The organism is Sphaerisporangium krabiense (genome assembly GCF_014200435.1).
GTDB classification, from domain to species: Bacteria; Actinomycetota; Actinomycetes; order Streptosporangiales; family Streptosporangiaceae; genus Sphaerisporangium; species Sphaerisporangium krabiense.
Window position 1 is genome coordinate 167,844 of sequence record NZ_JACHBR010000002.1, and the last position, 57,000, is coordinate 224,843.

Here is a 57,000-nt window from a genome sequence, read left to right on the forward strand (position 1 = left end):
GGACTTCGAGGCGCAGTGGAAGGCCCTGAACGGCCGCAACCTGGACTACCACGTCGCCTCGACGACCGGCTACCAGGACATCGCGAGCGTGCGGCGCGGCGACGGCGACCACGAGGTGCTGGTCACCTTCGCCAACCCCTTCAGCGAGTGGCAGGCGCTGTTCTGGCCGCTGTATCCGAGGTCCACCAACGCCACCCCCGAGGCGTTCAACACCGGCTGGCTGAACCGCGTCCCCGTCACCGCGGGACCGTTCCGGTTCGGCTCCTTCGACCCGACGGCCAAGACCATCACGATCGTCCGTGACCCCCACTGGTGGGGCGGCCGCGCCAAGCTCGACAAGATCATCTATCGGTCGCTGGCCACCGACGCGCTGGTGGGGGCCTTCACCAACGGCGAACTGGACGTGTTCGACATCGGGCCGTCCGCGCCGGACTACGCCAGGGCCAGGAACGCCAGGGAGGCCGTCATCCGCCAGGCGGCGGGCCCGGACTTCCGGCACTTCACCTTCAACGGCGAGAGCCCCGCCCTGGCCGACCCCCGGGTGCGGCAGGCCGTCGTCCTCGGCCTGGACCGCTCCGCGATCACCCGCTCGGACCTGCAGGGGCTGGACTGGAACACCGCCCCGCTGAACAACCACTTCTTCATGAACACCCAGGAGGGCTACCAGGACAACGCGGGCGGCCTCGGGAAGTACGACCCGGCCAAGGCCGAGCGGCTGCTGGACGCGGCCGGGTGGCACCGGGCGAGCCCGTCCCGGGTCAAGGGGGGCCGCGAGCTCAGCGTGCGGTTCGTGATCCCGTCGGGGCTGTCGCTGAGCAAGACCGAGGCCGAGCTGACCCAGGCCATGCTCGCCAAGATCGGCGTCAAGGTGGCGATCCAGTCCGTCCCGAGCGACGACTTCTTCGCGAAGTACATCATCCCCGGCAACTTCGACATCGCGCCGTTCTCCTACATCGGCACGCCGTTCCCGATCTCCAGCAGTTACGGCACCTACGCCGACGCCACCCGGGGCCCCGGCGGCAAGGTGCAGTGGAACGCCAACTTCGGCAGGTCAGGGTCCCCCGAGATCGACACGGCGATGCGCAGGGCCTCCTCCGACCTCAACCCCGAGCGGGCGCACGCCTACGCCAACGAGGCCGACCGGCTGATCTGGCAGAAGGTCAACGTGCTGCCCCTGTACCAGCGCCCGCAGAACTGGGGGGTCAAGGCGCGCCTGGCCAACATCGGCGCCCCCGGCTTCTACACCTTGAAGTACGCCGACATCGGCTTCCTGCGCTGACGCGGCCGCCGGGCCCTAAGGGCCGGGCGGCGGCTCGTCGGGGATGTCGGCGATGTCGTCCAGCGCGGCGGCCAGCTCGTCCGGGTGGTCGCCGATGCGCTCGGCGATCTCCATCAGCACGTGCAGCACGTCGTGACGGTCGTGGCCGAGGTCGAGCAGGCGCTGCGCGGCCTCCCACATCTGCTCGGGGTCGCCGTTCCACAGCCGGGTGGCGATCTCCTCGTGCCAGGCCAGGTGCTCGGCGAAGTCGGGGCGGTCGCGCTCGGCCGCGTGGTCGATCTCCAGCAGGATGCGCCGGTCGGCGTCCTCGGCCGGGTGCAGCGCCGACAGGTCGACGTCCCCGCGCATGCCCTCCAGGAACGGGAAGGCGAACGCCCTCCGCGCCAGGGCCGACAGATCGCCGTCCGGGAGCAGTCGCCGCACCAAGGAGCGGTCCAGGCCGAAGGTCGTCGGATCCCGGTAGGCCTCCGTGAAGCGCCCCATGGCCTCGTAGACGGCGTCCAGGGTGGCCCTGAGGCCCTCCTCGGGCAGGCCGGTCCTCGGGGCCGCGAAGCGCACCCAGGACAGCAGGACGTGCGGCATGGCGTCCTGCTCGGCCGGGTCGAGCAGGACCTTGCGCGGCAGCCAGTCCAGCAGGAACGTCTCGCACTTGGTGGGGCTGACCCGCAGCGGCCGGTTGAAGTCCTGGTCGCAGCCGTAGTCGATGATGTGGTCGGCGCAGCGGGACGCCGCGGAGGGGTCCGACAGGTGCTCGGCGGCGTCGGAGGCCAGGAACTCGGCCGCCAGCATCGCCCGGCGGTCGCGGCTGTAGGGGGCCTCGCTGAACAGCGGGGCCGGGCGCTTGCGGCCCGGCGGCAACGCCTTGATCCGGGCCCGGGCGAAGGCGTGGTAGGCGCTGTAGCCGTCGCTGACGATGGTGGCCGGCTTGCGGCCGAGCCCCTCGGCCGTGGCCTTCATGGCGAACTCCAGCAGCGCGCGGGCCTGCTGGGGCTCCAGCTCCTCGAAGCGCAGCATCGGGTTGCCCGCGGCCTCGATGCCGGCCTTCTCCAGCAGGGTGTCGACCTGCGAGGAGACCCACGCGTCACGGGCCATGCCGCGCATGTTGTAGTCGACGATCACCACCAGGGCGTGCGGATCCTCGGCGGGGCCCTGCGCCGCGCCGCCCGGCTCCTCCGGGGCGGCGCCGGCGGTGCCGGTCCTTGGCACGCCGCGGTAGGCGAAGGTGCACACCACCGTGTCCTGGTCGCCGTAGGCGTCCCTGGAGACGTAGCAGCCCTGCGGTTTGACCGCCCCCACCCGCTCGGCCCAGCGGGGCCGCGCCACGTCGGACTCCATGAGCGCCAGCGCGGCGCCCTCGGCCTTGGCGGCCTGGCGCGCGGTGCCGAGATAGGCGATCGCGATCAGCAGGGTGAGCGCCGCGGGCGTGCCGGCCTTGGCCGCGTAGTCGACCAGGCCCTCGCCCAGGAACTCCTCCACGTCGCCGCGGCGTAAGCGCCTGCCCCACCACGCGCCCAGCATGTCGGAGACCATCAGCTCGGCGTCCAGGGGGCTGCGCACGGCGAGCAGCTCGCGCGCCGCCACGAGCATCTCCGCGAAAACGTCGTCCGGCGGCGGTGTCCCCCTGGGGTCTCGGCGTCGTCGGCGGCTCACGACCCTTACCTTCTCGCATTTCGGGCTCGAACGGCGCGAGGAACGCCGTGTGGTGACCCCGCTGTTACCCGAAATCCCCGGTTGCGGGCCGCCGTGGCCCGCGAGTGTCACCGGACGGTGCGAAGAATGTCACCTTCGCGGCCGGCGAGCGGGGCCGAGGCCGCCAGCGCGCGCAGGTGTTCGCGCGCGATGCGCTCCACCGCGGGCGCGGAGACCTCCAGGCCCAGATGGGCGGCGCACGCCCACACGTCCTCCACGCATCGCTCGACCGTTTCCGTGCGTACCGTCGCGAACTCGCCGGACAGGCGTTCGCTGACGAGCTCGCGCGCCCCCGCCAGGGAGCTGGGCTCGCGAGGCCGCTCGGGGCCCGGCCCGGTGTGCCGCGTCGCAAGAGCAGGCATGGGCGGTTTCGCATCCCTCCGGTGAGCCGGGGGACGTCCATCCCCCGGGCCAGTGCTCTTAGGGGGCGTGCGTACCCATTCCATCCCGAATCACGCGAGTGTCAACCCCTCGCGGCGTAAGGGTTACCCGGCACATCCGGCACCACAGAGGCCCCGCTCGTGGGAAGCTGGTCCCCGAGCGTGTCCGGTCCGCGGATGTGCCACGCCGCCCGGCACGAAACGGTACCGTTCCCTCAAGGACGACGGGAAGGTGACAGCTTGATCGACCTGGGGAAGTTCCGGCGCGCCCAGCGCCGGGCGCCGAGAAAGTCGGCCGATCTCGCTGCACACAGCGGCGCGTTTTTGACAGGATGCGTTGACCGCATCGCGGCCGGGGCTTCCGTCCGCGCGTGCCCATCACCGATGATGTAGTGCAGTTCTGCGCTGCCAATCACAGTTATGGAGATGTGCCTCGTGGGAGACCCTGGCACGCGACGGAGGTGCCGACCATGAGCGCCGACACCTCCGTGCCCCGTCCCCGGGAGTCGGGTGTGGACATCTCAGACCCCGCCCTGTTCGAGGGCCTGCTCGCGGAGGCTCCCTTCGCCTTCGCGTTCTTCGACACGTCCGCCAGGTTCCTGCGGGTCAACCAGAGCTTCGCCGACCTGAGCGGCGTCGCGGCCGACGAGCACGCGGGCCGCACGGCGTCCGAGATCCTCTCCGCCGATCTTTCCGCCCTGGTGGACGCCGCCCTGCGCAGGGTCGTGGGCGAGCACCGCGCCGTCGCCGGCGGCGACCAGCGCTACCGCGGCATGTCTCCCGCCGGCGAGCTGCGCCACTGGAGCCTCTCCTTCTACCCGATCCACGGCGACAAGGGCGCGGTCGCGGGCGTCGCCCTGTTCGGCGTGGACGTCACCGAGCGCCAGCTCACCGAAGAGGAGCTGCGCCGCAGCGAGGAGCGCTACCGCTCGCTCGTCGAGTCACAGCAGCAGCTCGTGTGGATCACCTCGCCCAACGGCGCCGTCGTCGAGGACGCCCCGCAGTGGCGCGCCATCACCGGCCAGAGCCTGGAGGAGTACCTGGCGTACGGCTGGCTGGACGCCGTGCACCCCGACGACCGGCAGTCCGCCGACGAGGCCTGGCGCGAGGCGCTGCGCGGCCGCACGATGTTCGAGTGGAGCTACCGCGTCCGCACCCGGGCGAGCGGTTACCGCCACTTCGAGGTCCGCGCCGTCCCGATCATCCGCCACGGCCGCGTGATCGAGTGGGTCGGCGCCAACACCGACGTCACCCCGCAGCGCGAGGCGGAGGAGATGCGGGGCCGGCTGACCGACCAGCTCGGCGCCGCCGCCCTGCGCACCGCCCGCCTCCAGGGCGCGACCGCCCTGCTGGCCGAGGCCCTCACCGTCGAGCAGGTCGTCCAGGTCATCATCGACGTCGGCCGCACGGCCCTGGCCGCCGACAAGTCGGCGGTGGCCCTGCTCGACCTGGACCGCGCCACGCTGAAGATGACCCACAGCGGCGGGCTCCCCGACACCCCGGGGGAGGAGATCCCGCTCTCGCAGTCCAGCGTGATGACCATCGCCGTCAACAGCCGCAGGCCCGTCTTCGCCGAGTCGCCCGAGAGCCTCAAGGCCCAGCTCGTCGAGGCCGGCGCGGACGAGTCGGTGATCTCGGGGTTCCTCGCCCACAGCGACGAGCGGGCCTGGGTCGGCCTGCCGCTGCTGGCGGCGGGGCGCGCGCTCGGGGCGCTGCGCTTCGCCTTCACCCGCCCGCAGAAGATCTCCCAGGAGGACGGCGTCTTCCTGGAGGCCTTGGCGGGCCAGTGCGCGCTCGCCGTGGAGCGGGCCACGCTGTTCGAGCGCGAGCACCGCACGGCCGAGACCCTGCAGCGCAGCCTCCTGCCCGACCGGCTGCCGGTGATCCCCGGTCTGGTGCTGGCCCAGCGCTTCCGCTCGGGAAGCAGGCACGTCCAGGTCGGCGGCGACTGGTACGACGCGTTCGTGCTGCAGGACGCCCGGGTCGCGGCCGTCGTCGGCGACGTCATGGGCAAGGGCGTCAAGGCCGCGGCGGGCATGGGCCGCATCCGCAACGCCATGCGCGCCCTGGCGCTGACCAACCCGCCGCCCGCGGCCGTGCTGACGGGTCTGGACCGGGTCTTCGACGCCACCGAGGAGGAGGAGGCCGTCACCACCCTGGCCTACATGGTCGTCGAGCCCGGCACCGGCGAGGGCACCCTCGCCCTGGCCGGGCACCCGCCGCCGCTGCTGGTGTCCCCGCAGGGCGTCGGGGTGCTGTCCGACGGCGAGCCCGGCACCCCGCTCGGCTGGCCGACCGTCCGCAAGCAGTTCCGGTTCTGCGTCCCGCCGGGGCACACGGCGGTGCTCTACTCCGACGGTCTGGTCGAGAATCGCAAGCGAGGGCTGGACGCCGGTCTGGCGGAACTTTCGGCCGTCGTCGCGGAAGCACCCCCTGAAGTCCTAGGAAATCCGCATATGTTGCTTGACTTCCTGGTGGACAGGATGCTGGCGGGGTATGAGCAGGACGATGGCGTCACAGTGCTCGCCGTTCACGTGCCGGCCGCCACAAAGAGTGACTGAATGAAACAGTCATAAGGGTTGCTTTCGGGTATCGGTGACCCGCTTCCGTACGCACTACTGTTCCGGTCGGCCTAGGGTGGAAGGCAACCGCTGTGAGGCGGCCGTATGGACTGCGGGGTCATGCCACAATGCTGGGCAGGTGCGTCGCGGTTCGCACGGGCCGTCACGATAGAAGCAAGCGCCCCTAGCGGGCACCTGGGTCCATTCTCACCACGCGTTCGTTCGAGAGGTGTTCGTGTCGCCTGCAAGTTCGACTCGCTCGAAGCCGTCTGAGCTGAACGAGCCCGTCATTCAGCGGCTCATCGAGCGTGGGCGCTCGCAGGGTTTCCTCGAGTCTGAGGATGTCCGCAAGGCCTTCGAGGAGGCGGACATCCCGATGTCGCACGCCGCTGGGTTCCTGCGGAGCCTCAGCAAGGAGGGTGTGACCGTCGTGGTGACCGCTGCGGACTCGGCGGCGCCGAAGAGGTCTCGTGGACCGGCCAAGCGTCGCACAGCCGCCCCCGTCAAGAAGACAAAGACCGCCACCACCGCGGCGGCCAAGGAGCAGCCCGATACCGTCACGGCCGTGGTGAGCGGTGCCGGGGACGAGGCGGCGACGCCGGCCGAGAAGCCGGCCGCCAAGAAGCCGGCGGCGAAGAAGGCCGTTCCGGTGAAGAAGGCCGCGCCCGCCCCTGACGCTCCCGCCAAGGTCGCCACCCCTGCCGCCCTCGCCAAGAAGGCCAAGCCGGAGGTCGCCGTGCCCGCGTCGCCATCGCCCAAGATCGAAACCAAGCCCAAGGTCTCCTCCGACGACGATGAGGAAATCGACATCGAGGGCGACCTCGATCTCGAGGACTTCGACATCGACGCCGAGGTGGAGGCCGAAGCCGACGCCGAAGCCGACACCGAGATCGAGGCGGAGGCCGAAGCGGAGCCCGAGGCCGAGGCCGAAGAGGAGCCCAAGCCGGAACCCGGCGCGCAGAGCGACGACGAGGTCCTGATCCTCTCCGACGATGACGACGACGCCCCCGTGGCGCAGGTCGCCGCCGCCGGCGCCACCGCCGACCCGGTGAAGGACTATCTGAAGCAGATCGGCAAGGTCCCCCTGCTCAACGCCGAGCAGGAGGTCGAGCTCGCCAAGCGCATCGAGGCCGGCCTCTTCGCCGAGGAGCAGCTCGCCAACGACGGCGAGCGCCTGCCGGTGGACGTGCGCGCCGAGCTGGAGTGGATCGCCGAGGACGGCCGCCGCGCCAAGAACCACCTGCTGGAGGCCAACCTCCGCCTGGTCGTCTCCCTGGCCAAGCGCTACACCGGCCGCGGCATGCTCTTCCTGGACCTGATCCAGGAGGGCAACCTGGGCCTGATCCGCGCGGTCGAGAAGTTCGACTACACCAAGGGCTACAAGTTCTCGACCTACGCCACCTGGTGGATCCGCCAGGCGATCACCCGCGCCATGGCCGACCAGGCGCGCACGATCCGCATCCCGGTCCACATGGTCGAGGTCATCAACAAGCTGGCCCGCGTCCAGCGCCAGATGCTCCAGGACCTGGGCCGCGAGCCCACCCCCGAAGAGCTCGCCCGCGAGCTCGACATGACGCCCGAGAAGGTCGTCGAGGTCCAGAAGTACGGCCGCGAGCCGATCTCCCTGCACACCCCCCTCGGTGAGGAGGGCGACAGCGAGTTCGGCGACCTCATCGAGGACTCCGAGGCGATCGTCCCCGCGGACGCCGTCAGCTTCACCCTTCTGCAGGAGCAGCTCCACTCCGTGCTCGACACCCTGTCCGAGCGCGAGGCGGGCGTGGTGTCCATGCGGTTCGGCCTCACCGACGGCCAGCCGAAGACGCTGGACGAGATCGGCAAGGTCTACGGGGTGACGCGCGAGCGCATCCGCCAGATCGAGTCCAAGACCATGTCCAAGCTGCGCCACCCGTCGCGTTCGCAGGTCCTGCGCGACTACCTCGACTGACGAGGCTTGACGGGCCCCCGCTCCGGCGGGGGCCTTCGTCGTGCCCGGTCACCCCGGATGTGAGGGGGTGACCCGGCGTGTTCCCGGCTGAATGCGGTCACGAACGCATAAACACGGGTCACTCGCTGGTGATCACGTCCAGCGTCCACGGGCGGCCCGCGCGGGGTTCCGGCCCCAGCTCGGTGACATGCCCGAGATCGGCGAGAATCCCGGCCAGTTGGTGAGGGGTGCGGGGGGTCGCCCCGGACTCGAGCAGCGACCGGGCGATGGCCCCGCGTGTGGCCTTGGCCATGTGGCTGACCACCGAGCGGACGCCGTCGGCCTCGCGGAGCACCCGCACCGTCACCCCTCGGGGCCCCGGCGGCCACGCCTGCGCGTACGTCGAGGACCGCAGGTCGATCACCACGCCCTTGGCCTCCTTGGCCGCGGCCTCGGCCAGCGCCTCGGTCAGGACGGGCCGCCAGTAGGCCGCCAGGCCGCCGACAGGAGGCAGGCGCACGCCCATCGAGAGGCGGTAGGGGGGAACCCGGTCCGACAGCCTCAGCGCGCCCCACAGCCCCGAGAACACGATCACCGACCGGTTCGCCCTGCGGCGGCCCGCCGTGCTCAGCGACGCCAGGCCCAGGTTGTCGTACAGCACTCCGGTGTAGAGCCGGGACGCGGGGAGGGTGCGGGCCGTGCGCAGCCCGCGGTTCCTGACCAGCTCATCGGCCTGCCCCGGCGTCAGGCCGAGCACCGCCAGCGCCTCGTCCTCGGGGCCGCGCGCGAGGGCCTCCAGAGCGTCGAGCACCTTCTCGCGGGCGGAGCCGAGCGAGGTGAAGCTCAGGGCGTCGGGATCCAGCGGAGCGCCGCTGCCCTTGGCGGCCTTTCCCTCGGACGGCGGCAACAAGATGAGCATGAATCCGCAGTCTAGGGGAGGGGCGCCGTCCTGCCTCGGGGGTGGGGGCCGAGGTCAGGGGAGGGTTTAGGGTGCCGGGATGACCCTGGAGAATCTGGACTTCGATGAGCTCGTCCACCGGGCGTGGCCGGCGCCGTGCCAGGAGCGCTTCGGCGGGTGGGTGTTCCGGCACGCCTCGGGGGTGACGAAACGGGCCAACTCGGTGCTGCCGCTCGGTGAGCCCGAGCATGTCGGCGCGGCGATCGAGGCGGCCGAGCGGTTCTACGCCGCGCGGGGACTGCCGTGCGTCTTCTCCATGGGCCCTGGCGCCCCCGCGGGGCTGGACGATCACCTGGAGGCGCGCGGCTACCGCGTGGTGGACCGCACGGCGTACATGACCGCGTCCGTGGCATCGGTGGCCCGGGGGTTCTCGCCGGACGGCGAGGTGGAACTGGCGGGCGAGGCGTCGCGGGAGTGGCTCGCGGCCTGGTGGGCCGTGGACGGGCGCTTCGGTGATCAGGGCCTGGCCGCGGCGGCGGGCATCCTGGGCGGCGTCCCCGCCACGTACGCCGGGCTGCGGCGGGACGGCAGGGTGGTCGCGGTGGGCCGTTCCGTCCTGCAGGGCGACACGCTGGGCGTCTACTGCATGGCCACGCTGCCCGAGGCCCGGAGGCAGGGGCTCGGCGGCGCCGTCCTGCGTGCCCTGGCCGCGGACGGCCGCGCCCGCGGCGCCGTGCGCGCCTACCTGGTGGTGATCGCCTCGAACGCGGCCGCCGTCGCGCTGTACGAACGACACGGCTTCACCTGGGCAGGCGGCTACCACTACCGGGTGCGCTCACGGGAGGAGACCTGACGTGTCCGTCATGTCGCTCGGCATGAGCCGTTCCGGCTGATCTCCACTCCCCCCACCGGCGGCCGCGGTTTCGGCACGCCGGTGTCCGGGAGCGGGAGGAAGGGCGAGCCCTTCCATCTGACGACATACCGGCCGATCAAGCCCTCGGATGGCACGGCCGGAACCGCGCCGGGGCACTATCGGTCGGTCATGGATTGTCGGTTTATGAGATCGGGGCGGGGACCTGCGTCACCGCTCCGCGGTAGGGGTCGGGGTTTCGCTCAGGCGCGCCGACTCGTCCTGGATGTCGGCGCCCTTCTCGCGCAGGGCCGCGATGTGGCGGCGCCCGTGGTGTGCGCAGAACAGCAGCTCCCCGCCCATGGGGAGAGAAGCGCGGATGTACGCCTGAGCGCCGCACCGGTCGCAACGGTCGACGGCGGTAAGCGGCTTGGTGGGGGCGAGAGCTCCAGTCACGTATCGCCTTTCGGGTCACCCCACTGACGTGGGGATGTTGGCGTCAGTCACTTGGGACAACATCTAACCCGATGCGGACGTTCCCAATCGCCTTCCGGATACGCCGAGAGCAGAATGTGTCGTTAAGTGATGGCGATGGGGCTCCGGCTGCCACGGAACCCCCTGATGGTGGCACTCTAGGCACGGCGGAACATCAAAAAGACGGTAGGCTACGCACACATGTTCGATCGGTGGGAGTGGGAGTGACCGCAGTGAGCACGGAGACGGGCTACACCGCCCGTCACCTGTCGGTGCTGGAGGGCCTGGAGGCCGTCCGTAAGCGCCCCGGGATGTACATCGGGTCCACTGACAGCCGCGGCCTCATGCACTGCCTCTGGGAGATCGTGGACAACGCCGTCGACGAGGCCCTGGTCGGCTTCTGCGACCGCATCGAGGTCGAGCTGTACCCCGACGGCTCCATCGAGGTCCGCGACAACGGCCGCGGCATCCCCGTCGACATCGAGCCCAAGAGCGGCCTCGCGGGCGTCGAGCTCGTCTACACCAAGCTCCACGCCGGCGGCAAGTTCGGCGGCGGCGCGTACGGCGCCTCCGGCGGCCTGCACGGCGTCGGCGCCTCGGTGGTCAACGCCCTGTCCGCCCGGCTGGACGTCGCGGTCGACCTCGACGGCCGCGTGCACGAGATCAGCTTCCGCCGCGGCGTGCCCGGCGTGTTCGACGGCGACGGCCCCACCGCCAAGTTCAAGAAGAAGTCCGGCCTCCGCGACGGCGGGGCCACGCGCGCCAAGGCCACCGGCACCCGCGTCCGCTGGTGGCTCGACAAGCAGATCTTCCTGGCCGAGGCCGAGGTCTCGCTGGACGAGCTGCACGTCCGCGCCCGGCAGACCGCTTTCCTGGTGCCCGGCCTGACGATCGCGGTGCGTGACAGCCGCCTCGAGCAGGTCGTGGAGGACGAGTTCCGCTTCGAGGGCGGGATCTCCGAGTTCACCGAGTTCCTGGCCCGTGACGAACCCATCTGCGACGTCATGCGGCTGCAGGGCTTGGGCCACTTCCACGAGACCGTCCCCGTCCTCGACGAGCAGGGGCACATGACCTCCACCGAGGTCGAGCGCGAGCTCACCGTCGACGTCGCGGTGCGCTGGGGCAAGGGCTACGACACCACGGTCCGCTCGTTCGTGAACGTGATCGCGACCTCCAAGGGCGGCACCCACGTCAGCGGCTTCGAGCGCGCCCTGGTGCGCACGATCAACGAGCAGCTCCGTGAGACCCGCCTGCTCAAGAACGGTGACGATCCCGTCACCAAGGAGGACATCCTCGAGGGCCTCACCGCGGTGGTCACCGTGCGGGTGCCAGAGCCGCAGTTCGAGGGTCAGACCAAGGAGGTCCTCGGCACCTCCGCGGCCTCCCGCATCGTCTCGCACGTGGTGTCGCGCGAGCTCAAGGAGCTTTTCGCCAGCACCAGGCGAGCCCACAAGCTGCAGCTTCGCGCCGTCCTCGAAAAGATCGTCGCGGCGGCCAAGGCCCGCATCGCCGCCCGCGAGCATCGCGACAACCAGCGCCGCAAGAGCGTTCTGGAGAACTCGGCGCTGCCGGCCAAGCTGGTGGACTGCCGCAGCGACGCCGTCGACCGCAGCGAGCTGTTCATCGTCGAGGGCGACTCGGCCCTCGGCACGGCCCGCGCGGCGCGCGACTCGGAGTTCCAGGCCCTGCTGCCGATCCGCGGCAAGATCCTCAACGTGCAGAAGGCCTCCGTGGCCGACATGCTGAAGAACGCGGAGTGCGCCGCGATCATCCAGGTCATCGGCGCCGGCTCGGGCCGGGGCTTCGACCTGGAGGCCGCGCGCTACGGCAAGGTCATCCTGATGGCCGACGCCGACGTCGACGGCGCCCACATCCGCTGCCTGCTGCTCACCTTGTTCCACCGCTACATGCGGCCCATGATCGAGGCCGGGCGTGTCTTCGCCGCCGTCCCCCCGCTGCACCGCATCGAGATCACCAACCCGGGCCGCGGCAAGGACAAATACGTCTACACCTACTCCGACGCCGAGCTCCACCGCGTCCTGCGCGACCTGGAGCGCCGGGGCAAGCGCTGGAAGGATCCCATCCAGCGCTACAAGGGCCTCGGCGAGATGGACGCCGACCAGCTCGCCGAGACCACGATGGAGCCCCGCCACCGCACGTTGCGCCGCGTCCGCATCGAGGACGCCGAGGCGGCGGAGCAGATCTTCGCGCTGCTGATGGGCAGCGAGGTGGCGCCGCGGCGCGAGTTCATCGTCGGGAGCGCGGCCGAGGTCGACCGCGACGCCATCGACGCCTGAGCCCGCGCCGGCGGCGCGCCGTCACAGGTCGACGGGCATCAGCTTGCCGGTGTGGACGTCGTAGACGGCGCCCCCGACGGCCAGCCGTTCCGGCAGGTACGGATAGGTGCGGACCCGGATGAGATCGCGGCGGAGCGCCGAGTCCTGGTTGGGCACGGTGTGGAACTCCAGGCTCCGCGTGTCCATGCCGAACTCGCGGTTGATCAGCTCATGTACCTCCTCGTCGGTCGACTTGGCCATCCGGCAGTCGGTGTGCGGCATCACCAGGATGCGATCCACGCCGAGCAGGTAGACCGCGAGCACCAGCGTGCGCAGCACGTCGTCGGTGACCCGCGCGCCCGCGTTGCGCAGGATCTTGGCGTCCCCCGCACCCAGGCCGAGCAGCCCGAGTGGATCGATCCGTGAATCCATGCAGGTGACCACGGCCAGGCCCCGGGCGGCGCGGCCTGTCAGGCCTGAATATTCGAAGGTCTGTGAGTAGTCGTGATTGGCGGCCAGCACATCGTCGAACGCTCCCGTCATGTGACCAATATTCTCGTACGCCTCCTTCGTCGCCACCGGTGGGGGATGGTTGTCATGGTCTTTGTAAAGATCCCACGATCACGCGTCACCTTCGGTGATGATTGCCTTACCGAGAGTGCGCGATCGTGAAGGAGCTTCAGGGTGGGGAAGACCGATTCGCTCGCCGGCCATCTGCGCGCCCGGGCCAGGTGGCGGCTCGACCGCGTCCAGCGCGCCGACGACGGCTGGAACGCCCGCTGCGCCCTGGCCCTGCTCGACGCCGCCTCCTACGTGCACGAGCTGCCCGAGGACGATCCGCTGATCGTGGCGCTGGAGCAGGCCGGCTGCTTCGGCCCCTACGGGGTCGGCGACTTCCAGCCCGGTGAGGCCGTCGCCAAGCTGATCGATTTCTGGCACTCGGGGGAGCCGTGGGAACTGCTCACCGCCATCCCGCCGGTGGCGCGGGGCGAGGCGGTGCCCACCCGGCGGTGAGCCCCGCCCGCCCGCGCCCTCCTACGCCTCGGTTCCCGGCTTCCACTTGATGCCGCAGCCCAGGCTCGGCCGCTGCTCGCCCGGCACGGGACGGCCGGCGAGCACGGCGTCGATCGCCTCCCGGAGCGAGGCGCCCGTCACCGGCTCCTGGTTCGACGGCCGGGCGTCGTCGAACTGGCCCCGGTAGGCCAGCAGCCGGTCGGCATCGTAGAGGAAGAAGTCCGGCGTGCAGGCGGCCTTGTAGGCCCGCGCCACGTCCTGCGACTCGTCCACCAGGTACGGGAAGCCGAAGCCCGCCCGTTCGGCCTGCTCCTTGAGGTGCGCGATGTCGTCGTCCGGGTAGTTCACGACGTCGTTGCTCGAGATGCCGACCGTGGCGACCCGCCCGCGGTAGTCCGCCGCCAGCGCGCCGAGGCCCTTCTCGACGCGGCGCACGTACGGGCAGTGGTTGGACAGGAAGACCACCAGGGTCGCGGGCGTTGCCTTCAGGTCGGACAGGGACACCCGCCCTCCGGCGATCGACGGCAGATCGAACTCCGGCGCGGCGGTCCCCAGCGGGACCATGAATGAGGTGACAGCCATGGCGTCATTGTCCGCCACCGGCCGGCGCGCGGGCCGGAGGCGCCGCGTCTCCCCGTGATCGACCTGTGGACGACCGGGGTGATGGGCCGTGGTCGTCCACAGGTCTGCGCCGCGGTCGGAAAGCGTCGCCCGGACCTGGTACCAAGGAGGCATGGTGGACGAGAGCGGCCTGCGGGCCGAGGCGGAAGACAGGCTGCGGTCCCTCGCCGGGCCCGGGGCGCGGCTGCGCGACGACCAGTGGTCGGCGATCCGCGCGCTGGTGGTCGAGCGACGCCGCGCCCTCGTCGTCCAGCGCACCGGCTGGGGCAAGTCGGCGGTCTACTTCATCGCCACCGCCCTGCTGCGGGCGCGGGGCGCGGGTCCCACGGTCATCGTCTCGCCGTTGCTCGCGCTGATGCGCAACCAGATCGCCGCCGCCGCGCGCGCGGGCGTCCACGCCGCCACGATCAACTCCGCCAACACCGACGAGTGGGACCGCGTCCACGCCGAGGTCGAGCGCGGCGAGATCGACGTCCTCCTGGTCAGCCCCGAGCGGCTCAACAACCCCGACTTCCGCGCGCTGGTGCTGCCCAAACTGGCGGCGGGCGCCGGGCTCGTGGTGGTCGACGAGGCGCACTGCATCTCCGACTGGGGCCACGACTTCCGGCCCGATTACCGCCGCCTGCGCAGCCTCCTGGCGAGCCTGCCGCCCGGCGTGCCCGTCCTCGCCACCACGGCCACGGCCAACGCCCGCGTCACCCACGACGTCGCCGAGCAACTGGGCTCCGGGCCCTCCGGCGGCCCCGCCGCGGCGGACGGCGCGGCGGCCGTGGCACGGCCGGAGAGCCCCGGAGAGACGCTGGTGCTGCGCGGGCCTCTGGAGCGGGACAGCCTGCGGCTCGCCGTCGTCCGGCAGCCCACGGCCGAGCGGCGGCTGGCCTGGCTCGCCGAGGCCCTGCGCGACCTGCCCGGCTCCGGCATCATCTACACGCTCACCGTGGCCGCCACGCACGAGATCTCCGCCTACCTCCGTGACCAGGGGTATGAGGTCGCGGCCTACTCCGGCCAGACCGAGCAGGCCGAGCGCCTGGCCGCCGAGCAGGCTCTGCTCGACAACCGGGTGAAGGCGCTGATCGCGACCTCCGCCCTCGGCATGGGGTTCGACAAGCCCGACCTGGGGTTCGTGGTCCACGTCGGCGCCCCCGCGTCCCCGGTCGCCTACTACCAGCAGATCGGCCGCGCCGGGCGAGGCGTCGAGCGCGCCGAGGTGATCCTTCTCCCCGGCCCGGAGGACCGCGACATCTGGGCCTACTTCGCCTCGCTGGCCTTCCCACCCGAGACGACCGTGCGGGCCACGCTCGGCGCCCTGTCCGAGCAGGGCACGACGTCCACGGCCGCGCTGGAGACACGGGTCGATCTGAGCCGTGCCCGGCTGGAGACGATGCTCAAGGTCCTCGACGTGGACGGCGCGGTCGAGCGCGTCAAGGGGGGCTGGCGCTCCACCGGCATGCCCTGGGCCTACGACGGGCCCCGGTACGCCCGGGTCGCGGCCGAGCGTACCGCCGAGCAGCGCGCCATGCTCGACTACATCGCCACCGACCAGTGCCGCGAAGAGTTCCTCCGCCGCCATCTGGACGACGAGACCGCCCGGCCCTGCGGCCGTTGCGACAACTGCACCGGGACCCACCACCAGGAGTCGGTCGGCGAGGAGGCGGTCGGCCGGGCCCGCGATCGGCTGCGCCGGCCCGGCGTCGAGGTCGAGCCCCGCTCGCAGTGGCCCACCGGCCTGAAGGAACTCGGCCTGTCCGGCCGCATCCGGCCTGAGGTCTCCGCCGAGCCCGGCCGCGCGCTCGGGCGGCTCACCGACATCGGCTGGGGCAACGTGCTCAGACGGCTGCTCGCCGCCGACGCTCCCGACCGGCCCGTCCCCGACGAGGTGTTCGACGCCGTGGTCCAGGTGCTGGCCGCCTGGGAGTGGCGGCAGCGTCCCGTCTCGGTCGTCAGCGTCCCCTCCGCCACCCGCCCGAAGCTCGTCGCCGGCCTCGCCCAGCGGCTGGCCGCCGTCGGCAGGCTCACCTACCTCGGCTCCCTGGCCTACCGCAACGGCCCGCCGGGCCGTCAGCACAACAGCGCCCACCGCGTGCGCGCCCTCACCGCCACGCTGACCGCCGACGTCCCCGGCGGCCTGGAGGTCTCCGGCATGCCGGAGACCGGCGCCGTGTCGCTGTCCAGCGGCCCGGTGCTCCTGGTCGACGACCGCGTCGAAACCGGCTGGACGATGACCGTCGCCACGGCGATGCTCCGCCAGGCCGGCGCCCCGGCCGTCCTCCCCCTCACCTTGGCCACCACGACCTGACCCAGCCCCGGCGCGAGACCCGAAAGCCCGCCCGGCATGTCGGACGTGCGGGGCGGGCTGAAGGTACTGGAGCAAGAGCCGGTGAGGCCGTGGATCGTGCGGCTGGGGGCCCGAGGGCCGGAGGTCAGAGGCGGGGGCGGGCGCCCAGGTTGGAGATGGCCTTGGCGGCGAGGGCGTTGCCGGCGGCCAGGGCGTCGGCGGCCTGCTTGCCTTCCAGCCAGGGCTGGAGGAAGCCCGCGGCGAACGCGTCGCCCGCGCCCGTGCCGTCGACCACGCGCTCGACGTGCTCGGCCGGGGCGCGGACGGGCTCGGCGCGGTTGTTGGTGTACCAGAGGGAACCCTCGGCACCGAGCTTGATCACGACCTGCGGGAACCACGCGGTCAGCACCTTGGCCGCGGCGGCGGCGTCGTCCCGGCCGGTGAGCACCTTGGCCTGGGCCTCGTTGGCGAACAGCAGCTTGGCGCCGGCGTGCGTCCACTCGAGGAAGGGCTCGGCGCCCGTGCGCTCCAGCGGCGCGGCCGAGGCGCAGTCGACCGAGATCGACATGCCCGCCCGGCGGGCGTTGTCCAGCGCAGCCAGCCCGGCCTCGCGCGAGCCCTCGTTCAGCAGCGTGTAGCCGGAGAGGTGAAGGTGACCGCCCTGCGAGAACAGGTCGCGCGGAAGGTCCTCGGGCGAGAGGGCGGCGTTGGCGCCGGGGTCGGACAGCAGCGTGCGCTCGCCCTTGTGCGTGACCAGCACGACGCACGTGCCGGTCGGCCGCTCAGGATCCATGACGAGGCGGGCGTCGACGCCGTAGCCCATCAGCTCCATGTCGCGGTTGCGGCCCGTGATGTCGGCGCCCCTGCGGCCCACGAAGGCGACCTCGGCGCCCTCGACGGCGAGCCAGGACGCGATGTTGGCCCCAGAACCGCCACCGTGCATGGTGACCACGGCCGGAGTGTCGCTCGCCCGGGCGAGAGGGTAGCGGGCACGTGCGACCGCGTCGGTCATCAGATCGCCCACCACGACAACCCGCGTCATGATGTCACCACCTTGTTGGCACTACAGGAGGCTGCTGACAGAAAACCTAACAGCTTCAAGGCGGGGCGTGGGGCGTAGAGCGGACACCCGGGCACAGTCGATGCACAAGCGTTGCCCAACAAACCAGACATCATCTCCCTAACGCCCCCGACCCATCCAGCCCTTGCCACGCTTGAGCTCCCGCCCCCGCCGAATCCCCGCCACGTCCGCTGCGGATCCGGCCCGAGGACCTGGTGATCACACCCTCGCACCGCCACGCCAAGCCCCCGCAACCGCGTTCTCCGCCCCCGACACCGTAGCCGCCGGCACCCACCTCCCGCGCCCGAACCACGCAAGGCCACATGTCTCCCGCCGAGGCTTTGGTACCACGCGGCTTCAGCCAAGGCCTCGGTGTGGCGGACATGGCTCGAGCGCGTCTCAATTGCCGTGATCGTGCCCCAGAACCCATCTCCGTCCAGGGCAGTTCCACCACCCGCCGTTGAGTGTGCTGTGGTGGGATTCGGGGTCCCCGCGACCGCACCCTCCCGTCCTCGCGCCAAGGCCTCCGGAACCGCGTTCTCCCAACCCGCCGTCGGTGCCCGCCGCCCATGCTGGAGCCACATGGGCCAACGTGTCTCTGTTGAGTCGTGGCAGTTGGGCATTTGGGGGGTTTGTGGCGGGGGTGGGTGGTTGTGGGGCGCTTAGGCTCGGGGGGTGGTAGTTCGTTATCCGGCGCACTGGGAGGCCGACGTCGTCCTGGCCGACGGCGGGACGGCGCATCTGCGGCCGATCCGGCCCGAGGACGCCGACATCCTCCGGGCGTTCTACTCCCGGCTGTCCGACCAGTCCATCTACTTCCGCTTCTTCGGCCCTCACCCGCGCCTGTCGGACCGTGAGGTCGCCTGGTTCACCACCGTGGACTACGTGGACCGGGTGGCGCTGATCGCCACGATCGGCACGGAGATGGTGGCCGTCGTCCGATTCGACCGCATGCCGGACCCGGGCAGCGCCGAGGTCGCGTTCCTCGTCGAGGACGCCCACCAGGGCAGGGGCGTGGCCTCGGTGCTCATGGAGCACCTGCGCGCGGCGGCCAGGGAGCGCGGCATCGAGCGGTTCGTCGCGGACGTCCTGCCGAACAACGCCCGCATGATGGCGTTCTTCCGCCAGGCCGGCTACACCGCCCAGAGCCATTTCGAGGACGGCGTCGTCCGCATGACCCTGGACCTGGCCGCCACGGAGACCTCCCGCGAGGTCACGATGGCGCGCGAGCACCGCGCCGAGGCCCGCTCGATCGAGCGGCTGCTCAGCCCGGCCTCGGTGGTGGTCGTGGGCGCGGGCCGCGAGGCGGGCGGCGTCGGCCAGACCGTGCTGCGCAACCTCCTCGCGGCCGACTTCAACGGCCCGGTGTACCCCGTCCACCGCGAGGTGCGCGCGGTGGCGGGCGTCCGCGCGTACAAGAACGTGTCGGCGATCGACGGGGACGTCGACCTGGCCGTGGTCGCCGTGCCCGCGGACGCCGTCCTGGACGTGGTCGAGGAGTGCGCGCGGAAAGGCGTGAAGGGCCTGGTCGTCGTCTCCTCCGGCTTCGGCGAGACCGGGCCGGAGGGGCGCGCCCGGCAGGACGAGCTGGTGCGGATCGCCCGGGCCTACGGCCTTCGCGTGGTGGGCCCGAACTGCCTGGGCATCGCCAACACCGACCCGAAGGTCCGCCTGAACGCCACCCTGGCCGCCCGGCTGCCCGGGAGGGGCCGCGTGGGGTTCTTCAGCCAGTCCGGTGCCCTCGGCACCGCGCTGCTGCAGCGCGTCGCCCAGCGTGGCATGGGCATCTCGACGTTCGTCTCGGCGGGGAACCGCGCGGACGTGTCCGGCAACGACCTGCTGCAGTACTGGCAGGAGGACCCGGCCACCGACGTCGTCCTCCTCTACCTGGAGTCGCTCGGCAACCCGCGCAAGTTCGCCCGCCTGGCCCGGCGCACCGCGCGCAGGAAGCCGGTGGTGGTCGTCAAGAGCGGCGGGATCACCCGGGGCGTCCCGGTGGGCCACGCCGCGCCGGTGCTCGGGCTGCCGGACCCGGCGGTCAGCGCGCTGTTCGAGCAGGCGGGCGTGATCCGCGTGGACGACCTGGCCCAGCTGTTCGACGTGGCGCAGCTTCTGGCGTACCAGCCGCTGCCCAAGGGGCCGCGGGTCGGCGTGGTGAGCAACTCCGACGCGCTGGCGCTGCTGGCCGTGGACGCCTGCGTGGCGGCCGGGCTGGAGCCGTGCCCGCCCGCCAACCTCGGGGCGCGGGCGGGCGCGGCGGAGTACCGCGAGGCGCTCGCCGCCATGGACGGCCGGGTGGACGCGGTCGTGGCGATCTACATGCCGCCGATCCCGGGCAACGCGGCCGAGGTCGCCGCCGAGCTGGTCCGGGCGGCGGAGGAGTCGGGCAGGCCGGTGCTCGCCACCTTCGAGGGCCGCATGGGCATGCCGCCCGAGCTGCGCGTCCCGGGCGAGGGCGGCGACCCGGGCAAGGGGTCCATCCCCTCCTATCCCGCCGCGGAGGAGGCCGTACGGGCCCTGGCGCACGTGGTGCGGTACGCCGCTTGGAGGAAGCGCCCGCACGGCACCCCGCCGCGTCTGGACGGCGTGGACACCGACGGCGCGCGGGAGGCCGTGGAGGAGACCCTGGCAGGGACGGGTCCGGGAGAGGTCGACGCGGCCGGCCTGCTCGCCCGGTACGGCGTGCGGGTCTGGCCGGCCGAGCCGGTGCGCTCGCCCGAGGAGGCGGTGGCGGCGGCCGAGCGGCTCGGCTGGCCGGTGGTCGTGCGCTCCGCCGACCCGGACGTGGCGCACCGGGCGGGCACGGTGCGGCTCGGCCTGACCGACCCGGACGGCGTGCGGCACGCCTACGAGGACCTGACGGCGCGGCTCGGGCGGCGGGTGACGCTGTCGGTCCAGCGGATGGCCCCGCAACCGGCCGTGCCCACCGTGGTCCGGGTGGTGGACGACCCCCACGTCGGGGCGGTGGTGTCGTTCGGGCTCGGCGAGATCACGGCCAGGCTCCTCGGTGACGAGGCGTTCCGCATGGCGCCCCTCACGGCGGAGGACGCGGCCGCGCTGGTGCGGTCGGTGCGCACGGCGCCGCTGCTGTTCGGCGGGTACGGTTACCCGCCCGTCGCGGTCGGGGCGCTGGAGGACCTGCTGGCGCGGGTCGGCAGGCTGGCCGACGAACTGCCTCAGGTGGCACGGCTGGACCTGGACCCGGTCCTGGTGGGGGAGGACGGCGTCAGCGTGCTCGGCGCTCGCGCGATCCTGCGCGACCCGGTCGGGCCGCGTCCGGACCGGGGGCCGCGCCGGCTCCGGTGAGCGGTCGGCACGTGCCGATGGCCGAATGTGGTCAAACCCACCTATTGATATCCAGGAGGTACGCGGGGCGAGGTGGCATTTCGGGCCGCAGATTGTTCGCGAGTTGCCCTTAGCGCGGACGCCGGCGAGGTGAAAGACCCCACCGGGACAGGGCAGGATGGACCCATGAGGGAAACCCGAGTCTCGGCCGCTGGTCTGCGCGAGGCCATCGAACGCAGCGGCTACTACCCCGACCTCGTGGCCGACGCGGCCGAATCCGCGCTGGGCAAGGAGGCGGTGACGGCGTTCGTCGTCCACCACGAGGCAACCTTCGACCCGGCGATGGAAGTCCGCCGGCATGTCACCGTGGTGATCCTCTCGCCCACCCGGCTCCTGGTCTGCCACACCGACGAGCATCCGCCCGCCGACGGTATGCCCACCTCACACGCCTCCACCACCACCGAGGCCGTCCGTTTGAGCCGGGTCCAGTCCGTGGCGGTGACCCGGGTGGTGCCCGACCCCGCCTCCTACGTGCCCGGCGTGCCACCGAGCGAGGTGACGCTCACGATCGGCTGGGGCGCGATCTCCCACGTCGACCTGGAGCCCGCCACCTGCGGGGACGAGAACTGCGAGGCCGACCACGGCTACACCGGCGCCATCACCGCCGACGACCTGTCCCTGCGGGTCAGCGAGGCCGCCGACGGCCCCGAGGCCGTGACCAACGTCCTGGCCTTCGCCAAGGCCCTCTCCGAGGCCACCGCCCGCTTCGCGAGCTGACACCCGCGCCGCCGGCCCCCAGGGCGCCCCCCGGCTCCCGACGGCCCTCCGGCGGCGACCGACCCATGCCGCGACACCCTTGATCGACACCTGACCGGCTCGCCCGCCGACCGGCGCAGACACCGGCGGCCGAGCCGGCCCCACCCCCCACGACACGACCGCCCCCACTCCTCACCCCACCCACCGGCCTCCATAGCCCATCTCGCCCACAGCCCCACCCACCAGCGCCCGCCGGGTGTCCCCGCCCCCGGCGTGGCGATCGCACCTAGGGGCCGTGCGATAGGGACGCAGTCCACCTGCTGTCCTCCACCGGGCATCCCGGTTTCCTGTGCGGCGATCTTGTCCGGGAAGAGGGGCCCGTTATGGGGATGCGGTGCCACCTAGCGGAAGGCTCCCGTCGGGGGAATGCCAGAGGGCGCGCTCTCGTCTACGGCGAGGTGCCGCGTCTCATGAGGGATGCGAGACTGATCGGAGTCCGTGCGGGAACGCCCGCGGAGCCCGACCGAAGGGGTTGCTCTATGTCCGAGATCGGCCCAGGAGCTCTGATGAGTCCGCTCGTAGGTCCCCAGGACCTCGGAGAGGCCGTCATCCTGGACGTGCGCTGGCGGCTCGTGGGCCCGCCGGGGGCGGAGTCCTACCGCGAAGGCCACATTCCCGGCGCGGTGTTCTGTGATCTCGACCGCGACCTCGCCGCCACTCCCGGCGCCGGCGGCCGGCACCCGCTGCCCGAGGCGGACGCCTTCCAGGACGCCATGCGCCGCCTCGGCGTGTCCGGCTCGCGGCCGGTCGTCGTGTACGACGACGCCGACGCCACCGCCGCGGCGCGCGCCTGGTGGACGCTGCGCTACTTCGGGCACCCGGACGTCCGCGTGCTCGACGGCGGCTACCGCCGGTGGGTCGCGGAAGGCTTCCCCATCAGCGCCGAGGAGCCCGCGCCCGCCCCCGGCGACTTCACCGCGCGTCCCGGCGGCATGCCCGTCCTGGACGCCGCGCGGGCCGGCGCCCTCGCCAAGGAGGGCGTGCTGCTCGACGCCCGCGCCGCGGAGCGCTACCGCGGCGAGGTGGAGCCCGTGGACCCGGTGGCCGGGCACATCCCCGGCGCGATCAGCGCCCCCACCTCCGAGAACGTCGACCCCTCCACCGGCCGCCTCCACCCGCCCGAGTTCCTCAGAGAGCGCTTCATCTCCCTCGGCGCCGTGCCCGAGGTCCCCGTGGGCGCCTACTGCGGCTCCGGCGTCACCGCCGCACACGAGGTCCTGGCCCTGGCGGTCGCCGGCGTCCCCGCCGCCCTCTACGTCGGCTCATGGTCCGACTGGATCACCGACCCCACCCGCCCGGTGGCGACCGGCTGACCCGCCACGGCCGCCGCAGTGCGGCGGGGGTCCTGTCCAGGACGGTGAGGAGCCTCCGGACGGCGGAGCCGGGGTCAGGGGAGCGGGCGGCCGAGGGAGCCGAAGCAGGCGAAACCGTGGACACCGGTCTTCTCCGTCGCCGTGGCCAGCGCCTCGGCGGGGGCGTGGCCGCTGGTCAGCAGGGCGTGGAAGGCCGTCATCAGCGTCAGGGCGTCCTCGTCGCGGACGGGCACGAGACCGGCGATCACGCATGCCGTTCCGCGGTCGAGGAACGCCCCGGCGAGGCCGAGCGGCGCGCCGTCCACGGGCGCGTGGGCCATCCCGGCGTCGCAGGCGGACAGCACGACCAGCCACGGCGTGCGCGGCAGCCGTAGCAGGTCGTAGGCCATCAACGGGCCGTCGTCCAGCGTGATGTCCGAGAGCAGCGGGCCGCGGGCGCGGAAGGTCCCGTGCGCGGCCACGTGGAAGATCTCCGCCCGCTCTAGCGCCTCGAGCACCGCCCCGGCGGTGGCCGGGACCCGCATGGCCTCGTGCCCGGCTCGCTGGTGAGCGCGCACGACCATCGCCGCCTCGGCTTCCGCGTGCCGCAGGCCGGGACCGGCCACCCCGGCGACGCGCCGGTGCGGGCCCGGTCGGCGGGTGTCCGCGGCCTGCCAGGCCCGCGCGCTCGACGCCACGCACAGCGCGCGGCCCCGCAGCGGCGGCAGCACCGGCCACGGCAGCGTGTGCAGCGCTCCGGTCGGCACGATCACCACCGGACGGTCCCCGATGTCCTCCGCCAGCGGCCCGACGAGCCGGGCGGCCAGCGACGCGGCCTCCGCCGTCACGCCCGCCGGGTCATGGGCGCGCGTATCCCGCAGCCCCGCGCGCCGCAGGCCGTACCGCACCCGGATCGTGGCCTCGGCCGCGGCCGTGTACGAGCCCAGCGACCGCAGCACGCGCCGCCCCGCCGTGACCACGACCGCCGCGAGCCGATCCCCATGCCGCACGAACTCCACCAACGCCACGTTCCCCAACACCACCCCCAACTCTTCGACAGTCCATTCCCGGCCCGCTGTGTCCCTGCGCGCCGTCTCCTCGGCTGCCGCCTGCTTGGGCGGCGTGTTCGTGCGCGGTGCCGCCCCCTCGGATGCTTCTGTTGGGGTTGAGGGTGTTTCGTCTGTTTTCGTGGGCTGGGGGGACGGGGTGGGGTGGGCCAGGGCGCGGCAGTGTTCGGCCCAGCCGAGGACTGTTTCCGGGCGGCCGTCGGCGAAGGCCAGTGACAGGCCGAACTCGGCGAGCCGCTCGCCCGCCCGCATGGCGTGCGCGCGTACCCCAGGATCGGCGAGGTGTTCGCCGGCGGCGGTGACGTCCGCCAGGCCCTCGCGCAGCGCGGTCACGGCCCCGGCGCGGTCCCCCTGGTGGGCGCGCCGCAGGGCGATGGCGTGCTGCCGGACGAGGCGGTGCGCGCGTCCGGCGGACGCGTCCGCGATGATCGACCCCAGCTCGGCCTCGGCGGCGGCCGTGTCACCCAGCTCCAGCGCGAGCTCGGCGGCGGTGAGCCGCAGCCCCGCCGCCGGGCCCGGCCAGCCCTCGGCGGCCAAGCGGGCGGCGAGCCGCCGCAGCTCGTCCAGCAGCCGGCCGTCCGGTGCCTCGACGGCGAGCCGGGCGCGCAGGACGACCTCGCCCGCCAACGGAAGCCAGGCGCGGCGACCCTGCGCGGCGAGCTCCCGCGCGGCCAGTTCCGCGCCGGTCCTGGCCTGGTGCGGGTCGCCGACGAGCAGCTCGAGCTCGGCGAGCAGAAGGCGGGACTCGGCCAGCGAACCCCTGGCCTCCGCCGCCGCGAGCTCCGGAACGGCCAGGGCGAGCAGGGCACGGGCCTCCCCGGGCAGGTGCGCGGCCAGCAGCGCCTCGGCGAGGTCGGCGCGCATCACGGCCAGGCGCTCGGGATAGCCCGCCAGGGCCCGTTCGGCGGCCTCGTACCCGGCGAAGGCGGCCGGGATGTCCCCGCGCCGAGCGGCGGCGAACGGCAGGTTGGCCTGCGCGAGGGTGGCCAGATGGTCCAACCCGGCCCGCCGGGCGAGAGCCGCGCACGCCGACAGGTCCCGGGCCGCTTCGTCGTACCGTCCGAGGTAGGTGTGGGCGATGCCGCGGTTCACCAGGGCGCCGGCGAGGAAGCGGGCGTCCCCGGATCCGGTCAGCCCCTCGACGGCAAGGTCGCAGTGGGCCACGGCCTCGGCGCACCGTCCCAGGCGGACGAGCGCCACCGCGCGCTGCACGCCGAGCCGGTGCCGGTCCAGGCCGGTCAGGTCGCCCGCGGCGAGGTCGGCGACGCGCAGCGCGCCCTCGGGGTCGCCCAGGTCGGCCCGGATGGTCACCAGGGACAGCCGGGCCTGTGCCGCGCGCCCGGGCAGGTCGCGGGCCGCCGTGATGGCCCGCGTGAGGTGGTCGGCCGCGACGGTCAGCTCGCCGAACTCGCGGGCGGCCAGCGCCAGGGCCCGGTGCGCGACGGACACGGCCTCGGCGACGCCGCGCGCCCGCACCTCGCTCAGCAGGGCTTCCGCCCGCTCCCGGGCCCGCCGTGGATCGACCCCGGACAACACCACGGCCCGCTCGGCCGCCGCCACGAGAGCCCTCGCGCCACCTGCCACATCCTCAGTGGACGCCCCCTCGCCGTCCCGGACGACCTCCACGGCGTCCGAGCAGGTGTCCGGTGGATGCCGAGCTGTGGGGTCGTCCGGGGAGGGTGGCTTGCCCTCCTCGAACATCTCCCGAGTGTCCGGCTGATCGCGGGGTGTGGGGTCGTCCGGGGAGGAGGTGGATGGGGGCATGGGGTGGGTCAGTGGCGGATGCATTGCCAGTTGGTGGCGATGGGGCGGGCGCCGGGGCGGTGGCAGACCAGGCTCAGCCAGCCGTGGGGGAGGCCGGTGGTGGCGAACTGGCCGGTCTCGGAGGGGAAACGGATCTTGCTGATGTGCGGGGTGCGGATCTCGACCCGTGTGCCTCTGGCGGGGGTGGGGTGCAGGTGTCCGGCCAGGTCCAGGTACGAGTCGCGGATCGTGATCTCGAGGTCGATGGTCAGGCCGTCCGCGCCGAAGCGCAGCAGCCTCGGCTCCTCGTGCATTCCGGCCCATGGGCCTGTCACGCCGGGCATGCCGGTCAGATCCGCCATGCCGGCTCCAGCCGGCGTGCACGTCTCTGGTGGCGGGGCCGTCGCGGATGGCGGGTCGGGCGGCACGTTCGCTCCGGACCGTGCGCCTGACCCCAGCGGTACACCGGGTCGCAGGTCCGCCGCATGGAGCGTGCCTGCCGGGATGCCGGTGTCGCGGGAGAAGGCGATGGGACCGGCCAGGATGGCTCCGGGCAGGCGTAGGGCGTAGGCCGCGCGGGCGTCGGCGCGCACCCGTTCCGGGATCGGGTCGACCCCGGCCGCGATCCTGAGGGCCGCCAGAAGATACTCGTCGGATTCGCTCACCGTTACTCCTCGCCGTTCGCCGTCGTGTCTCTCACGTCCGCCCGCACGGAAATCGCCGCCGCCGCGCACGTCAGCGGCCGTCCTCGCCCAGGAGGGCGCGGACGCGTCTCAGGCAGCGGAGGCGGGTGGGGCCGACGCTGCCGATGGGCATCTCCATGCGGCGCGCCAACTGGGCGTAGGTGACCTCGGGGACGGTGACGATCAGGCGGAGCAACGTGCGGCACGGTTCGCCGAGCGTGCCGATCGCGGCCCAGAGCCGGCGCCCGTCGTCGTCGCTGAGCATGCGCGCCACCGGGTCGCCGTCGGTGGCGGGGACGTCGGGGACCAGGCCGGTGAGCTGGTGCCCCGCCCGTTTGCGGCGGATGCGCCCGGCCTCGTGCCGGGTGGTGGTGACGAGCCAGGCGCCGATGCGTTCGGGATCGCGGATCGTGTCCAGCTTCTCCACCAGGCGCAGCCAGGCCGCCTGGACGGCGTCGGCGGCGTCGGTCGTGTCCAGGCCGCAGGCGCGGGCGACGGCCCACATGCGGAACCCGAAGCGGTCGACGAGGCCGCGCCAGGCGGTCTCGTCGAGGAGATCGAGGTCGTGAGACATGTGACGACCTTGTGTAGTCGTATGGATACTCTTGGTGACAACCTTAGCGATCCGTGGGGACGAACACCCCGAGATCGGGGAATCGCCGGCCGCGCCGCGGGTCGAGGACGTGCGCGGCGGCCTGGGCGGGCGGCATGTGGCGCGCGGCGGCGGCGATGGCCCCGGCGACGAGCGCGGCGGAGAACGACGTGCCGCTCCAGCTCGCGTAGCTGCTGAACGGGTCGAAGTCGACGAAGCTGCTGGTCAGGTCTTCGCCGCGCGCGCAGGCGTCCACCCAGGGGCCGTGCGCGGAGAAGGGGGCCCGCCGGGCCTCGGCGGCGTCGAGGGCGGCCACGGCGATGACCCGGCGCAGGGCGGCGGGCCAGAACGGCCGGGAGGACGCCGTGTTCCCCGCGCAGGCCACGATCACGGTGCCGGTGAACCGGCCGAGCGCGCGTTCCAGCAGCGGGGAGGGCCGGTCGTCGTAGGTGAAGCAGCCGAAGGACAGCAGCAGGACGTCCACGCGCGTCCCGCGCAGCCGTCCGAGCGCCCGCAGCACCCCCGCCTCGTCGCCGACGCCGTCGCTGTCGAGCACGCGTGCCACGCGCAGCCGTACGCCCGGAGCCCGCCCGAGCAGCAGCCCGGCGACGAACGTGCCGTGACCGGCCTGGCGGTCCAGGCGGCCGTCGCCGTCGGCGTCCAGGACCTCCGCGGGCTGGCCTGGGAACCAGTCGTGCCCCTGGAACCACGGGTGCGGGGCCAGGCCGGTGTCCAGCAGGCCGACCGTGACCTGGGACGGCTCCCCGGGCTCATGGGCGGGGGCCGGGGCGGGACGGGGCGCGCCGGTGGGCCCGCCGAAGAACAGGGGCTGCCCGGTCACGACGTGGTTGGGGGAGACCTCGTGGCCGCGCCGCGTGAGCGTGGCGGCGAGCTCGCACGGGTCCGTGCCCGGCTCCAGGCGCAGCACGAAGACGCCGTCGTGATATTCGACACTTTGCGTCCAGCGCGCCGCGGCCGTGGGGGAGCGGCTCAGGAGGACTCCGGGGCGGATCAGGGCGCTTCGCCCGGGTGTGTGCTCTACGGACTGCACATCCATGACCACTCCTCATCACAAAGGTAACCACGGAGTGTACCTTTACCAATGCGTAGAGTAACCAGGCGTGATTAGGTATGACCCGGCTCTGGTGCCCCGCCACGACGGACGGTAGTCTCTCCCTCAGTCGCTTGTGATCATCCCAGTACGAGGACGTTGGGGAAGGCGCACCTCGTACGAAACGGGAGGTCCGGTGTCTGCTCGTGGCGTGCTGTACGTCCACTCGGCTCAGCCCGCGCTGTGCCCGCACATCGAATGGGCGGTCGCGGGTGTCCTTGGCATACCCGTCGACCTGTCCTGGACCCCCCAGCCGGCCCAACCCGGCACGGTGCGTACCCAGGCCGAGTGGGAGGCGCGCCCCGGCACGGCCGCGGCCGTCACCTCGTCGCTCATGGGCTGGCAGCGCATCCGTTTCGAGATCACCGAGGACGCCTCTCCGGGCGTGGACGGCTCCCGGAACGCCTACACGCCGACGCTGGGCGCCTTCACCGCGGTGGTCGGCGTGAACGGCGACATCATGATCCCCGAGGACCGGCTGCGCAACGTCATGCTCATGGCCGCGCAGGGCCGTGTCGTGCTCGAGGAGGAGCTGGACAAGCTGCTCGGCAAGCAGTGGGACGAGGAGCTGGAGCCGTTCCGCTATGCCGGCGACGGCGCCCCCGTCCGCTGGCTCCACGCCGCCGTCTGACGGTTTCCCCCGCTCCTCCCAGTTTCCGCCCCGACGGACGCCCGACCTCCGCCCCCGACCGGCGCGCGTCCTCTTCCCCTGGCCGGCTCCGGGGGTCTCGCCGTCCCTGCCTCCGCGCACCGGTAGCGTGGTCGGCGGCGAAAGGAAACGATCATGACCACCGAACGTCCCACCCCGCCCCTGATCGCGGGCGAGCGCGAGATGCTCCGGGGGTACCTGGACTTCCACCGCGCGACGCTCGCCATGAAGTGCGATGGCCTGTCCGACGAGGACCTGCGCCGCCGGTCGGTGCCTTCCTCGACGCTGACGCTGCTCGGCCTGGTCCGTCACATGGCCGAGGTCGAGCGCGTCTGGTTCCGCCGGGTGATCAACGCGGAGGACGTTCCGCGGGTATGGTCGGCCGACGGCGACTTCCAGGCGGCCTTCGACGCGGCCGGCGCCACGCGGGCCGAGGCGTTCGCGGCCTGGCAGGCGGAGGTCGGGCACGCCCGCCGCATCGAGGAGAGCGCCGAGTCCCTCGACGTGACCGGCTACTTCGCGCGGTGGGACGAGGAGGTGTCGCTCCGCATGGTCATGCTCCACCTGATCCACGAGTACGCCCGCCACAACGGCCACGCCGACCTCCTCCGCGAGGCCATCGACGGCACCGTGGGTGCCTGACCGCGAAGAGGCCGGCCGTTTCCTACGCGCAGGACGCGCTCGCCCGCCTCTACGCCCACCTGGGCTTCCGTCCCGCCGCCGTCACCCTCTTGATCACCGGCCGATCGCCCCGCTCGTAGACCCGCGCCGCCAGGCCGCCGGGCACTCGTTCGGAGAAATCGCCCGATCTCCGAACCACGTTCGTCCCTGCCAGGGGAGATCGCCACTTCTTTCGGTCACTCGTTCGGCGGAGCCGCGTAGCGCACGGCGGATGCGGGGCGGGCCCGGTTATCGTCGGCCGGGACGAGAGAGGGGCGTGTCCATGCTGGACCACGAACAGGTTCTCATCCGGCGAGGTCCGCGCTCCGGGCTGCCGATGATCCTCGCCGTTCACTCCACGGCACTGGGGCCGGCCGCGGGCGGGCTGCGGCTCTGGAACTACCCCGACTGGCGGGACGGCCTCGCCGACGCTCTCCGCCTGTCGGCCGCGATGACGCTCAAGTTCGCGGTGGCCGGGCTGGACAGCGGCGGCGGGAAGACCGTCGTGGCCCTGCCGCAGGGGGCGCGGCCGGACCCGGCCCGGCGCCGTGACCTCCTGTACGACGTCGCCGACATGATCGACTCGTTGGGCGGCGTCTACGCGGCCGGTCCGGACGTGGGAACGGGCCCGGCCGACATGGCGGTGATCGGGGAGGTCACCGCACACGTGTTCTGCCGGCCGGAGAGTCTCGGCGGAAGCGGCGACTCCTCCCCGCACACCGCGCGGGGGACGGTGGCCGCGCTGCGGGCGGTCACCCGCCGCCTGTACGGCGACGGGGACCTCAAGGGGCGCCGCATGGCCGTGATCGGCCTCGGCCACGTGGGGGAACACCTTTGCCGCCTGCTGGCGGCCGAGGGAGCCGACCTGACCGTCACCGACATCGACCCCGCCAAGACGAGGATCGCCGCGGAGCTCGGCGCCGCCTGGCGGAGCCCGGAAGAGATCATCTCGGCGGAGGTGGACGTCCTGGTCCCCGCCGCGCTCGGCGGCGTGCTCACCACGGGGGTCGTGCGGGATCTGCGCTGCCGTGCCGTGGTCGGACCGGCGAACAACCAGCTCGACACCGACGAGGCCGGCGAACTGTTGCGCGAGCGGGGTGTCATCTGGGTCCCGGACTACGTCGTGAGCGCGGGTGGCGTCATCAACGCGATCACCACCGAGCTGTACGACTTCGACGCCGGCCAGGCGCTCGCCCGGGTCAACGCCATCGAACGCACCGTGGCCGATCTGCTGGAGGCCGCGGAGGCTCTCGGGGTCACTCCCGCCCGGGCGGCACAGGAGACGGCGCGGCGCCGGATCCGCGCGGCCATGGCTTCACGAGGGTGACGGGGTCGCGCGCGGCAGGGCGGGCATCGATCTGGCGGCCAGCACGGTGAGCGTGACGGCGCAGAACAGGAGCGCGGCGACCTGGCCGGCGGTCACGGCCAGCATGGTCCGGCTGATCGGGTCGATGGCGCCGGAGGTCAGGTAGGAGGCGCGGGAGAGCGTCACGGGGATGATCAGGATCGCCAGCGCCAGTGGCAGGGAGGCAGTTCGTCCGGCGGGGCCCCGCAGACGTCTCCAGACGCAGGCGATGCTCGCGGCCAGGAGCGCCGCGCAGGCCAGTCCCGACTCGCCCAGCCACGGCCATGTCCATGTCCACGCCGGCGACATGGCCTCCGGCGCCCGCAGGGCCGAGGTGGGCACGTACACGATCGTGTGGAGCAGCACGCCGGCGGCGACGGGCAGAAGGGCCGTCCGCCAGGGGCGGCGGGTCCGTGGCGCGTCACGATGAAATCCCGTCAGCAGCGCCAGCACGGGAACCGCCACCAGGACGGTGTGCGGCACCAGCGACCGGTCGCCGCCCCACAGCACGGCCTCGCTCTCGACCAGGGGAGCGTACGACAGGATCAGCGCGAGCAGGGCCGACAGCTTCGCGGCGCGCAGGCGATCGCGGACGAGGAGGACGAAGGCCGCGACCCACATGAGGTAGGTCAGCGCGTGCGCCGTCTCCCACAACCGCTGCGCGGATCCGGCGCCTTCGAGGACGGCCTGGTGACCGCCGGACATCACGGCGCCCCGTAGCAGCTCCGTGAGCCAGGTGGCGCTCAGCGTCGCGGGGAAGGCCAGGCCCAGCACGGCCACGAGGCGCACCGCCTCGCCCCAGGCGAGGAACCTCGGGGCCGCTCCGACGCCGCCCAGGCTCACCCGCACCGACAGCGCGAGGACGCTGGCGACCTCCGACCAGCGCGGGCGAGGGTTGTCCTCGTCTCGTGCGTCGCCCGCTCCCTCCAGGAACGCGCTGACCATCTCCGCCTCGCGCTCGGCGCGGTAGGAGGCGGGCAGCAGCCGGAGGATGTGCCGGTAGCGGTCTTCGAGGAGGCTCACGCCGCGCCTCCGGCGTACCGGGCGCGCAGCCGCCGGCGCGCGCTCTCGATGTTCCCCGCCAGCCGTGCGGCCTCCGCCTCCAGCGCGCGCGCCCCGTTCTCGGTGAGCCGGTAGTAGCGGCGCAGCCGCCCCTGCTCCACCTCCTCGCGGTCCAGCGCCACCAGATCGTCGGCGGCCAGCCGGTCCAGCACCCCGTACAACGTGCCGATCTTCAGCCCGACCCGCCCGTCCGACAGCTTCTCCACCTCCTGCACGATCCCGTAGCCATGCCGCGGAGCATCGACCAACGCGGTGAGCACGAGGAACGCGGGTTCCGTCATCGTTCGGGTACTCATGAAGCCCACTATATCTTGGAAGGGAAGATATAGTGAAGACAAGGCGCTCAGGGTGATGCCGCCGCGGCACCGGCGGATCAGCAGAGGCGGACGGGCGCGCGGGGCGGGGGAGCACACGGGCCGACACACCCGCCGCATGCTCGGGATGAGGGTGACGGTGCCTTGAAAATGGCCCTCGCCCAGGGCTCGGACTGTATTTCCAGGGGCCTCCGGCCCCGAGGGGGAACCCCCTCGGACTCCCCCATCCCCACACCCCTCGCACAGACGGGATGCGTTCATTCAGAGCGCAGGTCGCGGGGATCGGGACCGCTGTCGGCAGGGGCGCTGACGAGGACAGAAGAGGATGGACGTCGGGGCGAGAGCGCCGGTCAGGATGGTCTGGGACATGCGCAGGACCAGGTCGGGGTGGTCGTTCACCATGGCGTTCTCGGCGCGCTTCATCGCCACGGTGAGCGGGCCGAAGGTCCGCAGGAAGTCGTCGGCGGGAGAGATGTCACGGCGCATGGCGATGGCCGCCGTCCGCGCCAGGCGCATGGCGTCTTCCCCTCCTCGGGACGGTTGTCCCGCACGGCCGCCGCCGATGACCGCAGCAGCAACCATCCCCAGGCCGACAGTTCCCGGGGCGTCGCGCGCGAGACGCGGGGTTCGATGTCGTCCGCCCAGGTGGTCGCCAACCGGCGGGCTTGTTCGAGCCGCCCCTGGCGCAGCAGTAGCCAGCACCACGTGCTGATGACGGCGGCCGCGTCCAGCTTGTCGTCCGCGTCGTCGAGACCGCGCCGTAGGGCGACCTCGGCGGCCTCGAACTGCCGGGTCTGCGTGAGAAGCCACCCCGTGAGGTGAAGCAGGCGAGATCGCACGACGCGCCGCGACCGGTCAAGACCTACCAGTGTGTCGGTGTCGGTCAGCAGCTTCGGAAGAATCGCGGCCAGCTCGGCGTACTTATCGTCTTTCCACAGCGGCATCGAGGCGTCCAGCACCGCCAGCACACCATCAGCGGTCGGAGATTCCGCAGATGGAACAGCAACGCCGTCCACCGCACCCCGGACGCCTTCCCACTGGCCGACGGTGTGCGGATCCGCCTGGTCGGGGAAGGGATCGGATGGCTAATGTCGTGGCGTCGCCGGTAGGTCAGGAGGGGTGGACGGACGCGGGGTGGCGGAGGACACTGGCGCCGTGCCCAGCGTGTACAAGAGTTCGCGGGGTCGGCTCGCGGTGCGGCGGTGGTGTTCTGACGCTCTGGCGCGGGCCGATTTCCCGCTGACGAGCGCGACGGTGGAGACCGGCGCGGGCCGGGTGGCGTTCGTGTCGGCTGGGAGTGGGGAGCCGCGGGTCGTCGTGGTGCCGGGCACCGGGTTCAACGGCGCGGTGGGGCTGCCGTGGCTGCGGGCGCTGTCGGCGCGCTGGGCGACCACGGTGGTGGATCTTCCCGGTCAGCCCGGACTCAGCGACCCCTACCGGCCTCGCCGGGGACGACTGGCCTGGTACGGCCAGGTGCTGGACGAGGTTCTGACGGCCGCGGACCTGGACGACGTCGTGCTGGTGGGCAATTCGCTGGGCGCGGCGGTGGCCCTGGCCGCCGCCTCTCCCCGGATCGCGGCGCGGGCGCTCGTCTCTCCCGCCGGGTTCATCCGCCTCACGGTGGATCCGGTCATGGCGCTGGCCTCGACCCGGTGGCTGCTGCGTCCCACGGCCGAACACACCCGCGGCATGCTCCGGATGTTCGTCGCTCCCGGTGAGGACCCGCCCGAGACCGAGGTGGAATGGATGACCCTCATGGCGGCGAGCTGCCGCACCACCCTGGCCCCGCCGCCGCTGCCGGCCGCGTTGCAGACCCGCCGAGCCGACCGGCCTTGCGTGGTCGGCGTGGGAGAGCACGACCGTTTCCTCCCACCTCGCCGCCTCGCCCCGGCCGTGCGCAGCACCATGAATCTCGACCTGCGAATCCTCCCCGGCATGGGCCATCTGACCACTCCGGCCCACCTCGACGACGTGGTGGCACTGATAGCCGAAGTCGCCGACCGGCCCACCCGCTGAACGACATTCACGCTTCGACAGCACCAGACGGATACGACGATGTTCGGCAGCGCGCTGTTGACATCGGTTCATAGCCGAACGCCCCGCCGCCGGGAGTCGGCGCGGGGCGTTGGGGGTGGGCTGGTCAGAGGGGGATGTTGCCGTGGGCGCCGCGGGCGGGGGTGGCCTGGGCCAGGGTCTTGGCGATGGCGGTGCGGGTCTCCTCCGGCTTGATGACCTCGTCGACCACGCCGATCTGGATCGCGCGCTCCAGGCCGCCGGAGAGCTTCTCGTGCTCCTCGGCCAGGCGGGTTTCGAGCGCCGAGCGCTCCTCCTCCGGCGCGGCGGCGATCTCGCGGCGCTTGAGCACCCGGACGGCGGCCAGCGAGCCCATGACGGAGATCTCGGCGGTCGGCCAGGCGAAGACCCTGGTGGCGCCGAGCGCGCGGGAGTTCATCGCGATGTACGCGCCGCCGTAGGACTTGCGGGTGATCAGGGTGACGCGCGGCACCGACGCCTCGGCGAAGGCGTGCAGCAGCTTGGCGCCGCGGCGCACCACGCCGTCGTGCTCCTGGCCGACGCCGGGCAGGTAGCCGGGGACGTCCACGAGGACGACCAGCGGCACGCCGAAGGCATCGCACATGCGGACGAAGCGCGCGGCCTTCTCGGCGGACGCCGAGTCCAGGCAGCCGGCCAGCCGCATCGGGTTGTTGGCGATGACGCCGACCGTGCGGCCGCCGAGGCGGCCCAGCGTGGTGACGATGTTGGGCGCCCACTTGGGGTGCAGTTCGACCCCGGGCTCGTCCAGCATGCCGTTGACCAGCGGGTGCACCGAGTACGCCCGGCGGGCCTCCTCGGGCAGCAGGCCGGAGAAGTCGACGTCCTCCACCGCGTCGAGGCGCATGCGCCCCTGGTGGCCGAGCAGGACGGCGAGGCGGCGGGCCTGCAGCAGGGCCTCGGTGTCGGTCTTGGTGACGACGTGGACGACGCCGCTGCGCCTGCTGTGCGGCTCGGGGCCGCCGAGCCCGGCCATGTCGATCTGCTCGCCGGTGACGCTGCGGACGACGTCGGGGCCGGTGACGAAGATGCGGCCCTCGTTGGAGAGGATCACCAGGTCGGTGAGCGCGGGGCCGTACGCCGCGCCGCCGGCCGCGGGGCCGAGCACCACCGAGATCTGGGGGACCACGCCGGAGGCGCGGGTCATCGCCGCGAAGACGCGACCGACGGCGTGCAGGGACTCGGCGCCCTCGGCGAGGCGGGCGCCCCCGGAGTGCCACAGCCCGATGATCGGCACGCGCTCGCGCACCGCGACGTCGTAGGCGTGGACGATGTGCTCGCAGCCCTCGCCGCCCATGGCGCCGCCCTGGAAGCGGGCGTCGCTGGCGAAGGCCACCACCGGCACGCCCTCGACGCGGCCCATGGCGGCGAGCATGCCGCTGCGGTCCTCGGGGGTGATCAGGTGGAGGGACCCCTCGTCGAACAGGGCCGAGAGGCGTATGACCGGATCCCTGGGATCGGGTGGCTCCTGTTCGGAGGTACCGGTCACCACACCGTTGTCGAGTACGGTCACAGTCGCTCCAAATCAGATGCTGGTGAAGGCGACGGCGACGTTGTGGCCGCCGAACCCGAAAGAGTTGTTGATCGCCGCGATCTGGCCCTGGGGGAGCTCGCGCGGCTCGCCGCGGACGATGTCCACCTCGACGCCGTCGTCGGGGTGGTCCAGGTTGACCGTGGGAGGCACCACGCGGTCGTACAGGGCCTTGATCGTGAAGACCGACTCGATGCCGCCGGCGCCGCCGAGGAGGTGGCCGGTCATCGACTTGGTGGCCGTCACGAGCGGGTGGTCGCCGATGATCTCCTGGATCGCCGTGGTCTCGACGACGTCCCCGGCGGGGGTGGAGGTGGCGTGCGCGTTGACGTGCACGATGTCCCTGCCGGTCAGGCCGGAGTCCTCCAGCACGCGCCGTGCGGCGCTTCTGATGCCCGCGCCGGTGGGCTCGGGCTGGGCGATGTGGTGGGCGTCGGCGGAGTAGCCGACGCCGGCCGCCACGGCGTAGACGCGGGCGCCGCGCGCGAGGGCGTGCTCCTCGGACTCCAGCACGATGATGCCGGCGCCCTCGCCGAGGACGAACCCGTCGCGGTCCTTGTCCCAGGGACGGGAGGCGCGCCCGGGCTCGTCGTTGCGGGTGGACATCGCCCGCATGGCGGCGAAGGAGGCGATGTTGAGCGGGTGGATGGCGGCCTCCGTGCCGCCCGCCACCACGACGTCCGCGCGCCCCGACCTGATCATCTCCATGGCGTAGCCGATGGACTCGGCGCCGGTGGCGCAGGCGCTGACGGTGGCGTGGACGCCCGCCGTCGCGCCGATGTCGATGCCGATCCACCCGGCCGAGCCGTTGGGCATCAGCATGGGGACGGTGAAGGGCGACAGACGCTGCCAGCCCTTCTCCTTGAACAGGTCGTAGGCGTCGAGGATGGTCGTGATGCCGCCGATGCCGCTGCCGACGACCACGCCGAGGCGGTCGGGCGCGACCTTGGGGGTGCCCGCGTCCTTCCATGCCTGACGCGCGGCGATCAGGGCGAACTGCTCGGCGCGGTCGAGTCGCCGGGACTCGGGCCTCGCCAGGACCTCGGTGGGTTCGACGGCGACCTTGGCGGCGAACTTCACCGGTACGGAGTCCACCCAGTCCTCGGTGAGGGGGACGACGCCCGACTTCCCGGCGAGGAGCGCCGACCAGGTCGAGTCGACGTCTCCGCCGAGGGGCGTTGTCACGCCGAGCCCGGTGACAACGACGCGTACCCGGTCTGTGCTCACGATGCGCTCCCTGTGTTAGACGCGAAGCATGGTCCACGCGGCGGCGTGGCCGGTCGGGGGCCCCGGGGTCGCCGGGCGCCCGTCCGGGTCAGTTCTGGATGAAGTTGACGACGTCCTTGACGTTCTTGAGGTGCTTGAGCTGGTCGTCGGGGATCTCGACGCCGAACTCGTCCTGCGCGGCGACGGCGATCTCGACCATGGAGAGGGAGTCGATGTCGAGGTCGTCGACGAAGCTCTTCTCCAGGGTGACCTCCGACTCCGGGATGCCGGTGATCTCGTTGATGATCTTGCCGAGGCCCGCGAGGATCTCCTGCTCGGTGGCTGCCATGTCGCGATTTCTCCTTGAATCGTGGGTTTTCCAGCTACGTACGGTGAGCCGTGCGGGCCCCGTACGGGTTCAGGGGATCTCGACCACTTGGCCGGCGTAGGTCAGGCCGGCGCCGAAGCCGAGCAGCAGGGCGAGGTCGCCGGAGCGCAGCTCACCGCGCTCGGTCATGCGGCTCAGGGCGAGCGGGATGGAGGCCGCCGAGGTGTTGCCCGCGAGGACGATGTCCTTGGCGACCACGGCGTTGTCGGCGCCCAGCTTGCGGGCGATGGCCTCGATGATGCGCAGGTTGGCCTGGTGGGGGACGAACGCGGCCAGCTCCGAGGGGGCGACGCCCGCGCGGTCGCAGGCCTCCTTGGCGACCGGGGCCAGCGCGGTGGTGGCCCAGCGGAAGACCGTCTGGCCCTCCTGGTAGAGGTAGGAATCGCGGGCCTTGACGGCGATCGCCTCGGCCTTGTCGCCCGCGCTGCCCCAGGCCACCGGGCCGATGCCCGGCGTCTCGGACGGCCCGACCACGGCCGCGCCCGCGCCGTCCGCGAAGATCACACACGTCGCCCTGTCGGTCCAGTCGACCCACTGGGAGAGCTTCTCGGTGCCGATGACCAGGACGTGCGTCGCCGAGCCCGCGCGCACGGCGTCCGCGGCGGCCGACAGCGCGTAGCAGAAGCCCGCGCAGGCGGCGTTGACGTCGAAGGCGCCGGGGGCGTGGATGCCGAGCCGGTGCGCCACCCGCGCGGCGGCGTTCGGGATCTGGGCCTCCAGCGTGCAGGTGGCGACGATGACCAGGTCGATGTCGCCGGCGGACAGCCCGCTGCCCGCCAGGGCCTTGCCGCCCGCCTGGACGGCGATGTCGATCTCGGACTCCTCGGGCCCGGCGATGCGGCGCTCCTTGATGCCCACGCGGCTCTGGATCCAGGCGTCGTTGGTGTCGATCGTCTTGGCGAGGTCGTCGTTGGTGACGACCCCGGACGGCTGGTAGCCGCCGAACGCGAGCACCTTGGCGCCGGGGGCGCCCCGCATGATCCTCACTGAGCGGTCTCCTTGCTGATCAGCGCGCGGGCGGCCGCGAGGTCGTCCGGGGTCTTCAAAGGGACGGTCGCGATGCCGCGCAGCGCCCGCTTGGCGAGGCCGGTCAGGGTGCCGCCCGGGAGCAGCTCGATCATGCCCGTGACGCCGAGGCCCTCCATGGTGGCCATGCAGCGGTCCCAGCGGACCGGGCGGCCGACCTGGTCGACGAGCCGGGCGACGAAGTCGGCGCCGGTCGCCACGGCCGCGCCGTCGGCGTTGGACAGCAGGGTGACGCGGGGGTCCGCCGGGGTGATCGCGGCGGCCTCGGCGCGGAGGTGCTCGACGGCCGGGGCCATGTGGTGGGTGTGGAAGGCGCCCGCCACCGACAGCGGCCTCGCCCGGGCCGGAGGGTCGGCGGCCAGCGCGGCGAGCTGCTCCAGCGTGCCCGCCGCGACGATCTGGCCCGCGCCGTTGATGTTGGCGGGGGTGAGACCGTGGCGCTCGATGGCGGCGAGGACCTCCTGCTCGTCCCCGCCCAGCAGGGCCGTCATGCCGGTCTCGGTGACCGAGGCGGCCTTGGCCATGGCCCTGCCGCGCTCGCGGACCAGCGCGATGGCCTGCTCAGGGGTCAGCACGCCCGCGAGGGCCGCGGCGGTGAACTCGCCGACGCTGTGCCCGGCGACGACCACCGGGGGAAGCGGCGAGCCGTCCAGCAGGGCCTCGGCCGCGGCGAGCCCGGCGGCTACCAAGAGTGGCTGGGCGATCGCGGTGTCGCGGATCTCGTCGGCGTCCGCGGTGGTCCCGTAGGAGATCAGATCGAGCCCGGCGATCTCGGACCACGCGGCCAGACGATCTCTCAGGCCGGGGATCTCCAGCCACGAGGAAAGGAATCCGGGCGATTGGGCACCTTGGCCGGGAGCGACGATGACGAGCACAAAATCCACCATGCCCTGTAGGAGTTCACCACACTGCTAATGATCCGTACGAACTTTGTCGGGGGGTCTTTGTAGGAAACCTCCAGGCACGGTTTCCGGCCGGTTACAGAACCTGGTCACGTCACAGCGGTACGCGACAACCGGCCGAGGATCAGCCCGACCTGCAGGGTGAAGGCGGACCGCCCCTCGGTCGGCTGGTAGCCCGTCAGTTCTGTGATCTTTTTCAAACGGTAACGCACGGTGTTCGGGTGGACGAACAACAGACGGGCCGTGGCTTCCAAAGATGTCCCCTGCTCCAGGTAGGTCGCCAGGGTGTCGAGCAGGGGGGTGCCCTCCAGGGGCTTGTAGACGTTCTCGATGAGCTGGGCCCTGGCGTCGTCGTCGCCGTCGATGGCCCGTTCGGCCAGCAGGTCCTCGGCCAGGACGGGGCGGGGCGCGTCCGGCCAGCCGGCGGCGGCCCGCAGGCCCGCGGTGGCCGCGCGGGCGGAGCGCGCGGCGGCGTGCAGGTCGGGGACCTCGGGGCCGATGACCACGGGGCCCGCGCCGAAGCGGGGCACGACGTGCCGGGCGGCGTCCTTGATGCTGTCCGCGCCGCCGACGATGACGATCAGCCGGTCGCCCTGCACGCCGGCCAGCAGGTCCTGCCCGAGGCGCCGCCCCTTGTCGCGCATGCCGTCGATGACGGTCTGCGGGTCGGCGTCGGGGGCGTACCCGGCGAGCACGACGACGGGGGAGGACGTCCAGCCGAGGGCGGCGGCCCAGGAGTGCAGCCCGTCGTCCACCTCGCCGCGCACGAGCGCGTCCACGATCAGCGCCTCCAGGCGGGCGTCCCACGCGCCGCGCACCTCGGCCTCGCGGGCGTACACCTGCGCGGCGGCGAACGCCACGTCGCGGGTGTAGCGCAGCATCGCGTTGCGCAGCTGCTCCTCGCCGCCGGGCGCGGCCAGGTCGGCGACCTCGGCCTCCACGACCTCCACGACGACGCGCACCAGGTCGACGGTCTGCTGCAGAGAGACCGAGCGTTTCAGCTCGCGCGGCGCGGTGCCGAAGATCTCGATGCTGGGGGCGGGCCTGCCCCCGCCCGCGTTCTGGAACCACTCGACGAAGGCGGCGATGCCGGCCTGGGCCACGAGGCCCACCCAGGAGCGGTCCTCCGCCGACAGGGCGCGGTACCAGGGCAGACGGTCGTCCATCCGGGCCATCGCCGCGGTGCCGAGACTGCCCATCGCGCGTTCGAGCCGTCGTGCGGTGTCCTCGCGTACCCGGTCGTTCACACCCCTAGGGTGCCAGGTGGGACGGAGTGCGGACGTCTCATGGGGCGACGTGTGTGCGATATATCACCGCCGCCTAGATCACCGCGACCGCCGTGATCAGCCCGATCGCGAGGTGGGTGACGGCCAGCAGGACGGCGCCGGGCTGCAGCTCGGGCCGGCGGGTCAGCTCGCGCACCGAGATGCCCACGACCCGGTCGAACACCACCATGCCGAGGGCCTGGGCGACGATGCCGACCAGGCCGAACACCAGCGTGGCGAGCAGCCCCTCCTGCAGCGCGCCGCCCGAGGACCAGATGGAGGCGGCCACGATGAGCCCCACGGCGGCCAGCCCGGAGGCGGCGAGCAGCGCGGCGTTCGGGTTGCGGTCCTGCTGGATCAGCTTGCCCAGCTTGCCGGGCGTCGCCATGTCGATCACGTAGAAGCCGGCGATCAGCAGCAGGACGCCGAGGACGGCGTAGGCGAGGATGGCCAGGGCCCCTCGTCCGAGCGCCTCCGCGAGCGGCACGGCGAGCGCGATGGTCATATGTCTCTCCTCTGCGAGGTGGGGGGTTCCGGCCGCGGGAGGCCGTCCAGGTGGGGAAGCGTCAAAGGACGATGCGGTGGGGGACGAACGAGGAGGAGTCATCGGTGATCAGGCCGGAGGTCTCCCGGATGCCGAGCCCGGCCGCCTCGTCCCCGACGATCCACGCCCCGAGCACCGGCCGCCAGCCGTCGAAGCCGGGCAGGGCCTGGAACTCCTGGTAGACGTGCCCTTCCGCGCCGTACTCACCGCCGGTCTCCTCCACGCCGCCGGGCGTGACGACGCGCATGCCCGCGCCCTCCCTGCCGAGCAGCGGCTTGCGGATGTGCGCGGGAAGGTCGCGCGGGCCGTCCAGGTAGGCGGGCAGCAGGTTGGGGTGGCCGGGGTACATCTCCCACAGGACGGCGAGCAGCGCCTTGTTGGACAGCAGCATCTTCCACAGCGGCTCGATCCACGTCATCGAGACCTGCTGCCGGACGGCCTGCGGCCCGAACGGGTCGGCGACCGCCCACTCCCAGGGGTACAGCTTGCACAGCGTGCGGATCACCCGGCGCTCCATGTCGAGGAAGCGCCCGCTCGCCGGGTCCCAGCCGATGTCCTCCATGGCGATGGCCACCGTGGTGCGGCCGGCCTGCTCGGCGGTCTCCTGCAGGTAGCCGAGCGTCATCGCCTCCTCGCCGGTCTCGTCCATGTTCGTCCAGGCGAAGTGCGCGGGGCCGCTCTGCAGCGGCAGCTCCTTCCACCGGGCGATGAGGCGTTCGTGGACGGAGTTCCACTGGTCGTCGCCGGGGTGGACGTCCTTGAGCCAGAACCACTGGATCAGGGAGGTCTCGACGAGGCTGGTCGGGGTGTCGGCGTTGTACTCCAGCAGCTTGGCCGGGCCCGCGCCGTCGTAGCGCAGGTCGAAGCGGCCGTACACGTGCGGGTCGCCGCGCCGCCAGGACGCCTCGATCTCGGGCGCCACCCAGTCGGGTATCGCGAAGTCGCGGTAGCGGCCGGTGGCGATGACGTGCCCGGCCGCCTCCAGGCACATGCCGTGCAGTTCCTCGGTCTGGCTCTCCAGGGCGAGCACCTCGTCCATGGTGAAGCTGTAGTGGACGCTCTCGTCCCAGTACGGCCGGGTGAGGTGCCCGGGGTGCGCGGTCCGGTGGTAGGCCAGGCCCTGCGACTCGATGATCTCCTGCCAGCCGTCGCGCGGCACGGAGGTCTCGCGCCGCACCTCAGCTCCCCCCGGAGGTGCGGCCGCCGAAGCCGCCGCGCTGGAGCACCGTGCCCGAGCGGGTGTCGACGCGCGCGTTCGCCGGGCGCACGGTCGTGCCGCCGCCGACCCGTCCCGCCCGCGGCGTGCCGCCGTAGTACCAGCCGTAGGCGCCGTGCGATCCGTGGTAGCCGCCGGAGTGCCCGTCATCGTCGTCGCAGAGGTCGTCGTCGACCGTGCGGTAGGTGCCGTCGGGCTGCCGGTCGGTGAGGTCGACGCAGTCGGCGGTGGTGCGCTGGGCGAAGGTGTCCTGGGCGGCGCAGAAGCCCACGAGCAGGGTCGACAGCACGCCCATCGCGCCGAGCGTGATCGCGCTGGACGCCAGTTTCTTCTTCCTGGCGGCGCCCGGGACCGTCGCGGAGGGGGCGGCCTTCCGTGCCAGGGGGTGAGGGGAGCGCACGGGCTTTTGCCCAGGGTTCGCCATTGATGTCCATCTCTCGAAAAAGTGAGAACAGCGTACCGTTGGACCGTTCAACGTGGCTGTCCCAAACATAGTTTCTTCGCATGAAAGATCCCGATAAAGCAGGCATAATTTGTGTCAACGTCGGCCCGGGGGGACACGTGGGGCCGGCGGGGCCGTCCGCCCGGTAGATTCGCGGATGTGGACCCGGTCGAAGCCCTCAAGCGCATCGCCTTCCTGCTGGAGCGCGCCGGCGAGCCCACCTACCGCGTGCGGGCCTTCCGCGGCGCCGCCGCCACCGTCGAGGCGCTGCCCCGCGAGGAGCTCCTGCGCCTCGCCCGCTCCGGAGGGCTGCCGGAGCTGAAGGGCATCGGCAAGGTCACCTCCCTGGCCATCACCGAGGCCCTGGAGGGCGGGACGCCCACCTACCTGCGCCGCCTGGAGGACACCGCGGGCCTCGATCTGGACGAGGCGACGGCCGCCCTGCGCGCCGCGCTCAAGGGCGACCTGCACAGCCACTCCGACTGGTCCGACGGCGGGTCGCCGATCGAGGAGATGGCGCTGGCCGCCCGCGGCCTCGGTCACGAGTACCTGGCCCTGACCGACCACTCGCCGCGGCTCACCGTGGCCCGCGGCCTGTCCGCCGAGCGGCTGCGCGAGCAACTCGACGTCATCGCCGCGCTGAACGACGAGCTGGCGCCGTTCCGCGTCCTCACCGGCATCGAGGTGGACATCCTGCCCGACGGCTCGCTCGACCAGGAGCCCGAGCTGCTGGACCGCCTGGACGTGGTCGTCGCCAGCGTCCACTCCCAGCTCCGCATGGACGCCGCCGACATGACCCGCAGGATGGTCACCGCCGTCGCCGACCCCCGCGTGGACGTGCTCGGCCACTGCACCGGCCGCGTGGTGCGCGCCGGCGGCAGGCGGGGCGGCCTGCGGCCCGAGTCCGCCTTCGACGCCGAGGTGGTCTTCGAGGCGTGCCGCCGCTTCGGCGTGGCCGTCGAGATCAACTCCCGCCCGGACCGGCTCGACCCGCCCAAGCGGCTGCTGCGGCAGGCGTACGAGATGGGCTGCCTGTTCTCGATCGACTCCGACGCCCACGCCCCCGGCCAGCTCGAATGGCAGCACCACGGCTGCGAGCGCGCGGTCCGGTGCGGCGTCGAGGCCGCCCGCGTCGTGGACACCTGGCCGCTCGCCGATCTGCTCGCCTGGACCTCCGGCTAGTCCGGATCCGGACGCGCGCCGTTCGCGGGCCCCCCGAATGTCGGTGCCCGGGCGTAACTTGCGGGTGTGAACCGTACCGATCGGCTGTACGCGCTCGTCGAGGAGCTGCGCGCGATCTCCCCCCGGTGCCGGTCCGCACGAGAGCTGAGCGAGCGCCTCCATGTGAGCGTGCGCACCATCGAGCGCGACATCGCCGCCCTCCAGCAGGCAGGGGTGCCCATCTACGCCGAGCCGGGACGGCGTGGCGGCTACGTCCTCGACAAGGCCATGTCGCTTCCCCCGCTCAACTTCACGCCCGCCGAGGCCGTGGCCATCGCGGTCGCCCTCAGCCAGGCCCGCGACCGCCCGTTCGCCGCCGACGCCCGCAGCGCGCTGCGCAAGCTGGTCGCCGCCATGCCGGGCCCCGACGGCGACCGCGCCCGCGAGCTCGCCTCCCGCGTCCACCTGATCAGCGACGCGGGCCAGGACACCCGGCCGGACGCCTCGCGGGAGCGCGCCGCGGCGGCGCGGGTCATCGACCAGGCGCTGCACCATCGCCGCGTGCTGCTCATCTCCTACGAGGATCGTTCCGGCGCGCTCACCCGGCGCGAGGTCGAGCCGGGCGTCTTCGTCGGCGGGCGCGGCGGCTTCTGGTACCTGGTCGGGTACTGCCGGCTGCGGCAGGATGTGCGGGTGTTCCGGCTGGACCGCATCCACGACGCCGAGCTCACCGGCGAGACGGCCTCCGCCCGCCGTCAGTTCGACGACTTCGCCCCCGACATCCCCAACGTCATCGCGCGCAACCCCGCACTGGACTGATGTTCTGAAATCGGCTCGAAAACACCGACATAGTGCTGTCGCCTTCCTCCGGGATCGTGGAGGTGTTCGAAAGGCGGGGCCGCACGCGCGGCCCGTCGCCACGACCGTCCTGATCAGAGGAGACACAGCGTCATGAGCACGCCACCGTTCGACACCGTCGCCTGGTTCGAGGTCGCCACCGACGACCCCGAAGGCGCCCAGCGCTTCTACGGCGAGCTGTTCGGCTGGTCGTTCGAGACAGACGGGGGCTCGGCCGAGGACGGCCTGGACTACCGGCTGATCCGCTACCAGGGCGGGGAGGCCCCCAAGGGGGGCGTCTACGGCACCAAGGGCGCCTCGCCCGGGCACGCCGTGTTCACCGTCGCGGTCGCCGACGTCGCCGCCACGTGCGACCGGATCGAGGGGCTCGGCGGCAAGACCGTGACGAAGGCGGTCGGCAACGCCAACGGGCCCGACTTCGCCTACGTCACCGACCCGGCGGGCAACCTGTTCGGCCTGTTCACGCCGCGCCCCTGAGCCGGGCGCCGCGGGGCGCGCCCGACCGGGACGAGGCCCGCCGCGTGCGTCACGCGACGGGCCTCGTGCGGCCGGTCAATGCTCCGAGGGGCGGTCCTGGAGCCGGCGGCGCAGCTCGGCCAGCTCGCGCTCCAGGTCGGCGAGCTGCCGCTCGTCCCCGGCATTCTGCTGCTGTCCGCCGTACGGGGGACGGGGAGGCGCGCCGTGCTGGGCCGGGTAGCCCTGCGGGGCGTGGTAGGGGGGGCCGGCGAGCTCGTGCTGCGGCCCGGCCGGGCCGTACGGTCCGGGCACGGGCTGCCAGGGCGGCGCCGCGGCGAACCCGGCGGGGACGGGCGGCGCGGCGGCCCTGCGACGCTTGCGGCCGAGCGAAAGGATCACGACGGCGGCCAGGACGACCACGACGACGGCGCCGCCTCCGACGAGGATCCAGGGCAGCGTCGAGGACGGCGTCTCGTCCTTGCCCGACGAGATCGCCTGCTGGCTGTCGCTGATGTACTTGGCGACGTAGGGGTGGTTCGGGAACAGCGCCTGCACCTCGCGGAACTTCGGCAGCGCGAGCGAGTAGTGGTGGCGGAAGAAGTCGTCCAGCGCCTCGGAGTAGCGGGTGGAGGTGAGCGCCTGGGAGGGCTTGACGTTCTTCTCGTTCAGCTTCTCCTTGATCACGCTGACGGGCAGGACGAACGTCTGGCTCTCGGTGTTCTCGCCGCCGTCGGTGACCGAGCCGGCGATCAGCATGCCGATGACCTTGCCCTGGCGGCTGAAGACCGGACCGCCGGAGTTGCCGTGGTAGGCCGGGGCCTGCGTCTGGATGTACGGCACGCCGGTCTGGGTGGTGCGCTTGGCGTTGTACGGGCCCTCGGTCAGCGCGGGGTCGAGCTTGGACTCCAGGCTGAAGAACGGGGTGTTGGTCACCAGGCCGGGGAAGCCGCTGATGTAAAGCGTGTCGCCGGTCTGCACGTCGCCGTCGTCGCCGAGCGGCACGGTCGGCAGGTTCTGCTGGTTGTTGACCTTGAGCAGGGCGAAGTCCTTGCCCGGGTAGCTCTCGCCGACCGACACCAGCTCGGCGGGGACGGGCTTGGCGGTCTTGTCGACGCCGCCGCCGGGCAGGCTCTGCAGCACCGACAGCTGCTTCTGCAGGCCCTGGATCTTCAGGTGCGTGTTGTTGAAGGTGACGAAGATCTGCGTCGCCAGCTTCACGATCTCCTCGTCGGTCTGGTAGTCGCCCAGCTCCTGGAGGACGGCGGCGGCGTCCTCCTTGTTGAACTTGGCGAGCGCCTGCTGGGCGAACATCTGCCCGAGCTGCTCCTCGCCGGTCTCGACGCAGTGCGCCCCGGTGACCATGTAGCCGTCGGGGGTGACCCACCAGCCGGTGCACAGCCCGCCGACCTCGGCGTCGACCGACCGGTTGGGGCCGACGGCGCGCAGGTAGGCGTTGGGGTTGGCGGCCATCTTCTGGAAGATGTACTTGGCGATGTTGCGCTCGTCCTGGGCGATCTTCCCGGTGATCGCGGCGGTCGCGGCCTGCCGGGCGAGCGCCTGCAGCGCCGACTGCTTGATCTCGGGCGTGGGGACGACGACCTGGCCGCTGTAGGTGAGGCTGGTCAGCTGGACGGCCGGGTGCGCCTTGGCCGCCAGGCGGGTGCCCACCGGCACGTCGGGCTCGCCGTCGGCGTTCGCCGCCGTCGCCGCGCCCGCCGTCACGCCCAGGGCGATCGCGGCCGCCGCGGCGACCAGCGAGAGCTTTCGAGTGATGTATCCGTTCACGTGGGCCATCGTGAGACAACCCGCTTGTTCATGGCTTGTGACTGACTTTGAAACCCGCCCTGAGACGACGACGGGCCCCGCGCCGGTCGCGCGGGGCCCGTGACGCCGGTGGGGGTCAGACCCCCATGGACTGCGTCTCGTTGCTCTCCGGGGTCGGCTGGGCGACGACCTCGGTGACGCCGTTCTTGAGGTGGTAGCGCGCGATGGCCTCGCGCAGCACCTCGGGCTTGACCTCGCCCCGCTTGGCCAGCTCGGTGAGCACGGCCAGCGTGATCGACGCGGCGTCCACGTGGAAGTGGCGGCGCAGCGCCGAGCGGGTGTCCGACAGGCCGAAGCCGTCGGTGCCCAGCGACGCCCAGTCGCCCGGCACCCACCGGGCGATCTGGTCCGGCACGGCCCGCATGTAGTCGCTGACGCCCACGAACGGGCCGGGCACGTCGGTCAGCACGCGGGTGACGTACGGCACGCGCTGCTCGGCCTCGGGGTTGAGCAGGTTGTGCTCCTCGCAGTCCAGCGCGTCGCGGCGCAGCTCCGACCACGACGGCGCCGACCACACCGCGGCGGCCACGCCCCACTCCTCGGCGAGCAGGCGCTGGGCTTCCAGGGCCCAGCGGCCGGCCACGCCGGAGGCGAGGATGTTCGCCCGGGGACCCTCGACGTCCGGGGCCTCGGCGAACCGGTAGAGCCCCTTCAAAACCCCCTCCACGTCCAGGCCCTCGGGCTCGGCCGGCTGCGGGTAGGGCTCGTTGTAGACGGTGAGGTAGTAGAAGACGTCCTCGGGGTTCTCGCCGTACATGCGGCGCAGGCCGTCCTTGACGATGTGCGCGATCTCGAACGCCCACGCCGGGTCGTAGACGACCGTGGCGGGGTTGGTCGAGGCGATCAGCGGCGTGTGGCCGTCCTCGTGCTGCAGGCCCTCGCCGTTGAGCGTGGTGCGCCCGGCGGTGGCGCCGAGCAGGAAGCCGCGCCCCATCTGGTCGCCCATCGCCCACATCTGGTCGGCGGTGCGCTGGAACCCGAACATCGAGTAGAAGATGTAGATCGGGATCATGTGCTCGCCGTGGGTGGCGTACGAGCTGCCGACGGCGATGGCCGAGCCCATGGAGCCGGACTCGCTGATGCCCTCGTGCAGGATCTGGCCCTCGGTCGACTCCTTGTACGACAGCAGCAGATTGCGGTCCACCGCGTCGTAGGTCTGGCCGTGCGGGGAGTAGATCTTCGCGGTCGGGAACATCGCGTCGAGGCCGAACGTGCGGGCCTCGTCCGGGATGATCGGGACGAACCTGGAGCCGATCTCCTTGTCCCGCATCAGGTCCTTCAGCAGGCGGACGAACGCCATGGTGGTGGCGACGTTCTGCTTGCCGGACCCCTTCTTCAGGTCGGCGTAGACCGCGTCGCCGGGGAGCTTGAGCGGCTTGGCGCGGGTGAGGCGCTTCGGCAGGTAGCCGCCGAGCGCGGCGCGCCGCTCGCGCATGTAGGCGATCTCTTCGTCGTTCTCGCCCGGGTGGAAGTACGGAGGCAGCTCGCCTTCGAGGTCCTTGTCGGGGATCGGCAGGTAGAGCCGGTCGCGGAACTCCTTGAGCTCGGCCTTGGTCATCTTCTTCATCTGGTGCGTGGCGTTACGCGCCTCGAAGTCCTTGCCCAGCGTCCATCCCTTGATGGTCTGGGCGAGGATGACCGTGGGCTGGCCGACGTGCTCACGGGCCGCCTTGAACGCCGCGTACACCTTGCGGTAGTCGTGGCCGCCCCGCGACAGCTTGCGGATGTCGTCGTCGGACAGGTGCTCGACCATCTTGCGCAGGCGCGGGTCGTCGCCGAAGAAGTGCTCGCGGATGTACTCGCCCGACTCGACGGAGTACGTCTGGAACTGGCCGTCGGGGGTGGTGTTCATCTTGTTCACGAGCACGCCGTCGACGTCGGCGGCGAGCAGCGGATCCCAGTCGCGGCCCCAGACGACCTTGATGACGTTCCAGCCGGCCCCCCGGAAGAACGACTCGAGCTCCTGGATGATCTTGCCGTTGCCGCGTACCGGGCCGTCGAGACGCTGCAGGTTGCAGTTGATCACGAAGGTCAGGTTGTCGAGCTCCTCACGCGCGGCCACGCCGATGGCGCCGAGCGACTCGGGCTCGTCCATCTCGCCGTCGCCGAGGAAGCACCAGACCTGGCTGCGGCTGGTGTCCTTGATCTTGCGGTTGAGCAGGTAGCGGTTGAACCGCGCCTGGTAGATCGCGCCGATCGCGCCGAGGCCCATGGAGACCGTGGGGAACTCCCAGAAGTCCGGCATGAGGCGGGGGTGCGGGTAGGACGGCAGGCCCTTGGAGCCGTGCGACAGCTCCTGACGGAAGGCGTCGAGCTGCGACTCGTTCAGGCGGCCCTCCAGGAACGCCCGGGCGTAGATGCCCGGGGCCGCGTGCCCCTGGATGAAGACCTGGTCGCCGGACTCACCGTGGTCCTTGCCGCGGAAGAAGTGGTTGAAGCCCACTTCGTACAGCGACGCCGCCGAGGCGTAGGTGGCGATGTGGCCGCCGACGTTGGTGCGGGCGTTGGCCCGGGTCACCATGACGGCCGCGTTCCACCGGATATAGGCGCGGATGCGCCGCTCCACGTACTCGTCGCCCGGGAACCACGGCTCGCGCTCCGGCGGGATGGTGTTGATGTAGTCGGTGCTTCGCAGTCCGGGCACCCCCACCTGATGCTCGCGCGCGCGTTCGAGCAGGCGCAGCATCAGATAGCGGGCTCGGCTACGACCCTCCGTCTTCACGACGGTGTCAAGCGACTCGAGCCACTCCTGAGTCTCGCTGGGATCGACATCAGGCAGCTGGCTGGGTAGGCCGTCGCTGATGATCGAGAAACGCTGGCGTCCGGAAGCCACTGGGTCTCGCCTTCCGATTATGGACTGGTAAGCCTCTTCTACGGTGTCTAGGTCGTCTTCCATCCTGGCCGCTTGCACCGGAAAGTGCATCTCTACCGTCCGGTAACAAGGTGTCCCTGCTGGCAGGCAGGCAGCCATGGCCTAGACCACCGATGGTAGGACGATTTTCGTCACTGGCCGCAAACTATACAAAACCGGAGACATGATCCTGTTCCCGGCAGGGGGGCCCTCAGGGTGCCCGCACCCCTCTGCCTCCCCCTCAAGGGGGACATTCAACCCCGCACGCGCGCGATGTGCCACGCGCCACCGCAGGGAAGCCTTGACGGCACGGCCCCGGGCCGTCCACCTACGAGGCTAGGAAGAATCATGATGCGCGAACTCACGGCGCTGCCGCTGCTCGCCGTCCTCCTGGCGGGATGCGCGTCCTCCCCCCAGAACGCCCAGAGCACCCCGAGCACGCCGTCCCCCACGGGGACCGGGCAGTTCCTCTCCGGCTACCGGGAACTGGCCCGGTGCCTGCGCGGCCACGGGATGCCGGACTTTCCCGACCCCGTCGTCGACCCCCGCACGGGCGAGGTCACGTTGCCGCCGGGCACCCGCAAGCCCACCGAGGCCGCGATGAACGCCTGCAGATCCATCGCCGACCGCCTGCCCGCCAAGGGCGGCGGCCGCTCCGTCAGCGCCGCCGAGATGGACCAGCTCAAGAAGCTCGCGCGCTGCATACGCGACAACGGCCTGCGCGAGTGGCCGGACCCCGACCCCGACGGCGCCTTCCCGTTGCCCGCGCGGCTGACCGCCCACGGCAAGGCCGGCTTCCGGCGCCAGTTCGAGGCATGCCGGCAGTACCTCCCCCAGCGGGGCTTCACCGTGAGGAACCCGCAGGAATCCCATGGCTAGGACGGTGACGATCATCGTGGCCGGGGTCGCCGTGCTCGCCGCCGCGGGGGCCGGGCGCGTCCTGCTCACCGCCGAGCCGCGGGCCGCCGCGACACCCCCCGTGCCCACCGGCACCGCGCCGGTCGCCCGCGCCGACGTCGCCCAGCGCCGGCAGGTCAACGGGACCGTCTCCTATGACGGCGCCTACACCGTCACCGGCAGAGGGGGCGTCCTCACCAGGCTGCCCGCCATCGGCGAGAGGGTCACCCGGGGCCGCGCGGTCTACGAGGCGGACGGCAGGCGCGTCCCTCTGCTCTACGGCGCCCGGCCCGCCTGGCGGCCGTTCGCCCTCGGCATGACCACCGGCGCCGACGTCCTGCAACTCGAACGCAACCTGCGCGCGCTCGGCTACACCGGCTTCACCGTCGACCGCCGCTACGACCTCGGCACCTACTACGCGGTGCGGCGCTGGCAGCACGACGCGAGACTCCCGGTCACCGGGACCGTCCCGCTCGGCCAGGTGATCTTCCTGCCCCGGGCGCTGCGCGTCACCGGCCATGACGCGCGGATCGGCGACACGGCGGCCGGGCCGATCCTGCACGGCAGCAGCGCCGTCCCCGTCGTGTCGGTGTCGCTCGACCCCACCATGGCGCCGACCGTGCGCCGCGGCGACGAGGTGATCGTCACCCTGCCCGACGGCGGCACGCGCCCGGGCACGGTGGCCCGGGTGAGCACGGTCGCCCAGACGGTCCCGGAGTCGCAGGGGGACGGGCAGTCCCAGTCGGCGGTCCCGGTCACGATCACGCTGAAGGGAAAGCCCGTCAAGGCCCTCGACCAGGCGCTCGTGCAGGTGGACATCACCGTCGAGCGGCGCAGAGACGTCCTCACCGTGCCGATCGTGGCACTGCTCGCCCAGCCGGGCGGCAGGTTCGCCGTCGTGACGGCCGCCGGGAACCAGCGCAGGAAGGTCCCGGTCCGGACGGGGCTGTTCGACGAGGCCCAAGGGGTCGTCGAGGTGACCGGGGTGGACGAGGGCGTCCAGGTCGAGGTGCCGGTGGAATGACCGCGCCCGCCTCCTCACTCCTGGCCCCCTCGCCGCCGTCCGGCCCGCCGGTGCTGGAGCTCGGCGACGTCCGCAAGGTCTACCCCGGCGAACCCCCGGTCGAGTCGGTCCGCGGCGTCTCGCTGACCGTCCGGGCGGGGGAGATGGTCGCCCTGCTCGGCCCCTCGGGCTCGGGCAAGTCGACGCTCCTGCACATCATGGCCGCGCTCGACCGCCCGACCTCCGGCTCGGTGCGCCTGGCGGGCCACCCCGTGGAGCGGTACGGTGACCGGCGGCTGTCGGGGCTGCGCGCCCACCACGTCGGCGTGGTCTTCCAGCGGTTCTTCCTGCTCGACAGCCTCACCGCCCTGGAGAACGTCGCCACGGGGCTGCTCTACCGGGGCGTGCCCGCCGGTGAGCGCCGTCGCCTGGCCGCCGCCGCGCTGGACCGCGTGGGCCTGGCGCACCGGGCCGCGCACCGCTCGGCCAAGATGTCCGGCGGGGAACGCCAGCGGGTCGCCATCGCCCGCGCGCTGGTCGGACGGCCCGCCATCCTCTTCGCCGACGAGCCCACCGGCAACCTGGACTCCGCCAACGGAGCCGAGATCGTCGCGCTGCTGCGCGAACTGAACGACGAGGGGACCACCTTGATGATCGTCACCCACGACGCCGGGGTCGCCGCCGCCTGCCCGCGCAGGGTGGAGATCCGCGACGGCCGCGTCGTCGTGGACACCGGCGCCCGTGAGGGAGGCCGCCGATGATCGCGGGACGCGCCGGAGTGGACGGCCCTCGCGTGCCCTCCAGCCGGATGCGGGCGGCCGACCTGCTGCCCACCGGCACGCTCGGCCTGCGCGCCCGGCGGCCCCGCGCACTGCTGTCGGCCCTCGGCATCGCGATCGGCATCGCCGCCATCGTCGCCGTGCTCGGCGTCACCCGCTCCAGCCAGGCGGCCCTGCTGGAGCAGATCGACCGCCTGGGCACCAACCTGCTCACCGTCGCCAACGGCAAGGATCTCGGCGGCGCCGAGACCATGCTCCCCGCCGACGCCACCCGCATGATCCGCCGTGTGGAGGGGGTGACCGGCGTGGCCCCCACCGCGCAGCTGCTCGGCCGCAACGTCTACCGCACCGACCGCGTGCCGAGCGGTCAGACCGGCGGCCTGGCCCTGCGCGCCTGCGACGCCGCGCTGCCGGCCACCCTCGACGGCCACATCCGCCAGGGACGGTTCCTGGACGCCGCCACCGGCGCCTATCCGGTCGCCGTGCTCGGCTACGAGGCGGCGCGCACGCTCGGCATCACCCGGGTGGACGCCCAGACACGGATCTGGGCCGGTGGGCACTGGTTCACCGTGGCCGGGATCCTGGACCCCCTCACCCTCGCGCCCGAGATCGACCGCTCGGCCCTGATCGGCTTCCCGGTCGCCGCGCGTCTGCTCGGCTACGAAGGACAGCCCACCCGCCTGTACGTCCGGGCCGCGCAGGACCAGGTGGACGCCGTGGCCGGGCTCCTCGGCGCGACGGCCAACCCCGCCGGCCCGGAGACCGTGGCCGTGACCCGGCCCTCCGACGCGCTCACCGCGCGGGTCGCCGTCGCCGAGTCCTCTGCCGTGCTGTTCCTCGGTCTCGGCGCGATCGCGCTGCTGGTCGGGGGGATCGGCATCGGCAACATCATGGTCATCTCGGTGCTGGAACGCCGCGGTGAGATCGGCCTGCGCCGCGCCCTCGGAGCGGCCCCCAGGCACGTCGCCGGGCAGTTCCTCACCGAGTCGCTCACGCTCGCCGCGTTCGGCGGCGCCGGGGGAGTGGCCCTCGGCTGCGCGGTCACCCTCGCCCTCGCGCGGGCCCGGGGGTGGACGGTGCTGATCCCCGTGGAGGCGCTGTGGGGCGGAGTGGCGGTCGCGATCGTCGTGGGCGCGCTGGCCGGCCTCTACCCCGCCCTGCGCGCGGCCCGCCTGTCCCCGACCGACGCCCTGCGCACGGCCTGACCCGCCGCCCGGTCACTCCGCCGCGTCGCCGTCCAGCGCCTCCTCCAGCGGGACCAGGCCGTGCTGCAACCCCACGATCGCGGCCTGGGTGCGGTCGGCGACGCCCAGCTTCGCCAGGACGCTCGACACGTGGGTCTTCACCGTCTCCTTGCCCAGGGACAGCGAGCGGGCGATCTCCCCGTTGGAGCGGCCCCGCGCCAGCTCGGTGAGCACCTCGCGCTCGCGCGGGGTGAGCGCGTCGAGCCGGCCGCGGGGATCGCCGCGCCGCACCTGCCGGACGAGCAGCGCGGCGATGCCCGGCTCCAGGACGCTGCCGCCCCGCGCCGCGGCGCGCACCGCCTCCACCACCCGGTCCACCGCCGTGGTCTTCGGCAGATAGGACAGCGCGCCCAGCCGGACGGCGGCCACCACCCGCTCGTCCTCCTGGAAAGAGGTGAGCACGATGACCGCGGGACGGTCGGGTCCGAGCCGCCGCAGCACCTCCAGGCCGTCCATGCCCGGCATGACCATGTCCAGCAGCATGACCGAGGGCTCGAGCGCCCGCACGGCCGCGAGCGCGTGGGCGCCGTCCTTGGACTCGCCGACGACCTCGATGCCCTCTTCTTGCTCCAGCACGAACCGCAGCCCCTGCCGCACGACCTCGTGGTCGTCCACGATGAGCACCCGGATCACGACGCCTCCACCGGATCGGCGAACCGGGCCGGGCGCGGCTCCGCGGCGGGAACCTCGGCACCGGCCGGCAGCGCGGCCGTCACGACCGTGCCCTTCCCCCGCCCGCTGGACAGGGAGAAACGGCCGCCCAGCTCCTCCACGCGCTCACGCATGAGCCGCAGGCCCATCCCGTGGCTCGGCGGCGGGTGCGACGGATCGAACCCCTGCCCGTCGTCGGCCACCCGGACGCGCACCTCGTCCCCCTGCCGCCACAGCTCCACCTCCACCTCACGCGGGGAGGCGTGCTTGACGGCGTTGCCGAGCGCCTCCTGCGTCACGCGCAGCACCACGTGCTCGGCGGGGGCCGGCAGCGAGACGTCGGCCAGCGACGTGCGCACCCGGATCCCGAGCCGCGTCTCGTACGCGCGGCACAGCTCCTCGAGGGCGGGCGCGAGCCCGGCGTCCTCCAGCGCCACCGGGCGCAGCTCCAGCAGCAGGGCTCGCATCTCGCGCATCGTGCGCGCGGCCGTCCGCTCCATGGCCTCGGCCTGGCCGCGCAGCGTCTCGGGCGCTGCCCTGCGCATGCCCGCGGCGAGCAGGCTCAGCGAGAACAGGTCCTGGCTGATCGAGTCGTGCAGCTCGCGGGCGATGCGGGAACGCTCGGCCTGGCGCGCTTCGGCCCGCGCCGACAGCCGTTCGGCCTCCACGGCGGCGCCGAGCTGCTCGCTCATGCGGTTGAAGCCGTCCTCCAGGCGGCTGACCTCGTCCTGTCCGGTGACCGCGACCCGCGGGGCGAAGTCGCCGCCCGCCACGGCCGTGGTCGCCTCGGCCAGCCGGGTGATGCGGCGGATCATCGGGCGCGTGGTGAGCATGCCGAACACGACGCCGACCGGCACCACCAGCGCCAGGACGAGCGCGCCGGGGGCCAGCAGCGGCGCCGCGGCGTCCATGAACGGGACCCGCGCGTGCCCGTCGCCCGGCGCCTGCACGTACATGTAGCCGATGATCTGGAACCCTTCCCCCTTCGACGGCCCCGCGGGCGAGCGCGTCGCCGGGGCGCGAGGATCACCGGCGAGCGTGGTCCCCGCGGTCTGCGGGGCGAGGATGGGGCTGGTCCACCACGCGGCCGTGCCCGCGGGGGTCTTCCCCGACCCTCCCTGTCCCTCGGCCCGCGGGGAAGGGTCGGCCAGCAGGAGCAGGCCGGGAGGGAAGGACTTCGGCGCGGTGCTGTCGATCACCCGGCCCGCCGGGTCCAGCAGCGCCTCCACGAGATCGTGATCGGCCTTCCGCCGCGCCTCGACGGCGACCTTCCCCGTCGCGGCCGTGGTCTTCGGAAGACCCGGGACCTCTTTCCCGTGCCGGTCCGGCCCGGCCGGCCCGAAGGACGCCGTCATCGCCTTCTTCAGCAGGCCCGGCGCGGTGAACCCCGCGCCGGACGTCACGATCTTGGTCGCGCTCGCGCTCATGATCTTCGCATCCTCGCCGGCCAGCTGTTGCAGCTTGGCCAGCAGGGTGGAGTCACCGGCGGACGAGATCACGAAGCCGACCAGGACCGCCTCCACGATCAGCACGGCCGCCGCGGTGACCAGCACATAGGACGCCGCCGTCCGCGTCCGCAGCCCGAAGCGCCACATCCCCGCAGAGTAACGTTTCGGTGTTTATTTCCCCTCCCTCCGTCGGGGGAGGGCCTCTCCCTCTTTTCGCCGGACGCCCGCCGTACCACGCTGGGAAGTGACCCTGAAGAAGGAGGATCGACGTGTACGCGACCGTAGGCGACCGGCTCCTCGTCCACGGGACCACCGTGGGTGACAGGGACCGGCCGGGACTGATCATCGAGGTACGCGGTACCGAAGGCTCCCCGCCCTACGTCGTTCGCTTCGACGACGGGCACACCGGATTGGTGTTTCCCGGGCCGGATGCGATTGTCGTCCCAGTTCAGCGGGGATCATAAGATCCGTCAGGTGAGATCTCAGACGTTCGAGGTGAGCACGGGGACCAAGGAACGGGTGTACGACATCACCCGGCGGTGTGAGGAGTTCGCGCGGTCGTGCGGGGGAGACGGGTTACTCCACGTGTTCGTCCCCCACGCGACCGCCGGGGTGGCGTTGCTGGAGCTCGGCTCGGGCAGCGACGACGACCTTCTCGGCCTGCTGGACGATCTGCTCCCGGCCGACGACCGCTGGCGACACGCCCACGGTACGCGCGGTCATGGCAGGTCACACGTGATGCCGGCGCTCATTCCGCCGTACGCGACGATTCCGGTACTGGACGGCAGGTTGGCGTTGGGGACGTGGCAGTCCGTCGCCATCGTGGACCTGAACGTCGACAACCCGGAACGACGTGTCCGTTTGTCGTTTTTGTCGGACTAACAGATAACGGTGCGGGTCACCGGTCGTGGCGACCGTTGACGACGATGGGTCACAGCGTGTGGACTGTGCCGAAGCGGCCTCACAGGGGCCGAATGAGCCCGCCGGAGGCGGGGCCACCCAAGCAGGAGGGATACACGTGAGCGCGACCGCGGGTCAGGCGCAGGGCGAGCGCGGCCTGGCCGAGCGACTCGGTCTGAAGCCGGGTCAGGTGGTGCAGGAGATCGGCTGGGACGAGGACTCCGACGAGGAGCTCCGCCAGTCGATCGAAGAGCTGACCGGCAACGAACTGGTCGATGAGGATTCCGAGGACGTCGTCGACGTCGTGCTGCTGTGGTGGCGCGATGGAGATGGTGACCTGTTCGACGCCTTGAGCGACGCCATGACCGGTCTGGCCGACGCCGGCCAGATCTGGGTGCTGACTCCCAAGGTGGGCCGGGAAGGTCACGTCGAGCCG

General features: G+C 72.4%; 51 protein-coding genes (2 of these 51 running past the window's edge). 24 read left to right on the forward strand and 27 right to left on the reverse strand.

What is annotated here, in order from left to right; genetic code table 11:
• Positions 1-1,279: the 3' portion of an ABC transporter family substrate-binding protein gene (locus BJ981_RS28830; RefSeq protein ID WP_239139560.1), read on the forward strand. Its footprint begins 491 nt before the window's first position; the window shows 1,279 of its 1,770 coding nt (coding positions 492-1,770); its start codon lies off the left edge, out of view; the stop codon is at positions 1,277-1,279.
• Between the two features lie 15 nt (positions 1,280-1,294).
• Here the strand turns inward: BJ981_RS28830 and BJ981_RS28835 are convergent, their stop codons facing one another.
• Positions 1,295-2,866, reverse strand: a complete 1,572-nt coding sequence (locus tag BJ981_RS28835) for a hypothetical protein (RefSeq protein WP_184617633.1) — start codon at positions 2,864-2,866, stop codon at positions 1,295-1,297.
• A gap of 170 nt (positions 2,867-3,036) precedes the next feature.
• Positions 3,037-3,330: a hypothetical protein gene (locus BJ981_RS28840; protein ID WP_239139561.1), complete on the reverse strand. Its 294-nt coding sequence runs from the start codon at positions 3,328-3,330 to the stop codon at positions 3,037-3,039.
• Positions 3,331-3,818: 488 nt separating this feature from the next.
• Here BJ981_RS28840 and BJ981_RS28845 point away from each other — a divergent pair, with 488 nt between their 5' ends.
• Both BJ981_RS28845 and BJ981_RS28850 read left to right on the forward strand, forming a co-directional pair.
• A complete protein-coding gene (locus BJ981_RS28845) occupies positions 3,819-5,909 on the forward strand; it encodes a SpoIIE family protein phosphatase (protein WP_184616582.1) in 2,091 nt (696 codons plus the stop codon).
• Positions 5,910-6,144: 235 nt separating this feature from the next.
• Positions 6,145-7,854, forward strand: a complete 1,710-nt coding sequence (locus BJ981_RS28850; protein WP_184616583.1) for an RNA polymerase sigma factor — start codon at positions 6,145-6,147, stop codon at positions 7,852-7,854.
• A 118-nt stretch (positions 7,855-7,972) separates the two neighbouring features.
• Here BJ981_RS28850 and yaaA read toward each other — a convergent pair whose 3' ends face one another.
• On the reverse strand, positions 7,973-8,752 hold the full coding sequence (gene yaaA, locus BJ981_RS28855) for a peroxide stress protein YaaA (protein ID WP_184616584.1): 780 nt from the start codon (positions 8,750-8,752) through the stop codon (positions 7,973-7,975).
• Between the two features lie 79 nt (positions 8,753-8,831).
• Here yaaA and BJ981_RS28860 point away from each other — a divergent pair, with 79 nt between their 5' ends.
• Entirely contained in the window at positions 8,832-9,584 is a 753-nt protein-coding gene (locus tag BJ981_RS28860; protein ID WP_184616585.1) for a GNAT family N-acetyltransferase, read from the forward strand.
• A 228-nt stretch (positions 9,585-9,812) separates the two neighbouring features.
• Here the strand turns inward: BJ981_RS28860 and BJ981_RS28865 are convergent, their stop codons facing one another.
• The gene (locus tag BJ981_RS28865) at positions 9,813-10,037 is read right to left on the reverse strand and encodes a DUF7455 domain-containing protein (RefSeq protein WP_184616586.1); all 225 of its coding nucleotides are present in this window, start codon (positions 10,035-10,037) and stop codon (positions 9,813-9,815) included.
• 242 nt (positions 10,038-10,279) lie between these two features.
• Here BJ981_RS28865 and BJ981_RS28870 point away from each other — a divergent pair, with 242 nt between their 5' ends.
• Positions 10,280-12,352, forward strand: coding sequence for a DNA gyrase/topoisomerase IV subunit B (locus tag BJ981_RS28870; protein WP_184616587.1), 2,073 nt, complete (start codon positions 10,280-10,282; stop codon positions 12,350-12,352).
• Positions 12,353-12,373: 21 nt separating this feature from the next.
• Here the strand turns inward: BJ981_RS28870 and BJ981_RS28875 are convergent, their stop codons facing one another.
• Positions 12,374-12,874: a beta-class carbonic anhydrase gene (locus BJ981_RS28875; RefSeq protein ID WP_184616588.1), complete on the reverse strand. Its 501-nt coding sequence runs from the start codon at positions 12,872-12,874 to the stop codon at positions 12,374-12,376.
• A gap of 141 nt (positions 12,875-13,015) precedes the next feature.
• Between BJ981_RS28875 and BJ981_RS28880 the strand changes: the two genes are divergently transcribed.
• Positions 13,016-13,345 carry a hypothetical protein gene (locus BJ981_RS28880; protein ID WP_184616589.1) on the forward strand — a complete coding sequence of 110 codons (330 nt, stop codon included), beginning with the start codon at positions 13,016-13,018 and terminating at the stop codon, positions 13,343-13,345.
• Between the two features lie 21 nt (positions 13,346-13,366).
• On the opposite strand, the gene BJ981_RS28885 is transcribed toward BJ981_RS28880, so the two are convergent.
• Positions 13,367-13,927 carry a thioredoxin family protein gene (locus tag BJ981_RS28885; protein WP_184616590.1) on the reverse strand — a complete coding sequence of 187 codons (561 nt, stop codon included), beginning with the start codon at positions 13,925-13,927 and terminating at the stop codon, positions 13,367-13,369.
• A 151-nt stretch (positions 13,928-14,078) separates the two neighbouring features.
• Here BJ981_RS28885 and BJ981_RS28890 point away from each other — a divergent pair, with 151 nt between their 5' ends.
• Positions 14,079-16,262 carry a RecQ family ATP-dependent DNA helicase gene (locus tag BJ981_RS28890; protein ID WP_184616591.1) on the forward strand — a complete coding sequence of 728 codons (2,184 nt, stop codon included), beginning with the start codon at positions 14,079-14,081 and terminating at the stop codon, positions 16,260-16,262.
• A 124-nt stretch (positions 16,263-16,386) separates the two neighbouring features.
• On the opposite strand, the gene BJ981_RS28895 is transcribed toward BJ981_RS28890, so the two are convergent.
• Positions 16,387-17,283: a carbohydrate kinase family protein gene (locus BJ981_RS28895; RefSeq protein WP_184616592.1), complete on the reverse strand. Its 897-nt coding sequence runs from the start codon at positions 17,281-17,283 to the stop codon at positions 16,387-16,389.
• 693 nt (positions 17,284-17,976) lie between these two features.
• Here BJ981_RS28895 and BJ981_RS28900 point away from each other — a divergent pair.
• From BJ981_RS28900 to BJ981_RS28910, 3 genes are all read left to right on the forward strand, one after another.
• On the forward strand, positions 17,977-20,607 hold the full coding sequence (locus BJ981_RS28900) for a bifunctional acetate--CoA ligase family protein/GNAT family N-acetyltransferase (protein WP_184616593.1): 2,631 nt from the start codon (positions 17,977-17,979) through the stop codon (positions 20,605-20,607).
• Between the two features lie 165 nt (positions 20,608-20,772).
• The gene (locus BJ981_RS28905; RefSeq protein ID WP_184616594.1) at positions 20,773-21,363 is read left to right on the forward strand and encodes a DUF5998 family protein; all 591 of its coding nucleotides are present in this window, start codon (positions 20,773-20,775) and stop codon (positions 21,361-21,363) included.
• A gap of 545 nt (positions 21,364-21,908) precedes the next feature.
• On the forward strand, positions 21,909-22,715 hold the full coding sequence (locus BJ981_RS28910) for a sulfurtransferase (RefSeq protein WP_184616595.1): 807 nt from the start codon (positions 21,909-21,911) through the stop codon (positions 22,713-22,715).
• A 74-nt stretch (positions 22,716-22,789) separates the two neighbouring features.
• On the opposite strand, the gene BJ981_RS39470 is transcribed toward BJ981_RS28910, so the two are convergent.
• The 4 genes from BJ981_RS39470 to BJ981_RS28930 all read right to left on the reverse strand — a co-directional run bounded on the left by BJ981_RS39470 (position 22,790) and on the right by BJ981_RS28930 (position 27,836).
• Positions 22,790-25,345 (reverse strand): CHAT domain-containing protein, encoded by a 2,556-nt coding sequence (locus BJ981_RS39470; RefSeq protein WP_184616596.1) that lies wholly within the window; start codon positions 25,343-25,345, stop codon positions 22,790-22,792.
• 188 nt (positions 25,346-25,533) lie between these two features.
• Positions 25,534-26,169, reverse strand: a complete 636-nt coding sequence (locus tag BJ981_RS28920) for a hypothetical protein (protein ID WP_184616597.1) — start codon at positions 26,167-26,169, stop codon at positions 25,534-25,536.
• A 70-nt stretch (positions 26,170-26,239) separates the two neighbouring features.
• Positions 26,240-26,761, reverse strand: a complete 522-nt coding sequence (locus BJ981_RS28925; RefSeq protein WP_184616598.1) for an RNA polymerase sigma factor — start codon at positions 26,759-26,761, stop codon at positions 26,240-26,242.
• Positions 26,762-26,804: 43 nt separating this feature from the next.
• Positions 26,805-27,836: a S8 family peptidase gene (locus BJ981_RS28930; RefSeq protein WP_221315401.1), complete on the reverse strand. Its 1,032-nt coding sequence runs from the start codon at positions 27,834-27,836 to the stop codon at positions 26,805-26,807.
• Positions 27,837-28,026: 190 nt separating this feature from the next.
• On the opposite strand from BJ981_RS28930, the gene BJ981_RS28935 reads away from it, so the two are divergent.
• The 3 genes from BJ981_RS28935 to BJ981_RS28945 all read left to right on the forward strand — a co-directional run bounded on the left by BJ981_RS28935 (position 28,027) and on the right by BJ981_RS28945 (position 30,526).
• Positions 28,027-28,521: a DUF3145 domain-containing protein gene (locus BJ981_RS28935; protein ID WP_184616600.1), complete on the forward strand. Its 495-nt coding sequence runs from the start codon at positions 28,027-28,029 to the stop codon at positions 28,519-28,521.
• 153 nt (positions 28,522-28,674) lie between these two features.
• Complete coding sequence (locus BJ981_RS28940) at positions 28,675-29,181, forward strand: DinB family protein (protein WP_184616601.1); 507 nt, start codon at positions 28,675-28,677, stop codon at positions 29,179-29,181.
• A 301-nt stretch (positions 29,182-29,482) separates the two neighbouring features.
• Positions 29,483-30,526 (forward strand): Glu/Leu/Phe/Val dehydrogenase family protein, encoded by a 1,044-nt coding sequence (locus BJ981_RS28945; protein WP_184616602.1) that lies wholly within the window; start codon positions 29,483-29,485, stop codon positions 30,524-30,526.
• Here the strand turns inward: BJ981_RS28945 and BJ981_RS28950 are convergent.
• From BJ981_RS28950 to BJ981_RS28960, 3 genes are all read right to left on the reverse strand, one after another.
• Positions 30,515-31,567 (reverse strand): hypothetical protein, encoded by a 1,053-nt coding sequence (locus BJ981_RS28950; protein WP_184616603.1) that lies wholly within the window; start codon positions 31,565-31,567, stop codon positions 30,515-30,517. The two genes, BJ981_RS28945 and BJ981_RS28950, sit on opposite strands and share 12 nt — an antisense overlap.
• On the reverse strand, positions 31,564-31,902 hold the full coding sequence (locus BJ981_RS28955) for a PadR family transcriptional regulator (RefSeq protein ID WP_239139562.1): 339 nt from the start codon (positions 31,900-31,902) through the stop codon (positions 31,564-31,566). Before BJ981_RS28955 ends, BJ981_RS28950 begins: the two co-directional genes overlap by 4 nt.
• Positions 31,903-32,339: 437 nt before the next feature.
• The gene (locus BJ981_RS28960; protein WP_184616604.1) at positions 32,340-32,888 is read right to left on the reverse strand and encodes a hypothetical protein; all 549 of its coding nucleotides are present in this window, start codon (positions 32,886-32,888) and stop codon (positions 32,340-32,342) included.
• A 187-nt stretch (positions 32,889-33,075) separates the two neighbouring features.
• On the opposite strand from BJ981_RS28960, the gene BJ981_RS28965 reads away from it, so the two are divergent.
• Positions 33,076-33,936, forward strand: coding sequence for an alpha/beta fold hydrolase (locus BJ981_RS28965; RefSeq protein WP_184616605.1), 861 nt, complete (start codon positions 33,076-33,078; stop codon positions 33,934-33,936).
• A gap of 124 nt (positions 33,937-34,060) precedes the next feature.
• On the opposite strand, the gene BJ981_RS28970 is transcribed toward BJ981_RS28965, so the two are convergent.
• The 9 genes from BJ981_RS28970 to BJ981_RS38695 form a co-directional block, all read right to left on the reverse strand.
• A complete protein-coding gene (locus BJ981_RS28970) occupies positions 34,061-35,485 on the reverse strand; it encodes an acyl-CoA carboxylase subunit beta (RefSeq protein ID WP_184616606.1) in 1,425 nt (474 codons plus the stop codon).
• A 12-nt stretch (positions 35,486-35,497) separates the two neighbouring features.
• Positions 35,498-36,730 (reverse strand): beta-ketoacyl-ACP synthase II, encoded by a 1,233-nt coding sequence (gene fabF / locus BJ981_RS28975; protein WP_184616607.1) that lies wholly within the window; start codon positions 36,728-36,730, stop codon positions 35,498-35,500.
• An 88-nt stretch (positions 36,731-36,818) separates the two neighbouring features.
• Positions 36,819-37,058, reverse strand: coding sequence for an acyl carrier protein (locus tag BJ981_RS28980; RefSeq protein ID WP_184616608.1), 240 nt, complete (start codon positions 37,056-37,058; stop codon positions 36,819-36,821).
• Between the two features lie 69 nt (positions 37,059-37,127).
• Positions 37,128-38,075, reverse strand: a complete 948-nt coding sequence (locus tag BJ981_RS28985) for a beta-ketoacyl-ACP synthase III (RefSeq protein WP_184617636.1) — start codon at positions 38,073-38,075, stop codon at positions 37,128-37,130.
• 5 nt (positions 38,076-38,080) lie between these two features.
• On the reverse strand, positions 38,081-38,998 hold the full coding sequence (locus BJ981_RS28990) for an ACP S-malonyltransferase (RefSeq protein ID WP_184616609.1): 918 nt from the start codon (positions 38,996-38,998) through the stop codon (positions 38,081-38,083).
• A 116-nt stretch (positions 38,999-39,114) separates the two neighbouring features.
• On the reverse strand, positions 39,115-40,224 hold the full coding sequence (locus BJ981_RS28995) for a PucR family transcriptional regulator (RefSeq protein WP_184617637.1): 1,110 nt from the start codon (positions 40,222-40,224) through the stop codon (positions 39,115-39,117).
• 121 nt (positions 40,225-40,345) lie between these two features.
• The gene (locus tag BJ981_RS29000) at positions 40,346-40,795 is read right to left on the reverse strand and encodes a DUF350 domain-containing protein (protein WP_184616610.1); all 450 of its coding nucleotides are present in this window, start codon (positions 40,793-40,795) and stop codon (positions 40,346-40,348) included.
• A 61-nt stretch (positions 40,796-40,856) separates the two neighbouring features.
• Positions 40,857-42,011 (reverse strand): glutathionylspermidine synthase family protein, encoded by a 1,155-nt coding sequence (locus tag BJ981_RS29005; protein WP_184616611.1) that lies wholly within the window; start codon positions 42,009-42,011, stop codon positions 40,857-40,859.
• 1 nt (position 42,012) lies between these two features.
• On the reverse strand, positions 42,013-42,474 hold the full coding sequence (locus tag BJ981_RS38695) for a hypothetical protein (RefSeq protein ID WP_239139563.1): 462 nt from the start codon (positions 42,472-42,474) through the stop codon (positions 42,013-42,015).
• A 177-nt stretch (positions 42,475-42,651) separates the two neighbouring features.
• Between BJ981_RS38695 and BJ981_RS29015 the strand changes: the two genes are divergently transcribed.
• From BJ981_RS29015 to BJ981_RS29025, 3 genes are all read left to right on the forward strand, one after another.
• The gene (locus tag BJ981_RS29015; protein WP_184616612.1) at positions 42,652-43,674 is read left to right on the forward strand and encodes a PHP domain-containing protein; all 1,023 of its coding nucleotides are present in this window, start codon (positions 42,652-42,654) and stop codon (positions 43,672-43,674) included.
• Between the two features lie 66 nt (positions 43,675-43,740).
• Positions 43,741-44,472 (forward strand): helix-turn-helix transcriptional regulator, encoded by a 732-nt coding sequence (locus BJ981_RS29020; RefSeq protein WP_184616613.1) that lies wholly within the window; start codon positions 43,741-43,743, stop codon positions 44,470-44,472.
• 132 nt (positions 44,473-44,604) lie between these two features.
• Complete coding sequence (locus tag BJ981_RS29025; protein ID WP_184616614.1) at positions 44,605-44,988, forward strand: VOC family protein; 384 nt, start codon at positions 44,605-44,607, stop codon at positions 44,986-44,988.
• A 75-nt stretch (positions 44,989-45,063) separates the two neighbouring features.
• Here BJ981_RS29025 and BJ981_RS29030 read toward each other — a convergent pair whose 3' ends face one another.
• A complete protein-coding gene (locus BJ981_RS29030) occupies positions 45,064-46,752 on the reverse strand; it encodes a S1 family peptidase (RefSeq protein WP_184616615.1) in 1,689 nt (562 codons plus the stop codon).
• Positions 46,753-46,867: 115 nt separating this feature from the next.
• Entirely contained in the window at positions 46,868-49,624 is a 2,757-nt protein-coding gene (gene aceE / locus BJ981_RS29035) for a pyruvate dehydrogenase (acetyl-transferring), homodimeric type (RefSeq protein WP_184616616.1), read from the reverse strand.
• Positions 49,625-49,990: 366 nt separating this feature from the next.
• Between aceE and BJ981_RS29040 the strand changes: the two genes are divergently transcribed.
• The 4 genes from BJ981_RS29040 to BJ981_RS29055 are packed head-to-tail and all read left to right on the forward strand — an operon-like array spanning position 49,991 to position 53,526.
• Positions 49,991-50,521 carry a hypothetical protein gene (locus BJ981_RS29040; protein ID WP_184616617.1) on the forward strand — a complete coding sequence of 177 codons (531 nt, stop codon included), beginning with the start codon at positions 49,991-49,993 and terminating at the stop codon, positions 50,519-50,521.
• Positions 50,514-51,563 (forward strand): peptidoglycan-binding domain-containing protein, encoded by a 1,050-nt coding sequence (locus tag BJ981_RS29045; RefSeq protein ID WP_184616618.1) that lies wholly within the window; start codon positions 50,514-50,516, stop codon positions 51,561-51,563. The genes BJ981_RS29040 and BJ981_RS29045 overlap by 8 nt, the downstream gene beginning before the upstream one ends.
• Positions 51,560-52,303, forward strand: a complete 744-nt coding sequence (locus BJ981_RS29050; RefSeq protein ID WP_184616619.1) for an ABC transporter ATP-binding protein — start codon at positions 51,560-51,562, stop codon at positions 52,301-52,303. Before BJ981_RS29045 ends, BJ981_RS29050 begins: the two co-directional genes overlap by 4 nt.
• Positions 52,300-53,526 (forward strand): ABC transporter permease, encoded by a 1,227-nt coding sequence (locus BJ981_RS29055; RefSeq protein ID WP_184616620.1) that lies wholly within the window; start codon positions 52,300-52,302, stop codon positions 53,524-53,526. Before BJ981_RS29050 ends, BJ981_RS29055 begins: the two co-directional genes overlap by 4 nt.
• Before the next feature lie 12 nt (positions 53,527-53,538).
• Here BJ981_RS29055 and BJ981_RS39475 read toward each other — a convergent pair whose 3' ends face one another.
• Positions 53,539-54,198, reverse strand: coding sequence for a response regulator (locus BJ981_RS39475; protein WP_239139564.1), 660 nt, complete (start codon positions 54,196-54,198; stop codon positions 53,539-53,541).
• Positions 54,195-55,811, reverse strand: coding sequence for a HAMP domain-containing sensor histidine kinase (locus BJ981_RS29065; protein WP_184616621.1), 1,617 nt, complete (start codon positions 55,809-55,811; stop codon positions 54,195-54,197). The genes BJ981_RS39475 and BJ981_RS29065 overlap by 4 nt, the downstream gene beginning before the upstream one ends.
• A 122-nt stretch (positions 55,812-55,933) precedes the next feature.
• On the opposite strand from BJ981_RS29065, the gene BJ981_RS29070 reads away from it, so the two are divergent.
• From BJ981_RS29070 to BJ981_RS29080, 3 genes are all read left to right on the forward strand, one after another.
• A complete protein-coding gene (locus BJ981_RS29070) occupies positions 55,934-56,128 on the forward strand; it encodes a DUF1918 domain-containing protein (protein WP_184616622.1) in 195 nt (64 codons plus the stop codon).
• A gap of 10 nt (positions 56,129-56,138) precedes the next feature.
• Positions 56,139-56,546: a YjbQ family protein gene (locus BJ981_RS29075; protein ID WP_184616623.1), complete on the forward strand. Its 408-nt coding sequence runs from the start codon at positions 56,139-56,141 to the stop codon at positions 56,544-56,546.
• A 136-nt stretch (positions 56,547-56,682) separates the two neighbouring features.
• A protein-coding gene (locus tag BJ981_RS29080) for a DUF3052 domain-containing protein (protein WP_184616624.1) crosses the window boundary here: on the forward strand, positions 56,683-57,000 show its 5' portion. It continues 111 nt past the right edge of the window; 318 of the gene's 429 nt are visible here — the first part of the coding sequence; its start codon is at positions 56,683-56,685; its stop codon lies off the right edge, out of view.

What these genes read in the sequence shown, in the direction of transcription:
- BJ981_RS28985 (WP_184617636.1), bottom strand. Translation starts at nt 38,075, where the DNA reads ATGCGGGGCGCCCCCGGCGCCAAGGTGCTCGCGTTCGGCGGCTACCAG.
- BJ981_RS29065 (WP_184616621.1), bottom strand. Translation starts at nt 55,811, where the DNA reads ATGTGGCGCTTCGGGCTGCGGACGCGGACGGCGGCGTCCTATGTGCTG.
- BJ981_RS28890 (WP_184616591.1), top strand. Translation starts at nt 14,079, where the DNA reads ATGGTGGACGAGAGCGGCCTGCGGGCCGAGGCGGAAGACAGGCTGCGG.
- BJ981_RS28845 (WP_184616582.1), top strand. Translation starts at nt 3,819, where the DNA reads ATGAGCGCCGACACCTCCGTGCCCCGTCCCCGGGAGTCGGGTGTGGAC.
- BJ981_RS29050 (WP_184616619.1), top strand. Translation starts at nt 51,560, where the DNA reads ATGACCGCGCCCGCCTCCTCACTCCTGGCCCCCTCGCCGCCGTCCGGC.
- BJ981_RS28945 (WP_184616602.1), top strand. Translation starts at nt 29,483, where the DNA reads ATGCTGGACCACGAACAGGTTCTCATCCGGCGAGGTCCGCGCTCCGGG.
- BJ981_RS29025 (WP_184616614.1), top strand. Translation starts at nt 44,605, where the DNA reads ATGAGCACGCCACCGTTCGACACCGTCGCCTGGTTCGAGGTCGCCACC.
- BJ981_RS28885 (WP_184616590.1), bottom strand. Translation starts at nt 13,927, where the DNA reads ATGGCTGTCACCTCATTCATGGTCCCGCTGGGGACCGCCGCGCCGGAG.
- BJ981_RS29055 (WP_184616620.1), top strand. Translation starts at nt 52,300, where the DNA reads ATGATCGCGGGACGCGCCGGAGTGGACGGCCCTCGCGTGCCCTCCAGC.
- BJ981_RS28995 (WP_184617637.1), bottom strand. Translation starts at nt 40,224, where the DNA reads ATGGGCAGTCTCGGCACCGCGGCGATGGCCCGGATGGACGACCGTCTG.
- BJ981_RS28940 (WP_184616601.1), top strand. Translation starts at nt 28,675, where the DNA reads ATGACCACCGAACGTCCCACCCCGCCCCTGATCGCGGGCGAGCGCGAG.
- BJ981_RS28895 (WP_184616592.1), bottom strand. Translation starts at nt 17,283, where the DNA reads ATGACGCGGGTTGTCGTGGTGGGCGATCTGATGACCGACGCGGTCGCA.
- BJ981_RS28980 (WP_184616608.1), bottom strand. Translation starts at nt 37,058, where the DNA reads ATGGCAGCCACCGAGCAGGAGATCCTCGCGGGCCTCGGCAAGATCATC.
- BJ981_RS29000 (WP_184616610.1), bottom strand. Translation starts at nt 40,795, where the DNA reads ATGACCATCGCGCTCGCCGTGCCGCTCGCGGAGGCGCTCGGACGAGGG.
- BJ981_RS29040 (WP_184616617.1), top strand. Translation starts at nt 49,991, where the DNA reads ATGATGCGCGAACTCACGGCGCTGCCGCTGCTCGCCGTCCTCCTGGCG.
- BJ981_RS28925 (WP_184616598.1), bottom strand. Translation starts at nt 26,761, where the DNA reads ATGTCTCACGACCTCGATCTCCTCGACGAGACCGCCTGGCGCGGCCTC.
- BJ981_RS28905 (WP_184616594.1), top strand. Translation starts at nt 20,773, where the DNA reads ATGAGGGAAACCCGAGTCTCGGCCGCTGGTCTGCGCGAGGCCATCGAA.
- BJ981_RS28875 (WP_184616588.1), bottom strand. Translation starts at nt 12,874, where the DNA reads ATGACGGGAGCGTTCGACGATGTGCTGGCCGCCAATCACGACTACTCA.
- BJ981_RS28955 (WP_239139562.1), bottom strand. Translation starts at nt 31,902, where the DNA reads ATGAGTACCCGAACGATGACGGAACCCGCGTTCCTCGTGCTCACCGCG.
- BJ981_RS28840 (WP_239139561.1), bottom strand. Translation starts at nt 3,330, where the DNA reads ATGCCTGCTCTTGCGACGCGGCACACCGGGCCGGGCCCCGAGCGGCCT.
- BJ981_RS29045 (WP_184616618.1), top strand. Translation starts at nt 50,514, where the DNA reads ATGGCTAGGACGGTGACGATCATCGTGGCCGGGGTCGCCGTGCTCGCC.
- BJ981_RS38695 (WP_239139563.1), bottom strand. Translation starts at nt 42,474, where the DNA reads ATGGCGAACCCTGGGCAAAAGCCCGTGCGCTCCCCTCACCCCCTGGCA.
- BJ981_RS28910 (WP_184616595.1), top strand. Translation starts at nt 21,909, where the DNA reads ATGAGTCCGCTCGTAGGTCCCCAGGACCTCGGAGAGGCCGTCATCCTG.
- BJ981_RS28835 (WP_184617633.1), bottom strand. Translation starts at nt 2,866, where the DNA reads ATGCTCGTGGCGGCGCGCGAGCTGCTCGCCGTGCGCAGCCCCCTGGAC.
- BJ981_RS28860 (WP_184616585.1), top strand. Translation starts at nt 8,832, where the DNA reads ATGACCCTGGAGAATCTGGACTTCGATGAGCTCGTCCACCGGGCGTGG.
- yaaA (WP_184616584.1), bottom strand. Translation starts at nt 8,752, where the DNA reads ATGCTCATCTTGTTGCCGCCGTCCGAGGGAAAGGCCGCCAAGGGCAGC.
- BJ981_RS28930 (WP_221315401.1), bottom strand. Translation starts at nt 27,836, where the DNA reads ATGGATGTGCAGTCCGTAGAGCACACACCCGGGCGAAGCGCCCTGATC.